The sequence below is a fragment of the Paenibacillus tyrphae genome (assembly GCF_027925525.1).
Classification (GTDB): domain Bacteria; phylum Bacillota; class Bacilli; order Paenibacillales; family NBRC-103111; genus Paenibacillus_G; species Paenibacillus_G tyrfis_B.
In genome coordinates, this window is record NZ_BSDJ01000006.1 from 230,687 (window position 1) to 288,357 (window position 57,671).

At 53.8% G+C, this 57,671-nt stretch carries 46 protein-coding genes (2 of these 46 running past the window's edge); 35 read left to right on the plus strand and 11 right to left on the minus strand.

The window, feature by feature from the left end; translation table 11 throughout:
• The 3 genes in view from QMG93_RS09780 to QMG93_RS09790 are tightly spaced (at most 6 nt apart) and all read left to right on the plus strand, a layout consistent with a single transcriptional unit that may run on beyond the window.
• On the plus strand, positions 1-401 hold the 3' portion of the coding sequence (locus tag QMG93_RS09780; RefSeq protein WP_281935829.1) for a nucleotidyltransferase domain-containing protein. It extends 388 nt beyond the left edge of the window; only the last 401 of its 789 coding nucleotides appear in the window; the start codon falls outside the window, past its left edge; its stop codon occupies positions 399-401.
• Positions 402-407: 6 nt separating this feature from the next.
• Complete coding sequence (locus QMG93_RS09785) at positions 408-2,006, plus strand: limonene hydroxylase (protein WP_281935831.1); 1,599 nt, start codon at positions 408-410, stop codon at positions 2,004-2,006.
• A complete protein-coding gene (locus tag QMG93_RS09790; protein ID WP_281935832.1) occupies positions 1,988-3,214 on the plus strand; it encodes an RtcB family protein in 1,227 nt (408 codons plus the stop codon). The genes QMG93_RS09785 and QMG93_RS09790 overlap by 19 nt, the downstream gene beginning before the upstream one ends.
• Before the next feature lie 165 nt (positions 3,215-3,379).
• Here QMG93_RS09790 and QMG93_RS09795 read toward each other — a convergent pair whose 3' ends face one another.
• Entirely contained in the window at positions 3,380-4,237 is an 858-nt protein-coding gene (locus tag QMG93_RS09795) for an amidohydrolase family protein (protein ID WP_281935833.1), read from the minus strand.
• A 6-nt stretch (positions 4,238-4,243) separates the two neighbouring features.
• A complete protein-coding gene (locus tag QMG93_RS09800) occupies positions 4,244-7,381 on the minus strand; it encodes a GNAT family N-acetyltransferase (RefSeq protein ID WP_281935835.1) in 3,138 nt (1,045 codons plus the stop codon).
• A gap of 181 nt (positions 7,382-7,562) precedes the next feature.
• On the opposite strand from QMG93_RS09800, the gene QMG93_RS09805 reads away from it, so the two are divergent.
• Positions 7,563-8,054, plus strand: coding sequence for a DUF6884 domain-containing protein (locus tag QMG93_RS09805; RefSeq protein ID WP_281935836.1), 492 nt, complete (start codon positions 7,563-7,565; stop codon positions 8,052-8,054).
• Between the two features lie 49 nt (positions 8,055-8,103).
• On the opposite strand, the gene QMG93_RS09810 is transcribed toward QMG93_RS09805, so the two are convergent.
• The 4 genes from QMG93_RS09810 to QMG93_RS09825 form a co-directional block, all read right to left on the minus strand.
• On the minus strand, positions 8,104-8,715 hold the full coding sequence (locus QMG93_RS09810; RefSeq protein WP_253414990.1) for a TetR/AcrR family transcriptional regulator: 612 nt from the start codon (positions 8,713-8,715) through the stop codon (positions 8,104-8,106).
• Between the two features lie 4 nt (positions 8,716-8,719).
• Positions 8,720-9,472: an alpha/beta fold hydrolase gene (locus QMG93_RS09815; RefSeq protein ID WP_281935840.1), complete on the minus strand. Its 753-nt coding sequence runs from the start codon at positions 9,470-9,472 to the stop codon at positions 8,720-8,722.
• Positions 9,473-9,675: 203 nt separating this feature from the next.
• Positions 9,676-10,440: an ANT(4')-I family aminoglycoside nucleotidyltransferase gene (locus QMG93_RS09820; protein ID WP_281935842.1), complete on the minus strand. Its 765-nt coding sequence runs from the start codon at positions 10,438-10,440 to the stop codon at positions 9,676-9,678.
• 186 nt (positions 10,441-10,626) lie between these two features.
• A complete protein-coding gene (locus QMG93_RS09825; protein WP_281935844.1) occupies positions 10,627-11,160 on the minus strand; it encodes a hypothetical protein in 534 nt (177 codons plus the stop codon).
• Positions 11,161-11,263: 103 nt separating this feature from the next.
• Here QMG93_RS09825 and QMG93_RS09830 point away from each other — a divergent pair, with 103 nt between their 5' ends.
• Positions 11,264-11,857 (plus strand): TetR/AcrR family transcriptional regulator, encoded by a 594-nt coding sequence (locus QMG93_RS09830; RefSeq protein WP_281935845.1) that lies wholly within the window; start codon positions 11,264-11,266, stop codon positions 11,855-11,857.
• Positions 11,858-11,934: 77 nt separating this feature from the next.
• On the opposite strand, the gene pdxK is transcribed toward QMG93_RS09830, so the two are convergent.
• Both pdxK and QMG93_RS09840 read right to left on the minus strand, forming a co-directional pair.
• Positions 11,935-12,744 (minus strand): pyridoxine/pyridoxal/pyridoxamine kinase, encoded by an 810-nt coding sequence (gene pdxK / locus QMG93_RS09835; RefSeq protein ID WP_281935847.1) that lies wholly within the window; start codon positions 12,742-12,744, stop codon positions 11,935-11,937.
• Between the two features lie 111 nt (positions 12,745-12,855).
• On the minus strand, positions 12,856-13,992 hold the full coding sequence (locus QMG93_RS09840; protein ID WP_281935849.1) for a glycerate kinase: 1,137 nt from the start codon (positions 13,990-13,992) through the stop codon (positions 12,856-12,858).
• A gap of 183 nt (positions 13,993-14,175) precedes the next feature.
• On the opposite strand from QMG93_RS09840, the gene QMG93_RS09845 reads away from it, so the two are divergent.
• Complete coding sequence (locus QMG93_RS09845) at positions 14,176-16,200, plus strand: penicillin-binding transpeptidase domain-containing protein (protein WP_281935851.1); 2,025 nt, start codon at positions 14,176-14,178, stop codon at positions 16,198-16,200.
• Positions 16,201-16,357: 157 nt separating this feature from the next.
• Complete coding sequence (locus QMG93_RS09850) at positions 16,358-17,299, plus strand: serine/threonine protein kinase (protein WP_281935853.1); 942 nt, start codon at positions 16,358-16,360, stop codon at positions 17,297-17,299.
• A 350-nt stretch (positions 17,300-17,649) separates the two neighbouring features.
• Here the strand turns inward: QMG93_RS09850 and QMG93_RS09855 are convergent, their stop codons facing one another.
• Positions 17,650-19,671: a VWA domain-containing protein gene (locus QMG93_RS09855; RefSeq protein ID WP_281935855.1), complete on the minus strand. Its 2,022-nt coding sequence runs from the start codon at positions 19,669-19,671 to the stop codon at positions 17,650-17,652.
• A 415-nt stretch (positions 19,672-20,086) separates the two neighbouring features.
• On the opposite strand from QMG93_RS09855, the gene QMG93_RS09860 reads away from it, so the two are divergent.
• The 28 genes from QMG93_RS09860 (at position 20,087) to nagZ (ending at position 55,276) form a co-directional block, all read left to right on the plus strand.
• Entirely contained in the window at positions 20,087-22,258 is a 2,172-nt protein-coding gene (locus tag QMG93_RS09860; protein WP_281935857.1) for a transcriptional regulator, read from the plus strand.
• A 122-nt stretch (positions 22,259-22,380) separates the two neighbouring features.
• Positions 22,381-22,806 (plus strand): hypothetical protein, encoded by a 426-nt coding sequence (locus QMG93_RS09865; RefSeq protein ID WP_010497257.1) that lies wholly within the window; start codon positions 22,381-22,383, stop codon positions 22,804-22,806.
• Between the two features lie 89 nt (positions 22,807-22,895).
• Positions 22,896-23,339, plus strand: coding sequence for a DnaJ domain-containing protein (locus tag QMG93_RS09870; protein ID WP_281935862.1), 444 nt, complete (start codon positions 22,896-22,898; stop codon positions 23,337-23,339).
• A 27-nt stretch (positions 23,340-23,366) separates the two neighbouring features.
• Positions 23,367-23,918, plus strand: a complete 552-nt coding sequence (locus QMG93_RS09875) for an FHA domain-containing protein (protein ID WP_281935864.1) — start codon at positions 23,367-23,369, stop codon at positions 23,916-23,918.
• A 51-nt stretch (positions 23,919-23,969) separates the two neighbouring features.
• The gene (locus tag QMG93_RS09880) at positions 23,970-24,500 is read left to right on the plus strand and encodes an FHA domain-containing protein (RefSeq protein ID WP_088829948.1); all 531 of its coding nucleotides are present in this window, start codon (positions 23,970-23,972) and stop codon (positions 24,498-24,500) included.
• Positions 24,500-25,351: a PP2C family protein-serine/threonine phosphatase gene (locus QMG93_RS09885; RefSeq protein ID WP_281935939.1), complete on the plus strand. Its 852-nt coding sequence runs from the start codon at positions 24,500-24,502 to the stop codon at positions 25,349-25,351. Before QMG93_RS09880 ends, QMG93_RS09885 begins: the two co-directional genes overlap by 1 nt.
• 6 nt (positions 25,352-25,357) lie before the next feature.
• Positions 25,358-27,073, plus strand: coding sequence for a PP2C family protein-serine/threonine phosphatase (locus QMG93_RS09890; RefSeq protein WP_281935869.1), 1,716 nt, complete (start codon positions 25,358-25,360; stop codon positions 27,071-27,073).
• 6 nt (positions 27,074-27,079) lie between these two features.
• The gene (locus QMG93_RS09895) at positions 27,080-28,357 is read left to right on the plus strand and encodes a normocyte-binding protein (RefSeq protein WP_281935871.1); all 1,278 of its coding nucleotides are present in this window, start codon (positions 27,080-27,082) and stop codon (positions 28,355-28,357) included.
• Complete coding sequence (locus tag QMG93_RS09900) at positions 28,348-29,046, plus strand: iron-dependent peroxidase (RefSeq protein ID WP_281935873.1); 699 nt, start codon at positions 28,348-28,350, stop codon at positions 29,044-29,046. The genes QMG93_RS09895 and QMG93_RS09900 overlap by 10 nt, the downstream gene beginning before the upstream one ends.
• Before the next feature lie 132 nt (positions 29,047-29,178).
• Positions 29,179-31,827 (plus strand): molecular chaperone, encoded by a 2,649-nt coding sequence (locus tag QMG93_RS09905; protein WP_281935875.1) that lies wholly within the window; start codon positions 29,179-29,181, stop codon positions 31,825-31,827.
• 10 nt (positions 31,828-31,837) lie between these two features.
• On the plus strand, positions 31,838-32,611 hold the full coding sequence (locus tag QMG93_RS09910) for a DNA and RNA helicase (RefSeq protein WP_281935877.1): 774 nt from the start codon (positions 31,838-31,840) through the stop codon (positions 32,609-32,611).
• Positions 32,612-32,669: 58 nt separating this feature from the next.
• Entirely contained in the window at positions 32,670-33,692 is a 1,023-nt protein-coding gene (locus tag QMG93_RS09915) for a YiiG family protein (RefSeq protein ID WP_281935878.1), read from the plus strand.
• Between the two features lie 188 nt (positions 33,693-33,880).
• Complete coding sequence (locus tag QMG93_RS09920) at positions 33,881-34,510, plus strand: hypothetical protein (protein ID WP_281935880.1); 630 nt, start codon at positions 33,881-33,883, stop codon at positions 34,508-34,510.
• Positions 34,511-34,776: 266 nt separating this feature from the next.
• The gene (locus QMG93_RS09925) at positions 34,777-35,367 is read left to right on the plus strand and encodes a hypothetical protein (protein WP_281935882.1); all 591 of its coding nucleotides are present in this window, start codon (positions 34,777-34,779) and stop codon (positions 35,365-35,367) included.
• Between the two features lie 39 nt (positions 35,368-35,406).
• The gene (locus tag QMG93_RS09930) at positions 35,407-35,934 is read left to right on the plus strand and encodes a hypothetical protein (RefSeq protein WP_281935884.1); all 528 of its coding nucleotides are present in this window, start codon (positions 35,407-35,409) and stop codon (positions 35,932-35,934) included.
• 2 nt (positions 35,935-35,936) lie between these two features.
• A complete protein-coding gene (locus QMG93_RS09935; protein WP_108531007.1) occupies positions 35,937-36,311 on the plus strand; it encodes a DUF4280 domain-containing protein in 375 nt (124 codons plus the stop codon).
• 38 nt (positions 36,312-36,349) lie between these two features.
• The gene (locus QMG93_RS09940; RefSeq protein ID WP_281935941.1) at positions 36,350-39,223 is read left to right on the plus strand and encodes a contractile injection system protein, VgrG/Pvc8 family; all 2,874 of its coding nucleotides are present in this window, start codon (positions 36,350-36,352) and stop codon (positions 39,221-39,223) included.
• Positions 39,224-39,259: 36 nt separating this feature from the next.
• Entirely contained in the window at positions 39,260-40,672 is a 1,413-nt protein-coding gene (locus QMG93_RS09945) for an NADase-type glycan-binding domain-containing protein (RefSeq protein WP_281935888.1), read from the plus strand.
• A 52-nt stretch (positions 40,673-40,724) separates the two neighbouring features.
• Positions 40,725-42,008, plus strand: coding sequence for a hypothetical protein (locus tag QMG93_RS09950; RefSeq protein ID WP_281935889.1), 1,284 nt, complete (start codon positions 40,725-40,727; stop codon positions 42,006-42,008).
• Positions 42,009-42,043: 35 nt separating this feature from the next.
• On the plus strand, positions 42,044-42,583 hold the full coding sequence (locus QMG93_RS09955; RefSeq protein WP_281935891.1) for a hypothetical protein: 540 nt from the start codon (positions 42,044-42,046) through the stop codon (positions 42,581-42,583).
• Between the two features lie 247 nt (positions 42,584-42,830).
• Positions 42,831-44,225 carry a hypothetical protein gene (locus QMG93_RS09960; RefSeq protein ID WP_281935893.1) on the plus strand — a complete coding sequence of 465 codons (1,395 nt, stop codon included), beginning with the start codon at positions 42,831-42,833 and terminating at the stop codon, positions 44,223-44,225.
• A gap of 51 nt (positions 44,226-44,276) precedes the next feature.
• On the plus strand, positions 44,277-46,478 hold the full coding sequence (locus QMG93_RS09965; protein WP_281935896.1) for an NlpC/P60 family protein: 2,202 nt from the start codon (positions 44,277-44,279) through the stop codon (positions 46,476-46,478).
• A 32-nt stretch (positions 46,479-46,510) separates the two neighbouring features.
• Positions 46,511-47,791, plus strand: a complete 1,281-nt coding sequence (locus tag QMG93_RS09970; protein WP_281935898.1) for a hypothetical protein — start codon at positions 46,511-46,513, stop codon at positions 47,789-47,791.
• 181 nt (positions 47,792-47,972) lie between these two features.
• A complete protein-coding gene (locus QMG93_RS09975; protein ID WP_281935900.1) occupies positions 47,973-48,575 on the plus strand; it encodes a CbrC family protein in 603 nt (200 codons plus the stop codon).
• Between the two features lie 225 nt (positions 48,576-48,800).
• The gene (locus QMG93_RS09980) at positions 48,801-50,132 is read left to right on the plus strand and encodes an extracellular solute-binding protein (protein WP_281935902.1); all 1,332 of its coding nucleotides are present in this window, start codon (positions 48,801-48,803) and stop codon (positions 50,130-50,132) included.
• A gap of 65 nt (positions 50,133-50,197) precedes the next feature.
• Positions 50,198-52,021, plus strand: a complete 1,824-nt coding sequence (locus QMG93_RS09985; protein WP_216788807.1) for a sensor histidine kinase — start codon at positions 50,198-50,200, stop codon at positions 52,019-52,021.
• A gap of 5 nt (positions 52,022-52,026) precedes the next feature.
• The gene (locus tag QMG93_RS09990; protein ID WP_281935905.1) at positions 52,027-53,679 is read left to right on the plus strand and encodes a response regulator transcription factor; all 1,653 of its coding nucleotides are present in this window, start codon (positions 52,027-52,029) and stop codon (positions 53,677-53,679) included.
• On the plus strand, positions 53,669-55,276 hold the full coding sequence (gene nagZ / locus QMG93_RS09995) for a beta-N-acetylhexosaminidase (RefSeq protein ID WP_281935907.1): 1,608 nt from the start codon (positions 53,669-53,671) through the stop codon (positions 55,274-55,276). The genes QMG93_RS09990 and nagZ overlap by 11 nt, the downstream gene beginning before the upstream one ends.
• A 74-nt stretch (positions 55,277-55,350) precedes the next feature.
• Here the strand turns inward: nagZ and QMG93_RS10000 are convergent, their stop codons facing one another.
• Both QMG93_RS10000 and QMG93_RS10005 read right to left on the minus strand, forming a co-directional pair.
• A complete protein-coding gene (locus tag QMG93_RS10000) occupies positions 55,351-56,706 on the minus strand; it encodes an MFS transporter (RefSeq protein WP_331488639.1) in 1,356 nt (451 codons plus the stop codon).
• Between the two features lie 244 nt (positions 56,707-56,950).
• Positions 56,951-57,671, minus strand: partial view of an Ig-like domain-containing protein gene (locus tag QMG93_RS10005; protein ID WP_281935911.1) — the 3' end only. 1,871 nt of this gene lie beyond the right edge of the window; 721 of the gene's 2,592 nt are visible here — the last part of the coding sequence; its start codon lies beyond the right edge, outside the window; the stop codon is at positions 56,951-56,953.

Genomic DNA, 57,671 nt, shown 5'->3' on the forward strand with positions numbered 1-57,671 from the left:
ATCACTATCTGAATATGGCGAAGGGCAATTACCGCGAATACTTGCAAGGGGAGCAGGTCAAGATCAAAAAATATTTTTACGTGCTTCGCCCGGTTCTGGCCTGCGAATGGATCGAGCGGTTTAACGCGATGCCGCCGATGGAGTTCGATATGCTGGTGGACCGCTTGGTGCCGGAGGGCAGCGAGCTGAAAAAAGTAATCCGCGAGCTGGTAGAACGCAAAATGGCGGGAGACGAAATGGACTACGAGCCGAGAATCAACCCCATCAACGAGTATTTGGAACAAAAAATGAATCATTTCGAGCGCGCGGCCGTTCATTTGAAAAGCGCCGAAGGCGGACAGGCTGGCGAGCTTGACAGACTGTTCCGTACCGTGCTTAGCGAAGTGTGGGAGAACAGGTGATTAACGATGATGAACCGATTGAATCAAAATACGCTTTATCCATGGGCCGGGAAGCCTTCCATCTATGAATACATCGTGTCTGCGCTGAATGATCAGGGGCGCCTTAGCGATGCCGAGCTGTCGGATGACGACGAGTATTGGGCCGGGCATTCCGTGCGCTGGGTTGCGGGGGGCATGGACGGGACATTCAGCCACCACGCCGGAGGGCAAGCGGATACGGCGAAGGTACAGGTGCTGGTGCAGCTTCTTGTCAAGCAGAGCCGGAGTCCGGGTACCAAAACGAGACGCGCCACGTACCTCAAGCTGATGCAAGAGGATGTGTTAAGTATCATTGACCCGCTGCTGGAATCGCTGCGGGAGCACCCGGGAGTCGTCATTCCGAATCTCTATCAGGAAGCGGAGTGGTTTGCAAGATCCGGGGCGCACCGCAATGTCGTCAAGCTGGGGATTGCGCTGTTGGGCCAGTTCGAAACCGAGAGACACCGGGAACTGGTCGTTACGCTGGGCAAGCATGACGAATTTACGCTCTATTCGGCGGTCACGATTCGTGGCAGTCTGGACAACGCCAACGAGACGCTGTTCGAATTGGCCAAGGCTGTAGACGGCTGGGGAAAAATCCAACTGGTCGAACGCCTGGAGCCGCAGACGCAGGAAATTCGGGACTGGCTGCTTCGCCATGGATGCCGCAACAGCGTCATGAACGAATATTTGGCCTGTTACTGCGCGCGTAGCGGCGGGCTGGCCGAAGCGCTGTCGCAAACCTCCGTGGATCTGGAGCTGTATGACGGGGCGGGGGTCATCCTCTCTGCACTGCTGTCCGGTGGGCCTGCGGAAGGTATCGACGACTATGAGGACGCGGCATCGGCGGTAAGCGATTTTCTAAGGTATTCGCAGACGATGTGCGTGACCACAGCGCAGCTGTCGGTTGTGACGGATGTTTATGATTTTCTAAACGAAGATGGTCAGCGTTGGGAGCAGCGGTATGACAGGGGCTGGTCAGGTGATCTGCGTGAAGCCTGCAAGCGGCTGTGCGAGAACGTCATCCGCGACGAAGAATGGCCGTCCAAAATAGGGGAAGGTATCCGCTCGCAGGACAGCGCGGTACGGCAGCATGCGATATATGCAGCCAAACGGCTCCGTATGGACATCTGGGAGGAGCTATTCGGGCAGCTTCCGGAGCATCCGCTGGAGAGCGGCATGTATTATGAGCTTGCGCGAACAGATGAACCGGAGCGGATGGACCGCTTGGTCCGTTATGCGGAAGCGCATCTTCCATTGAAGGAGATTTCCAGTGGTCCGAAGGACGAAATCGGCTACGGGGAGCAGTATGGGCCGCATCAATGCCTGCAAAGCCTGCTGCAGGCACTGGATGTTTTCGAGGGGTACGGGATGAAGTTGATCGCCGCCGGTTTGCTGAGCCCGGCAACCATGAACCGGAATATGGCGTTGAAATGCTTGGAGGCGTGGCCTCTCCCGGTTTGGGGAGAGGAAGTGGCAGCCGCTTTGCAGGAACTGATCGCCTCCGAGCCGAATGAACAAGTAAAGGAACGAATTACGAAGCTTTTGCAGGAAAAGGAGCTGGCGGCATGGCTTATCAAATCATAGACGGCGTCCGCGTCTGGGGGAACCCGGAGGCAGGCGCCTTGGCGCAAGCAAAAACGTGCGCGGAGCACGGAAATGTCGTGCAGGCGCTATTGATGGCGGACCACCACAAGGGCTACAGCCAGCCGATTGGCGGGGTGATCGTCTACGAAGGACAAATTTCGCCGTCCGGCGTTGGGTACGACATCGGGTGCGGGAACAAAGCGGTGCGAACGAACCTGCTGGCTGCGGATATCCGGCCCAGGCTGGCGCGCATCATGGACGACATCACACGGAACGTTTCGTTCGGCATCGGGCGTGTAAGCAACAAGAAGGTGGATCACGAGCTGTTCGACGATCCGGATTGGTCGGTGTATTCGTCGGTCGGGCGTCAGGAGCACCGCAAGCTGAAGGCGCTTGCCCGCGATCAATTGGGAACCGTAGGCAGCGGGAATCATTTCGTCGATTTGTTCGAGGAAGCGGGGACGGGGCGGCTGTGGATCGGCAATCACTTCGGCAGCCGCGGGTTCGGCCATAAGACAGCCAGCGGCTTTATTAACCTTGCGGCGGGCAGGGAGTTTTTGGCCAACGCTCCGGGGGAAAAGATGGACCAGCCGCCGGTGCTGCTCGATTTGGACAGCGAGCTTGGCGATATGTATTACCGCGCCATGAAGCTGGCCGGGCGGTACGCGTATGCCGGAAGGGATGCCGTCATCCGTCAGGTGCTGGCGATTTTGGGAGCGGACGCGGAATTCGAGGTACATAACCACCACAATTATGCGTGGAAAGAGACCCATGGCGGCCGGGAAACGGTCGTCGTGCGCAAAGGGGCGACGCCGTCCGCTCCCGGCCAGCTTGGATTCATCGGCGGCAGTATGGGCGACATCTCGGTCATTGTCCGGGGGAAGGATACGGAGGAAAACAGGGCGGCCTTCTACAGCACGGTGCACGGCGCGGGAAGAATCATGAGCCGCACGCAAGCGGCCGGCAAAATGAACTGGAAGACGCGCACCCGCTCGGGCGGCCTCATCTCGGAGACGCAGATGCACGAGGCCGTGAGGAGCTTCGGCGTCGAGCTTCGCGGAGCCGGGACGGACGAAAGCCCGTTCGTGTACCGGAAGCTTCAGGAGGTGTTAGACGCCCACGCAGAGACGATCGAGGTGCTGCATGTGCTGAAGCCAATCGGCGTATGCATGGCCGGTGCTGACGAGTTCGATCCGTATAAGGACTAGCCGCTCTAATTTTTAATCCAATTTTGAGCTTCTTTTAAGGTGTGCTTAAGCTTCGGGCCGCATACTAAAGAAGATCCCGTTACTTAACATATATCTTTGGTCCCCGCCGTCGCTGCCATCGACGAGGCGGGGATTTTTTTGAGCGTTTATGCGTCGTATAAGCGGCTACTCCACGAGCGGAGCAATTTTCGGAAACACTTGCAGGGCAGTTTTGTAAAAGACGTGCTCATGATATGCCTCCGGAATCAGCTCCTGCACGAATTGCAGATAAGGCTGCACGGGGGCGAGCGGCCAGTCCGTGCCGAACAGCATCTTCTCGTAATGGTCGCAGTACGTCACCGCGTGGCGCAGATGGGCGAAAAAGAGCGGAGAATCCTTGAGCCGCGCGCATTCTGCGGCATCGCCGACCATCAGGCCGGACAAATCGGCGAACACGTTGCGGTTCTTGTAGACGATTTCGGCTCCGTCCAGCACCCATGGATCGCCGAAGTGGGCGATCATAAAGTTGACGTCGCGGTGGGCGACAGCAACCTCGTCCACCGTCAGCGGGTGGGAATATTTCAGCAGGCCGCGCTCCGAGTACGTATCGCCCGTATGATAGACGACCGGGACTTTGTACTGCTTCGCCAGCTCGTAGACCGGCTGGTAGACGTCATCGTAGGCATAGTACGGATAGTAGCCGAGGTAAATTTTGATCCCGACCGCCTCCGGCCGCTGCAGCGCTCGCTCCAGCTCATCCAGTCCGGCGTTGCCCAGCTTGAACGGGTTAACGCCGGGGCAGTATACGATCTGCCCCGGATACGAGTCCACCATATCAAGTCCCATCGGCGTCGGGGCTTCCCGGTCGGGGAAGCCTCCGGCGGCGGTCTCCGTTACCCCCATGCCGATGCCAAGCACGACGCCGTTCTCGGCGTATTCGCGCAGCAGCCCGTCAACGGAGTAATCGACGAACGAGCGGTTGTCGGCCGTTTCCTTAAACGAAGCAATATGAGACAAGTGCATGTGCGCATCAATGATTTTCATTCCGCATTACTCTCCTTCCGTGTCACTGGTTTCAAGTATAAGAGGGAAGGCGAGTCTGCGTAAAGTATCCAAGCTGTCCGTCGGCAGCGGGGCGTCCGGGAAGACGAGGAACACCGGAGCCGAGCGGTCTACGCTTCCGTGAGGGAGGCGAACTCTCCGCGTGAGGGACAGGCAGCAGATCTCCTTGTTCGTGTAAACCGAAGGGCGATTGGCTGCTTCGTCCGTAACGATGTGCATGACTCCGGTCCGGCTATCAAGGCCGAACACATAATCCTTCGTCTCGCGCACGCTGAGCTCCCCTTTTCCGAGAGGGTAACGCAGCGCTTTTCCGTTCGGGGTGCAGGTTTGCAGCCACCCATAGCCGTCCGTCTCGTCAGGACGAAGGAATAGCTCACTGAGCATCGATTTGTCCAGATACGTTCCCGTGTTCTGACGGATGTCCGTCATATAAGCGAGCACCGGTACTCCGGGGAGCATCAAATAGTAGCTGTCCATGGTTATCCCTTTGAACGTATCGTGGTTACGGATGGATTGACGGACCTGGATACCTGCCCAGACGTTGCCTTTCTCGTCGGAAAGACGGACAAAAGCGGCGGAATGCTCTTCTTTGCGCACGGATAACGGCCCCATCTCGTCGAATTGGCCCGACAAGCCGCCGGTCCAAGGATTCCACCACGATTTCGCACCATATTCGGGAAACCCGGAAGCGAGCCATTCCCGGCCCTCGACGGCTAGCGAACGCAGCCCGGGGTAATAGTCGGCCGCTGCGGAGATGCGGATGATTCCATTATCGGCTTCAAGCACCGAATAACCGGCTTCGGTCGATGTCGTGCCGCTGACTTCGCCGGCCGAAACCGGGAACAACGCGGCATGATACGCCTCTTCCTGCGCGCCGAGTCGCGCTTCCACCCGGACCACGCGGCAGCAGGATGCCGGCGGGGACAGCGTGAAGCGGGCATCCGTCGCCTCGTCGTCAGGCGATAAATGCACCTGCTCCGACGTTTCGGCCGCATCCATGTAGCGGGCGGAGAGCTCGCCTTCCCATACGGTCTGCTTCGCATCCCGAAGCGTGACCGGCACTTCTTCCGCATCCGGCGGCACGAACGGATTTCCCTCATTGGCCGTCAGCTCCACATGGCGGACCGGCGGCGGAGTCGTTTCCCGTCTGATGCGCTTCAGGGCAAAATCCCGGAGCGAGGTCCAATCGTCGAACCCGCCCATAGACAAGAAGATCGTATCCGAGGTTTTCGTTTCACCGGCTTCCAGCCGTCCGAAGCGGGTTTCCAGCTCCAGATACCAATCGCCTATATTCATCCGGTGGTTATCGGACCAGCAAATTCCGTATGCGCTTCTGGCGCCGCGGGCGAAGAGCCAAGGCTCGCTAATTTTGGAGCCGTCCCAATACTCGAAATCGATGCCGTGGGAGTCGGTTGTTTCGACGATTTGACCGTCATAAGGCAGAACGATTCCGTACAAGTCGTGACGAATGCGCTGGGAGATCCACATTTCGCTGACGACGGAGGCATCCGAGTCGTTTTCCAGCTCCTGCCACAGCTTCATCGTTCCGTCGGCGTACAGCAGCGTGTGGAGATGCAGCAGCAACTGCGGGAACGCATCCGAGCGGTACGTATGGCGGAAGCCGACCGCTCCTCGTTCTTCTTTTGGCTCCACACGTATCGGCTTTTTCCGGGTGAATTCGGCGGAATACGGCTTGCCTATCGACGGCGGGAGCAGCATGATCTGCTCGTCCTTCCGGTTCCAGGCTCGAAGGAACGTTTCGTTGTGATCCATATCGTATTCGATCCCATAGCTGCCGTTCACGGCAACCCGGTTGTCCTCCGTCTCTCCGGTAAACATCGCCCCGGGTCCCCCGAAGGCTCCGCCAACGAAACGGGTGAACGTCACCTCCGGCCCGTTGTCCGGAACGGCCCGGATTTGAAGCTGAGCTTGGTAGAAACTGTAGTCGAGCAGACGGTACGGAACTGCCAACGAGATCCGCTCCTTCGCTTCCAGGCGCGCTTCGAAAGCCCGCTGGCCGAGCGCAAGCCAGGTTTGTTCCGGCAGCTCGAAGGAGAACGTGGCCGTCTCCGGGAAATGGTTTTCCATATCGAGGTACAGGACGTAATTCCCGCCAAGCGCATGCCTTGCATCCGGCACCCGCATCGTCAGGCCGGCCGGAAATTTCGGGACGATGCCGACCTTGAGCAGCGCTTCCAGCCCGTTAATTCGAACCCGCGTTTGCACGGCAGGGCAGGTGCGCCATTCGCTTTGCTCTTCCTCGATGGCTCCGACGAAGAAACGCGCGGCGATCCGTTCTTCGCCTTCCACCTGCAGCTCGCTTTTCCAATCGAATTCGACATTGCGGTCCGATTCGCCCTGAAGCTCAAGCTTAAGCGGGGCGCCCGATTTGTTCACGATGCGGTATTCGATAGTATACTCGCTTCCGAATACCGGCTCGGCCTGCTCCGCGGTTGCGGACAGCAAGTAGTCCTCCGTTTCGATGAGGCAGATGCCGCGGCCTCTGCGCTCGATATCGACGCGAAGCGATTGTCCGTTCTTGTCCCACGCGTAAGTGTAGGTATCGAAGCCGTTCACTTTATCGCCGTCCGGTTTAACTTCGATCGTCCGCTTCAAATCGGCGTACCAATCGGTATCTTGAAGATAGGGGGCAAGCGCTTCGCAAGCCGCCACCTGGGGGATGAAGTTCATGAAGTGCGTCGCGTCCTCGCGGTCTTCCCAGAAAAAGCCGCATCTCTTGTACAGCGGCACCGCCTTCATGTTGGCTTCCCAAGTGTACAGATCGACGCGCGGCCAGCCCAGGCGGATCGTTTCCTCCACCGCCCGCAGTACGAGCATTTTGCCGATTTTTCGGCCATGGTAGTCCGGGCGTACGTTCAATAGCTGGATGTAGAGTGCGCCGGTATCCTCGCGGTATTCGCCGAGGCTGCAGTATCCGACGACTTGACCGTCGCAGACGGCGAGAAAGACGGCCAAAGCATCCGAGTTTTCCTCGTCCTGGCGAATCTGCTCGGCTGTCCGGACAGCCGGTCCGCCGCCCCATTCGTCTTGGCTTCGGTTCCACATCTCGGCTACGCTTTCCGCATAATCAGGGTGGTAATGTATGATGTTCACATGCGCTGTCATTTTGGTTCCACCTCGGCTCCAGTAAAATATAGAAGATAATGGATATACGTCCGAGAAGGGGGGAAGGTTGCAGGTCCGGGGAAAAAAGAAGGGGAAGACCGCTCCCGCGGCGAAGCAGTAAGCGGCAGACAGCTTAGGATGCAGGCTGCTCGCGCACAACGACGGAAGGAGCGGGACGAATGTGAACAGACTGTGCATCATCCCTTGCGGAGCCAAAAAAATATGGGATACCGCCGCTGCACCGTCGGGTCCTTGCCCGGCCAACCAAGCGTACATTTCACCCCTTCACCGAAAATGCCAGGCGTATGCGGACCGCTATTTTGACCATTGGGCGATATTGTCGGCCAAGCACGGTTTTTTACTTCCGGACGACAAGCTCTACGAAAATTACAATGTCGCCTTTGGCAGCGGTCACCCGGCAATCATTTCATTGCACGAGTTGAAACGTCAAGTAAGCGAAAAACGGTTGGACCGTTTTGAGGAAGTTGTCGTGCTTGGCGGCAAAAAGTTTACCGGAATCGTTCCCGAGGTGTTTTCCGGGGAGACACGGATTTATTTTCCGCTGGTCGGGAGCCGAGGGATCGGGGATATGCTGCAAAAGCTGAACCGTGCTCTGGAGCGCAACGAACCGTTCGATGGCGTTGTTGGAATAAGGGAAGAAGGCTTGGAATAGGAGGAGCTCCCGCCGCCGTCCTGTCGACAGAGCGGAAGCTGCGGGAGAGTCAGGAGCCGTCCGGCTGCAAATTCCGATTGCCGCAAAACTCCTCGATCGTTTGCGCTTTCATGTCGTCCAGCGGGAATCCCGAAGGATAGTTGGTATACATCAGCATGATGCCTTGGAGCGTCGAGGAGAAGTGAAGGGACCGTTTCCGGGGATCGGGAGCGCCCAGCTTCTCGAAAATTTCGCATTGGGCCTCGAATTGCTCCGCGTAGGCGCCCAGCAGCCGGTTTCCGTGCCTGGCCACAACTTCATCCTGTCTCGGACAGGTGAACAAGTTCAAGTAGAAGCGGAATACTTCCGGCTGCTCGCGGACGTTGTCCAGCGCCCCTTCGACGATATGGCGGAGCTGCTCGGCAGGGGTTTCTTTGGCGGCTGCGGCTTGCATCACTTCGAGCACCTCTTCGATACGAAGATCGACCATGGCGGCCAAGAGCTCCTCTTTGCCTTTGAAATAATTGTAGAGAAGGCCCTTTGAAATGTCCGCCCGCTTGGCTACATCGTCGATGGATGCGGAGTGGAACCCTTTCTCGATAAAAAGCTCCGTGGCCGCTTGTAAAATTTTATCTCGGGCGGCGCGGCGAATCCGTTCGTTTTCCTCCGGCGTTCGGGGCATGTCTTTACTCCTCCAGAAATTGCAAAATCGTATGGGAAACCTTGTCGGGATGGGTGAGCATAAGCATATGATCCGCGCCGTCGATCCACACGAGGCGGGCATTCGGAAGCTGCCCGAATTGCTCGGCGAGCGGGAAAAGGTCTGGGCGGTCGAGTGTGCCGATCATGAACAAAGTCGGCGCCGCAAGCCGGTCCAGCCTTTCGATGGCAGGAGGCTGGGGCCATACCGATTCGCCGCTTTTCCAATCAAACCATCGCTTTATATTGTGTCTAATCATCTCGGTCATAAGCTCTAGATGCGGACTTGCTTTGACGACGTCATAGGACGGAAAATCGAGCGAAAACTCGGTCATTTTCTCCACATCCGGCGCCGCGGCGAGAACGCGCTGGAACCGCTCCTCAATGTCCGGCGCATTCCGGAAGCCCGTAACGGAGCAGGCGATGAGCACGAGCTTGGACACCCGCTCGGGGTACGTCAGGTCGAAGTCGACGGCAATCTGGCCGCCTAAGGAGTGGCCGACTAGTATGGCCTTTTCCAAGCCGAAGTGGTCAAGAACCATTTTTACATCCTCGACGTAATTGGCGGGCTCGACAGGTGCCGGCGATTGTCCGGCTCCCCGGCCGTCGAATGCGATAACCCGATAGTTCGCCGCAAGCCTCGGAATGATGAACTGCCAGGTGCGCATATCTGTTCCGCCCCCGTGAAGCAGGACAATCGTCTCGTCACCCGCTCCATAAATTTCGTAGTGAAGATCCATCGTGATTCCTCCTCGACGTATTTTCCGCAACAGCGGATAAAATGATGACCGGACCGTGACGCTTAACCGAACCGATGGGAAAAGGTGCCATGGTCCATGCAGCTTTAGTATAATTTATGACTGAACGTACAGTCAATATAAAAATCCCCGCAGACATAGAAAAAGGCCCGCAGCGGATGCGGGCCCTTGAGCCGTATTGCCTTTTAAAATGGAATTTGTTCCGTGATAAACGCATAGTCATGCTCTTTCGCCCACGCTTGCAGACCGCTCCAGAAAGCCTCGCACGCCAGGAAGACGCGGTCCGGGTCGGACAGTTCGCCCGACAGCACGAGCCGTGCCAGCGCATCGAAGCCGTCAGGCCGGTCGGGCAGGGTCATTGCTTCGGGAATGACCTTGGCTCCTGTAGAGTAGGTCGTCCGATGATGTAGCCCGATGAGCATTGCGGCGTAATGCGCGGTTTCCATGGCCAGATAAGGCAGGTGCGTCCGCGGGCCCTGGGCGTTGGCATTGCGCCATTTACCGGCGAACTCGAACATTTCGCCGACCAGAATGCTGCGGATGTTTTCCCGGAAATCGGCTTCGTCCGGTGATAGGACCGCTGCTTTCAGGTCATCAAAAAAGCCGTCCGGGTCGTACAGCGGCAGAGCCGTAAGGAAGGCGCCGTGTGACAGAGGCCATGTATCCTCGACGGTCCGTGCGTACTGCAGCAGAATTTCCTCGCTGTACACGTTCACCTCCGCTTTCCAGGCCCCGGCCGCCCATTCGTGGCTGAAGTCGACCGGTTCGTCTCCTGAGTGGAGAACGCAAAGCATCTCGGTGTCCGAGAAAGGTCCGTCCGTGCCGCGCGCCATGGAGCCGTAGAGGCCGATCGCTTTTAGGTTGTCGCCGTAAACCTGCTTAAGCCGGTCGGCAATTTCACGGGCAATGGCCCGTCTTTCTTCTTTGGTTACCGCCTGTGGTCCGTTCATTCGTTTGCACGCTCCTTGATAAAAATAAATGTTTGTTTCGCGCACTGCTTCGAACGGAGGCGGCGGTCCCCGGGGTTAACGGGGGATTTTTAGGCGAGGCATGAGCATCGGTCTCCTTTTGGAAAAAAATGTACGATTGTCTTACTCTTACGTGCGAGAGGGGAATAAGGTTTCAGCAAAGTCCGGCTATGCTTTTTTGGGCCAGAAGGTATAGCTGAAGCTCCATACAAAGTCGATTCCCAGTATGACCCCCCAGCGCGAGATCATACTCCACAACTCCGTCGTCCGGCTTTCGTCGTCGACGAACCAGATCATGCCGAGCAGAATCACGCTGCCGATCATCCAGGCCAGCAGGTGAAGAAACCACGTCTGCCGCTCGCGACGGGCATGGGCGGCGCCGTGCTTCGGCTTCGGCTCGGGCGCCGGAGCCCCTGCGAACCGGTGTGCGAAACGTACGTCGGCCCACCGGATCATCCGGTGGCCGTAGGCGACGGATACGCCGATATAGACGGCGGCGAGGCCGTGTACGAAGCTCGCGGTCGCCCCGTTGCGCAAATCAATGACGGTCGCGATAATCAGGACCAGATCGACCACCGGCGTGGCGACCAGCAAAAGAGCTCCGATTCGTTTCATGCCAAAAATATAGCGGAAGACAAGTCCGGCGACGACAAACACCCAGAAGCCAATTTCACAACCGATAATAAATGCGGCTATCGTCATACAATCAGTCCTTTCTTTTCTTTTTTAATACGACTGTATTGCTAAGCAGGGTTTTATTTTAGCATTGTTGTGTTAAAAAAAACAACCGTGCTATAATCGGGACATGCCTAAAATTGTAAACCATGAAGAGCGACGGGAGCAGCTGGCGGAAGCGGTGTGGCGGATTATTCGCCGGGAAGGGCTGGAAGGGGTCAGCGTGCGCAGTGTCGCCTCGGAAGCCGGCATGTCTCTTGGCTCGCTGCGTCATTATTTTGATTCGCAACCGGCTTTATTGGCTTTCTCCATGCGTCTGGTCGCCGAACGGATAAAAAAACGTATACAGTCGCTTCCGAAGGACGGCGATCCCCGGGAAAATATCCAAATGCTTATCGGTCAAATCGTGCCACTGGACGAAGACCGCTTGGCGGAAAGTCAAATCTGGATGGCCTTTTCGACTTTTGCTTTGACCGAGCCGGACTTGAGGCCGCTGAGCCGGGAAATTCATGATTCGCTGCGGGACGTGTTCCGTAACATCTTCGAAACCCTCGCCGAGTCGCAGCTGCTGAAGCCGGGGCTTGACACGGAGCTGGAAGCGAAGCGGTTCCATGCGTTGGTGGACGGATTGCTCGTACATGGCGTCATCGCGCCCGAGGTCATGCGTGCGGAGGAAATTGCGGGGATCATTTCGCGGCATTTGGACAGCTTGCTTGTGCCGTAACGCTGTCGCTGGCAGAAAGAATAAAGAGCCTGTCTCGGAGACAGGCTCTTGAGTATGGAGAAACATGAATTCACGGCTTACCCGAACTGGCGAAGCGCCGAATGGCGGGTCGGGCCGACAAAGCCGTTCAACGGAAAACCGTGCCGGATGGCCGCGCTGATGAACCGTTTTGCGGTGCCGACCGCTTCTTTGACGTCGGCGCCTTTGGCAAGCTCGGCTGTAATGGCCGCGGAGTACGTGCATCCGGCTCCATGCGTATAGGTGGTGGAAATTTTGTCGGATTCGTACAGCTCGAATTCTGTTCCGTCATATAGCAAGTCGACCGCTTGAGGGTGATTGAGCTTCGCGCCGCCTTTGATCAGGACGTATTTGACGCCTGTCGCATGGATGATCTGTGCCGCTTCTTTCATGTCCTCCAACGTTTGAATCGGCGGACGGTTCGCAAGCTGCGCCGCTTCGAACAAATTCGGAGTAACGACGTCCGCAATCGGGACGAGCAACTCCCGAAGCGCTACGGTAGATTCGGGATGGAGCGCCTCGTCGTTGCCTTTGCAGACCATCACCGGGTCCACGACGATACGCTGCAGCCCTTTGCCTTTGAGTGTACGCGTGACGAGCTCGATCAACTCGACGGAGCCGAGCATGCCCGTCTTGAGCGCATCGACGCCAATGCCGTCAAGCACGGTTTGCAGCTGGGCTTCGACGGTAGGCAAAGCGACCGGATGAACGCCATGGTGCCATTGGTTGTTCGGGTCCATCGTCACGACCGTCGTGAGAACCGTCATTCCGTAGACGTCGCGTTCCTGGAACGTTTTTAAATCGGCTTGAATTCCGGCGCCGCCGCTTGTATCGGAGCCGGCAATGGTTAAAGCTTTAGGTATGCTCATTGTACTTCTCTCCCCGGATGAATGAAGTTGCATTTATGACCTATCCTATCACGTTGGCGCAAAATTTCAATCGAAAATTCGCGGATTCACCCAAAAAATGTCAAAAGATGATTATCGCCGTTTGAGGCCCTGCAGCAGCCGCATCATTTGGGCTGCCGCCTCGCTCGCCCACTCCGCGGCGCGCCCGACCGCTTCCTGCAAGTCGCAAGGCTTGCGCACGATGGAAAAAGCCGCCGTCAGTCCGAGCTCGTTCAACTGCTCTGCGGGCAGCTCCAGACTGCCGCACAAGGCGACTACCGGCACTCCGGCGTCCCGGGCCTTGCGGCAGATGCCCGCAATCGCTTTGCCGGACAGCGTCTGCCTGTCCAGCCGGCCTTCGCCGGTGATGACCAAGTCGGCGTCCCGAAGCTGCGCTTCGAACTTCGCCTTCTCCAGCACGATGTCGATGCCGGAGCGAAGCTGCGCGCCGAGGAACGCATGCAGCCCGGCCCCCATGCCGCCGGCTGCGCCGCCGCCGGGCAGCGTCAGCACATCGATGCCGGTTTGCCGGCGAATGACTTCGGCCCACTGCCGAAGCGCCCGATCCAGCGCCTGCGTCATGTCCGGTGTCGCACCCTTCTGCGGGCTGAAGACGGCGGAAGCGCCCTCCGGCCCGCAGAGCGGGTTGCGGACGTCCGTCGCCGCCACGAAGCGGCATTCCGCGAGACGCGGGTCTATGCCTGTGGCGTCGAAGCCGGCGAGACCGGCGAGCGCCCCGCCACCGGAGGGCAGCGGGACGCCTTCCGCTCCGTACCACCGGACGCCGAGCGCCTCCAGCATACCGGCGCCGCCGTCGTTCGTCGCGCTGCCGCCGAGTCCGATGAGGAATTGCCGACATCCGCGGTCCAACGCGGCCCGAATCAGCTCGCCGGTCCCGTAGGAGGAGGCGGCAAGAGGGTTGCGCCGCGCTTCAGGTACGAGCGGCAGCCCGGACGCTTGTGCCATTTCGACGACGGCGGTGCCGTCCCCCAGGAGGCCGTAGACGGCCGTGACCGGCTCTCCGAGCGGGCCGCGGACCTGCGCCTCCACCCGGGTACCGCCGCAGGCATGTACAAGGCTGTCTACCGTACCTTCCCCGCCGTCCGCGACCGGAAGCTCGACGATGTTTGCGTCCGGGACGACGCTCCGAATGCCGGAGCTTATGGCGCTGCACAGCTGCAGAGCGGACAGCGAGCCTTTGAACGAATCCGGCGCAATCACGATTTTCATATGCCATTCCCCCGCAAATCCATAGAATAAGACGATTATACCACCGCGCCAAACGCGGCATCCAACATTTGCGACCGGTCCGGTCAGCGTTTCGTAAGGGAAATATCAGGAAGCTATCCGTTCTCCTTCCGCTTGCGCTTGGCTACAATGGAAAGGAGTGGATAGAGAGAGGGAGTGCTGAGATTGACCCATCGAACAGTTGCGAGGGGCGCCGGGTGGGGCGTCCTGTTTGTCGCGCTGCTGCTGTCATTGACGGCTTGCAAGCCTGAGATGAAGCCGCCGGAAGAGGTGATGGATTCATTCGTCGCCGCCTGGCAGAAAAGAGATTACGCAGCCATGTATCCTAGCTTGACGAATCATGTTAAAGAATCCGTCACGCAAGAAGCATTCGTCAGCCGACACCAAAACATTTATGAAGGCATCGGATTAACGGAGCTAAGTATCACGGCGGAGCCGACGGAGAAAGATCCGAATGCGAAGACGGATCAAATTCGGTATAAGCTTCATGTGGAAATGAAGACATCGGCGGGACCGATCGAGTTCAACCAGACGGCGACGCTCCGCAAAGAAGAGCGCGCCTGGGGAGTGGACTGGTCTTCGTCGTTTCTGTTTCCGCAGCTCAAGGACACGGACAAGGTGCGCGTGCAGACGCTCCCGGCGAAGCGGGGGGAAATTCTCGACCGTCTGGGCCATGGGTTAGCTATCAACGAAGATCAATGGGAGGTCGGACTCGTACCTCAAAAGATGGAACAGCCGTCCGATGAGTCCGTGAGCAAGCTGGCGGCACTGCTGAACCTGAAGCCGGAGGATATCCGTGCCAAGCTCGGCGCTTCGTGGGTAAAGCCGGAGCTTTTTGTCCCGATAGCGCTAATCCCCAAAGGCGATCCGCGGGAGAACGAGCTGCTTACGGTTCAAGGGACGGCTTACCGGACGAAGCAGGTACGTTCGTATCCGCTCGGCGCGGCCGCGGCTCATTTGACAGGCTACGTCGGCAGGCTGAACGAGAAGGAGCTGGAGAAGCGCAAGGATAAAGGCTACCGGCCGGACGACTGGATCGGCAAAACCGGGCTGGAGCTGACGCTGGAGGACCGGCTGCGCGGCCGGGATGGCCAGCGCATTTACATTACGGATGCGGAGGGCCGGGACAAAGCGACGCTCGTCAAGCGCGATGCGGTGGATGGCGAAGACGTGAAGCTGACGATCGATTCCGTTATGCAGCAGGCGATGTATCGGCAGCTGGAGAATGATGCGGGAGCGGGGGTGGCGATGCAGCCGTTGACCGGCGAGCTGCTCGCGTTGGTCAGCACCCCGTCTTACGATCCGAACCTTTGGATCTCGGGCATTTCGACCGAGCAGTGGAAGGAGTGGACGGAGAACCCGGACAAGCCGCTGTTCAACCGATACGCCAGCGCTTACGCCCCCGGGTCGGCGTTCAAGCCGATCACGGCGGCCATCGCTTTGGAGCAGGGGATGCTCGACCCGAATGAAGAGAAGTCCATTACCGGGAAGCAGTGGAAAAAGGATACGTCGTGGGGGAACTACTACGTTACGAGGGTATCCGAGGCGGCCAGCGCGGTGAATTTGACGAAGGCGCTGATGTATTCGGACAACATCTATTTCGCTCAGGTGGCACTAGGCTTGGGAGCGGAGCGCTTCGAGAAGGCCGCAGGCAAGTTCGGATTCGGCGAGAAGCTGCCGCTGCCGCTGGCGGTGGACGTCTCGTCGTTATCCAACGCAGGCATCAAGAAGGAAGTTCTGCTGGCCGACTCCGGCTACGGTCAAGGGGAGGTCGTCATGTCGCCCCTGCATGTGGCGGATGCGTATACGGTCTTCATGAACGGCGGCAATATGATCAAGCCGGTGCTCGAATACGACGGCCGGACGACGGGCGAAGTGTGGAAAAGCGGACTGATCCGCCCCGAAGTGAGCCGCATGCTGACGGAGCAGATGAAGGAGGTTATCCAGAATCCCGCAGGCACCGGCCGCGCGGCAAGAATTGACGGGCTGACGCTGGCGGGCAAGACCGGTACGGCCGAGCTGAAGCAAAAGAAGGGGGAATCCGGGCAGGAGAACGGCTGGTTCGTCGCTTACGATACCGACAAGCCGAAGCTGCTCGTCGCTTTAATGGTGGAGAAGGTGGAGGCGAGGGGCGGCAGTCATCACCTTGCTGGGACAATCAAGGCATTATTTCGGAGTTTTGCGAAGTAAGCAGCTAGTGCCGCCGCCTGCGGATCCCTCGCGTCCGTTCGATATAGAAAATCCATCGATTCCCAATTTCGATAGTTGTGATAAGATGAGGGAGGGGCCGTGGGCCCGCGCCTCAACCGAATCAAGGCGAATGTTCGAAACGAAGGAGCAATTTTGGATGACCCGAGACCTCGATGATGTGTGCCTTCAGCGGCATACGCCGCTAAAAGGCGGCGCCTACCGGATCGAAGAACGGCTGACTTCGAGCGAGCTGTCCATCGTTTACATCGGCAGTCCAGCCGAGGGAGAAGAAAGGCTTGCGATCAAGGAATTTTATCCCTGGAGCCTGGCTTTAAGAGATATGGACGGAAAGACGGTCCTATGCCGCCGTCCCTCGATTCGCCGGAAGTTTGACGGGCTGAACGATGCTTTCCGGAGGGAAGCTTCGATTCTGAGCCGACTCCGGCACGGGCATATCGTCGAATACATCGACCATTTCGAAGAAAACGGAACGAGCTATCTGGTGACCCGCTATTGCGCCGGCAAACCGCTCGTGGATTTGATCCGGGAGGGGAAGCCTGCTGCGGCACATTTGATCCGAAACGTTCTGCTGCCGCTTCTGGATACGGTAGACTTCGTACACCGGCAGGGCATCATTCACCGGGATTTGAAGCCGGGGAATGTGATGATTTCGGAGGAAGGCCGGCCGGTGCTGCTAGATTTCGGTTCGGCCGTATCGCTCGCTGAGCCGGATGTCCGTCCGATTTTTACAACGGCGGGCTTCTCCCCGTTGGAGCTGTATTCGGAGAAGGCCCGGCAAGGGAAAAAGGCCGATCTGTTCAGCGCTGCCGCCATTTTATATTACAGCTTCACCGGGCGCGTTCCGGCTGACGTTTCCGAGCGGCTGATCGAAGACCGCATGGAAAGCGCGAGAACTGCAAACCCGGAGGTCAGCCTGCTGCTGTCGGGTATGATCCGATGGGGGCTTGCCGTTCAGCCGCGCAGAAGATGCCCGTCGTTGAAGCTGCTTAAAGCCGCTTTGCGGTTGGAATATATGCGCCTGAAAGCCGGGATGCGGCGGAAGCGCTTGGACACGCCTTCGGCTGCGTCCGAAAAATAGCGGAACCGCGAGGGCGTTACTCAGGCCATTCGCTCGCTGTACCTCCGTTTAGAGGAACTGTGGTGCGTTATCGATGCTTCACAGGCACGGCGGAATATTTTTCGACACGGTTAGGGTGTCCGGAGTTCCGCTAATTTGCGAGGGAAGCGCCAAAAATCTTGGATAGCTCATCGTAGTTCCTCTAAGGAGTGTAAGCCGTGCAGTCGTGTAACCGTGGTTTCGAAAGCGATTCAAACGGCGCTCAATTTGTTCCTGGGACAGGGTGGCAGTTCTGGCTGGACGATACTGGGCAGCTTTTCCCCGAATCTCTGGGCTTCCCCGGCAATACAACGGCAAAAACCCAACCCCCGTTACAGGGCGTTGGGTTTTACTTCTTTATACCGCAGCTCGATTTCCGTCAAATAGTCCTCGAACGTGATGTAAATTTTCTCGTTGTAGCCGATTGATTCCTTTTTGTTGCGGGGGATCGGCGTCCTGCCCTTTTCAATCGTGCAGCGCGTGTTGTGCCGCAGCAGGATCGTGCCGTTCTTCCCGGCTTCGATGATGATGTGCTCCGCCTCCGGCAGCGGCTCGTTGACGTCGAGGCTGGCGAACAGCTCGCGCAGGCTGATCTGCCGCTTCTCGAACGAAGCGAGAGGCCAGTACTTCACTGGAATGTCGCTGCCGCTCGCCGTATTGAGGAAGTATCCTTCCAGCCTTCCGGCAAAGCGCGGCTTCGGACGAAGCAGCCAATAGACGGCCCAAGCGCCCAGCAGCACGGCAAGCACGATGCCCGCGATGATCAAATAACGCTGCACGATGGAGTGAACGTTGATGACGAGGTCCGAGGTGACGGAAGCTCCCTCATCGTCCGTTACCGTCATCGTCAAGACCGCTTTGCCGGCATGCATGGAAGAAACGGTTAGCGTATCGCCGTCCACAGCGAAGTCGGCCAGCTTGGCGTTGCTGTTGGACGCGATCGTATAGCTCAGCTTGTCCTGATTCACATCGCGAAAATAGTTCTTAAGATCTATTTCGGCGTCTCCGTCTTCCTTCGTCAGCTCGACGGCTCCGCTGCCGATCGCTTCGGGCGCTGTGTTCGCGATATCCAGCTCGCTGACCGCCGTCTCCCGGTAAAAATCAGGGCTGCTCATAAATACGCGGGCTTGATACTTGCCGGAGTGAGGGAAGACCGTCTGCACTTCGAAGCCGTTTCCGTTCAGCTTCATCGGCGTCCGTTCTTCCTTATTCGTCTGCAAATCTTTCACGATCAGCTCGGCCTTCATCGCTTGGTACACGTCGGCGTCGGCCAGCTTGGCTCCGTCCGCTTGGTGCAGCAGGAAGGCAGAGACGGTCGACGGGACGCCCTTAACTGGCTGGGCAAGCTCCATTCCAGCCTTTAAGCCGTAGTTGCCGAGCAGGCTGATTTTCACGAAATCCCCGGGCCTAGCTTTGAATTTCAGCAGAAAGGCGCCTTTTTGCGGCTGGGGAATTTTGAGCAGCGAATATTTGTCCGATTTCACGAACCGGATGTTTTTCGAATTGTAATACAGATGCGTTTCGGCGATCGGATGCTCCGACAGCAGTACGATATTGGCTTCGTTCATGCTGCCGTTCGGAATGTTAACCGTCACTTCCTGCAGCTCCCCGGTGGCTGTGACAGCCGCGACGGGGACGAGTACGGAGCGGGTTTGCTTGGCGAAAATGTTGTTGAAAATTTCCGGCAAATCGCCCGCGCTTTCCGTGATGAACGACGTGCCTCCCGTCTTGGCGGCAATCGCTTCGAGCTGCGGCGCGTTGACCGAGCCGTCATGATTCAGCCCGACGGTGTAGATCGGGTAGCCCTTCGCCTGTGCCTCCGCGATTACACGCTCCACGTCTTTGTTCGAATCCTCGACCGATCTTCCCGTAAAAATAGGTCCAAAGTCCGTTCCGCCATCCGACAGCAGAATCATAAACGGACGTCCGCCGCCTTTTCCGCTCCCGACAAGCTCCGACCCTTTACTCAGCCCGAGGCCGAGATCCGTATAGCCGGAAAAACGCAGCTCCGCGATTTTCTTTTTGAGCAGATTTTTTTGCTCCTCCTGGGTCAGCGGGGCGAGCGGCTGCGACTCGACGATTTTATGGTTGTAGGCGACAAATCCGACTTGGGTGCGGGCCGCCTCGCTCATGTCCATAAACATTTTGATAACTTCCGCAGCGATCCGGTCCCGGTCCGTGGCGTTCATCGAATAACTGACGTCCATCACGAAGACCGCGTCGAATCCCGGATTCGCATCGCCTTCGGCCAACGCCGGTCCGAGAGGAACGAACAGCAGCGCCAGCATGACAGCGATCGCCAAAATTCGCAGCCCGACCGAGACGCGCCTTCTTGTATGCATTTCCCCAACCATCAAAAAATCACCCTTCATTTGTAAAATGTGTGAAAGTACACCAAAACTGCTATAAACAATCGGCGAGACTTTACCGAAAAATTAGTACAGTGGGAAATAGTAAAAAAATACAGTTTTGTTAAGTTCGACACATTTTTGAAGGGGAGATGATGAAAAAGGGAATAAAAGGGTGGGTTTATATGGTTAATTCAGCATATAACAGAAGGGCCAAAAAATAAATGTGTTTGCTGAAAAATGGGAAAATAGTCTTGAATGACTAGGATTAAATAACTACAAATATCCATAGTTGACAAAATAAAACATCAGACTCTATGATTAGACCTGTGTTTTCGGCCTTCATCCAAAAATGCTCGGAAAGGAGTAGGCTATAAGAATCATGCGCCGGTTCCGGCAAGTTTTTATAGCCGACAGCTCAATGGACATCATCAATCAAACGAACCGCACCATGCTCTTCGAAGAGATCAACCCGGAAAAGCTCGATCTCGTCACGATCGTCGGGGACGTCAGAGGCATCGACAGCTTGAGCGACGACAAGATCAAGGAGATTAACCAGCATCTGCTCGTTCGCAGCTTCGACGAGTTTTTGGACAAGTTTTCGCCGACCGTGTACTCGTTTTTCAATGCGGCCAACCAGAAGGTTATGTATACCCTCAAGAAGCCGGAAGGGATTGCCGAGGACAGCATTTCGGAGATCAAGATCGACCAAAGCAACGATTTTCTGAAAATGCTGTTCACGCTGATCGATACGAAGCGCAGCCAAGGCATCCCGAACGTGGACTTCAAGTTCGAGAATCTGCTCGACATGATCTCCCCGAAAAAAGTCATGGACGACATCCGCCAAGTGCGCAAGGAAATCCATTATTTGTACGGGCAATACGACAAGCTGGACGACGGCGATCCGAAAAAGCTGGACCTCGGGGACAAGCTGAACATCATGTTCGAGGACGCCAGCAAAAACTATAACAACGTCATGGCCATGCTTCCGCTGGCGATCGAAGACATCAAGACCCGCCTTCTTCTTGGAGGGGCGCAGGAAGAGAACGAATCCGAAGCGATCCAGATCGGGATGCTGATGATCGGCGATTCCGGCGAGCTGAAAATTATCGAATCGCCGAAGTCGGACACGATGCAGCTCATGATCGCGGACGACAGCAGCGCGAACGGCTTGATCAACGTATTCGAGGACGATTACGAGTCCGTGTCGGATACACCTTCCGCCTACGTCAAAGATCTGGTCGTGCGGACGTTCTGCCCGCTGCCTGCGGTACAAAGCGAGATCGATACCGAGAAGGAAGTGCAGAACTACAACACGTATCTGGAGTTCTACAAGAATGCCAAGGATGAGTTCGTGAAGACCGTTAAGCCTTTGGTGGAAAAATTGTTGGGCATCAAAATGTTTTTTGACCAATACTCCACCAAAAACAAAGGCATGCAGCCTTCGATGCTGATCACGAACACCAAGCTGGACATGATCGTGAAAAGCAGCAACATTCCGAGGCTGGAAACGTACCTGAACACGGTCAACTCGAAGAACGATTTCACCGACACGATCTGGTTCGGCATCGTTCCTTCGGTACAGCTCGATTCGTCCGGCGCTTCGAAGGTGAGCCGGGAGCGGTTCAGAGGCAACGAAAAGGTCGCCAAGCAGGACGGCAACACGATGGAATCGCTCACGATGCTGCTGCAGGTGATCAAAGAATTCAAGGTGCAGGTGTTCTTCAGCTTCGAGACCGGCGAAGAAACGACGTTCAACAGCATGGCTACCGCCGGCATCGACAAATATATCGATAAATGCGGCTTGCTGGTCCGCAAAGAATTCAGCGAATTCGCGGTGCCGTCGGTTCCGAACTTTACGATTATTCCGAAGGACAAGTCCGGTGTCGTCATCGACAGCAAAATGCTGCAAACCGAAGACGGCGGCGTCAAGCTATCGCAGGAGAAGGAAGACATTCTGAAGCTCTGGATCGAAGGCGTCTACGTCGGCGCAGCTTATGTGGCGGCGGGGATCGTGGCGGCTTACCAGTGCCCGGAATATTTGCGCGAATCGTTCAAGACGGTGAGCCGGGAATTCCCGGGCGTGCGCTTCGATATCGAGGCCGGGGAGAACGGTCTGCGCGCCATCACGACGATGGCGAAGGAAATTTCCGGCTTCACGAACAACATCAAGGATTCGATCAACCGGAAAAACTTCGGCTTCGTGTTCTCTTCCGAGAACGCACAGCTGCAGGGCAAAGACATCAAGCGCATCACGGTCTACAAAGCGAGAAGCCTTGCGTCGACCGACGACGGCTTCGATTCGATCTACAAGACGCTGGTCAGCACGTACATCGAACGCATCCTGCGCTTCCAAACCGGCGACTTCAAACATGACAACATCGTTAAATTTTTCAGCAACAACCCGAGCAGCCAAAAGAGCAAATGGCTTGGTACGCGGGGGTACGTCAACTCGATCATCCAGGATGGGGACGACATGAGCTACATTATCGACGATAAGAGCAACATGTGCCATATCGACCTGGTCTTCAACGGCAACGTGAAGAACCTCGAGGTGATGATCACGAAAGGAACCACCCCGGTTAAAGCGTAACGATGCTGAACAAACTTATGCGGTTGTTAAAGGAGAGCTTTCGCAAGCTCACCTTTCAACATAAATCCCGTCAGCGCCAGACGCTGTCGGGGACCATACTTACCTTAAGGGAGGATTTATCTATGGGCTTCAGACTGAAAGTAGAAGGCGCAGAAACAATCGAATTGGGCATGGACAACATTCAATCGGTGATTTACGACACGGATACGCCGAACGACTCCAACGCGAGATCGACCGACGTAGGCGCGTTCCTGAAAATCTCCGGCAAAATCATCACCGCAACGGACGGCGACAGCGCCGACGACACGATGAAGCTTGCTCTGTGGTCGCTCGTACCGGCTGAGAAATCGGACTGCTACCGCAAAGTGACGCTGGAAGTGATCGCTGCCAGCCAAGTGGTGCGCAAAATCTACTTCCCGAACGCGTTCGTAGTTGACTATCAAGAGCGTTTCGGCGACACGGAAGGCGTAGGCACGTTCACGCTCTTCATCAAGCAAAAGAAAGACAAAACGGAATTCGCCACAATCGAAGGCGGATACGCGAACTAATCGGCTTGACCGGTTATTGCAAGCAACAGGAGTTAAGGGGCCGCTTCGCCCCTTAACTTTCTCCATTTCCGGCGGTAAGGATGAATCCGATGAACAATTACTATGAGATTCTGGAGGTCGAACGCAGCGCCTCCCCCGAAGAAATCAAGAAAGCCTACAAGCGGCTCGCCAAGCTTCATCATCCCGACGCCAACGGCGGCAGCAAGGAGGCGGAGCTGAAATTCAAGCAAGTGACCGAAGCGTATCAGACTTTGTCCGACGCGTCGGCGAGGCAAGCCTACGACGAACGTCCGGACCGCAAGAAGGAAGGAAAAGCCGGTTCGTCATCCGGCGCCGGCACCAAGACGAAGGAGCGGCGCGCCGAGAGCGGCCAGCCCCAGTTTGACCTGAAAGATATGGAAAAGCAATTCGAGCGTTTTTTCGGCTATCATCCCAAAAGCGGGGAAGCCGGGATCAAGAACAAGAGCGAGACGAAAAATCCGGTCGATACGACGGCCATGTTCGAGAAATATTTTGGCATTCGAAAAAAATAAGCACATCCTGTTCCAACGGGGGAACCAATGTTGAGCGAAAAAAAATCCGTATGGGTAACCGTAGTCAACGTGCTGATCGCGCTGGTCGCGGCTTTTACCCTGGTTTATACGTATATATGGAACACCAACGTCGCCCTGAAGCTGTTCGTCGCCGTCTTTTTCATCATCGGCTTGACGGGGATGGCCTGGCGAAAGTACGGGCGGACGGCTGCGTCGGCGCCCGAAGTCAAGAAGGAAGCGGCGATTACGAAGTTGGCGCTGCTCGGCGACGACGGCGATCGGATCAAAGAGTGGTACATCCACGGGGAGACGTCGCTGCTGATCGGGAAAAGCTCTTCCGATCTCGAGGTGCAGATCGATTTGTCGGGCACCGAGTATGCCGCCCTGGTCAGCAAGCAGCACGCGGTGCTGAATTACGCTTCCGGCAACTGGTACATCGAAGACCTCGACTCCAGCAACGGCGTCGGCATCAAGAAACGCGGCGAAAGCGGCAAGCGGCTGCTGAACGGTGACGAGCCCGAGCAAGTGCATTCGGGCGATACGATTTACATTGCCAATACGAGGCTGTTGGTCAAGTAAAGCATTTCGGCTTTGAGCTTTGAGAAGAAGCAGACGGGGGAATGGATATCAATGAGTTTGACAAGATGCGCCAACGGACACATGTTCAGTACGAGAAAGCACGGCAGCGTATGCCCCTATTGCAGCATGGTCGTGGAGCCGGCTTCCAAAGCCGAGAGCAAGAAAGCGGCAAGAGTCCAGGAGGATGAAAAGACGATGCCTTATTTGGGGGAGTCCGAAGGCATCGAGCCGGTCACCGGCTGGCTTGTATGCATCGAAGGACCGCAGCAGGGACAAGATTACCGGATCATGGCGGAGAAGAACTTCATCGGCCGGGCCGAGGATATGCACATCCGGATCATCGGGGACAATACCATCTCCCGCCGGAATCACGCGGTCGTCGTGTACGACCCGAAGAAGCGGAACTTTTTCCTGCTGCCGGGCGATGCGTCGGGGCTCGCTTACCATAACAACGAAGCGGTGTATACGCCGGTCGAATTAACCGCGTACGATGTCGTGCAGCTCGGACACAGCAAGTTTCTGTTCATTCCGTTATGCGGAGTGCATTTCGAGTGGGACCAAGATCAATCGGGTAAGGAATGATGAGCATGCCGGAACAACACGAATGGTTGCCGTACGTTATCGTCTGGGCCTGTGTCTGCACCCTTGTGGTTTTGTTCCGCATCAGGAGAGGCCTGCTTCATCAGGACAACGCCGTTCCGAAGATCGAGATCGGCAACGGGCAGACGATCGGGGCGCGCGAGGAGCAGGACGACTATTTCTCCACCTTCGTCAGCCCGCACGGGACGATCGCCGTTCTGGCCGACGGCATCAGCGGACTGTCGGGAGGCAGGGCAGCGAGTACGGCTGCCGTGACGACGTTCGTCAAGCAGTTTCTCAAGCTGGAGCATATTCGGGAGCTTCCCGAGTTTTTCACGACTGCGGCTGTAGCGAGCAATGCGGAAATCATGCATACCCTGAAAGGGGCGCAGGGCGGAACGACGCTGGTCGCCGTGGTGGTGGAAGACGGCAACCTTCACTGGGGAGCGGTGGGGGACAGCCTCATCAAAATTTTCCGGAACGGGGACTTCATTGACGTCAATCAGAAGCACATTCTGGAGTCGGTGCTGGAGGAACGCTTTGTATCCGGGGAAATTACGCGGGACGAAGCGCTGGACAGTCCGATGAAGAACCATCTGGTCAACTATTTGGGCTACGAAGGCTTCAAAAATATCGAGATCGGTGCGGAGCCCGTACGGCTGCAAAAGAGGGACAAAGTCATCCTGTGCAGCGACGGCGTGTACAATACGCTCACGGAAGTGGAGCTGGAGGACATTTTGTCCAAGCCGATTTCGGCCTACGACGCCGCCCAGGAAATCATCGAAGCGATCGAGCGGAAGCAGCTCACGCACCAGGACAACGCGACCGTCGTGATTTTGGAAAAAGGCTGGTAGAACCCGATGCGTAAGGAAAACAGCGATTTCAAAACGAGCTTTCTATCCGAGGCGGGAACGTTTATCCGCAACAAGGATTATTTTGCGTTTACGGAGCAGGACGATAAAGCTTGCTATGTGATTGCCCGAGGGCTCGATTCCGATACGGAGAAAGAAAGTGCCGAGCTGGCGGTCAAGAGCGTCCTAGGCAGTTTTCTAGATAAGCCGACGCTGTCCCGCCGGAAGCTGAAACGGTATTTGTGGGAAGCGCACGAATTGCTGCAGATCGAAAGCCGCCGGGTCCGGCGTAAGGTCAGTCTGACGCTGGTCGCTACGGACTACACCCGGATGGTGTGGGCGGTATCCGGGAACACCCGGCTGTATCAATTTCGCAATGGAAGATTGCATATGAAAAGCAAGGATCAGAGCTTGTCGCGGTCGATGGCCGATGCGGGGGAGCTGTCCGAGGATCGGCTGGACAAGCACGAGGAACGGCACAATCTGCTGTGGTATATGGGGAAGCCGGGCGCTTTCGAGCCGTTCGTTTCCAAGAAGACGGTGCTGTCCGAAGGCGATGTCCTGCTGCTCTGTACGCCGGGCTTATGGGAGAACGTAGACGGCGCGGAGATGCTGGATGCGCTGGAAGAGGTCAAGGAGCCGGCGGAGCTTGTCGATACGCTGGAGGATGTACTGCTCAGCCGACAGAACAAGCAAGTGCCGAATTACACGGCTGCGGCCGTTTATGTGAACAAAGTGTTCAAGGAAGACCCGAAGAAAAAATGGAAAATCATAAAAAGGATCGCCCTGGTGCTGATTCCTCTCCTGCTGCTGGGAGGAGGAGCCTATTTATATACATACAAGACCGCCAAGGCCAAAGTGGAGGCGGCGGCCGCCATTCTCGAGCGTGAAAAAAGCGGCGACGAGGCGGTTCAGGAGAAGGATTATCCGGGCGCGGTCAAGGAGTACAGCGAAGCGCGCAATGCGGCGATCAAGGTGAGCGACGTCGTCCATATGCGGCTCATCGGCAAAAAGCAAAAGACGGCGCAGCTCATCGTAGACGGTGACGGCTCCTTCAAAGACGGAAATTATGCCAAGGCGCTCGACAGCTACGAGAAGGCGCAGAAGGAAGCGAAGCAGCAAAGCGTATACGATGAGAAGGATATCGAGAGCAAAATTGCCAAAGCCCGCACCTATCAGCAAATTACGGAGCTGATGAAGCAGGGGGATCAGAAGCTGCAAGCGCAGGATTACGAAGGCGCCAAGGAAACCTACGCGAAAGCGAAAAAGGAAGCGCAGCAGGCCGATTTTGCAAGCGGGGAAAAGGAGCTGTCGTCGAAGCTGGAAGCGGCGGACGCAAAGATCGCCGGCGTGTTTAAGGAGAAGAAGCAGCTGGACGCCGACAAGCTGGAGAAGAAGGGCGACCAGAGCTATACGGCGCAGGCTTACGAGCAGGCTGTGACCTCCTACGCGATGGCGCAGGAGATCTATCAGGAAATCAACATGCTGGAGAAGGTGCTCGGCGTCGAGCGGAAAATTACGAAGGCGCAGGAGAAGCTGAATCCGCCTCCGCAGCCGCCCCTGCCGGCCGGAGCCGATGGGGCTGCGGGGGCCGGTGGACGCGCTCCGGCAGCTCAAGGCGCAGGCGAAGCGGGGGCGGCAAACCAAGGGGCTGCCGGTCAAGGCGGAGCCAAAGCGGCGGCCAGCGGCGGCCAGGCCGAGAAGACCGAGGGAGGAGGCAAGTGAGTTCCCATGAAAGACATCTTGCTGGACAGGCTGAGCCGAATGGAGGATCTCGAACAGCGTAAGCTTTTGAAGCAGATTGTGACGGGCGTCTTTTTGAACCTGGTGGAGTATCAGGAGGACTTGAACCGCAAGCTGGAGGAGCGCGTGTTTAACGAGGTGGAGGACCAGGAGGATCGGGACGACATCTATGTAACCTTATGTGCCCGGGAAGAGATCGATCCGATTCACGAGTTTCTGTACCCGATGCTCGCCGCCGACACCGAGCCGAAAACGTGCGACCTGCGAAGCGTGACGGAACAAATGCAGCGCGGGGAAGAGGCGCTGCTGATGACGTTGTTTTTACAATGCGATTACTCCAAGTTGAAGGAGCTGCTTCGTGGCAAGCGCACGTTCCGGGGAGAAATCGTTACTACCGGAGGCACCCGGGCTATTCAGGTGCGTCTGCGGCAAAACTTGACGTATATTAGCGAGCTGGAAAAGCTCTATTTTATTTTCCAAAAAAACAATGTGCCGTGGAAAACGGTGAATCATCCGTACGCGGGTAAGTTTTTCGACGTGCTGTGGACCGGCGGGGAGCAGCCTTCGGGTCCGGAGGAAGAGCTGCTAGAGATCCGAATCTACCTTGAGGAGTTCGAAGCGTACAAAAAGCTGGACATGGTGCCGATGTGGAACATCGAGCGCTTGGAGCTCAAAAACGTAGGCTTTCCGGTGCCCGCTGCCGACCGGATTAATTTCGAGCATGTGCTTTCCTTGCGCAAAACGGGGACGCAGCACGGCTATTTGGTCGACGGGGACGAGGCGCTGATCCGGTATATCAAGAGGATGCCGGAGGAGCTGACCATCGTGTCCCCGCAGGACAAATCCGGGAACTGGAACGTGCTGAAAATTACGCAGCCGACACCGACGAAGCTTGGCCGGCTGGCTTACGAGCTCGTTTCGAACAAGCGGAAAAGCAGCTTCACCGGCCGCTTCTCCCGCAAGCATCCGGTCGTCGTCCGGGCGAAGGGCGAGATCGCGCGGATCGCGGGTTCTTTTGAGGCTTCAGACGATCTTGAGCTGGTGCAGGTCGAGATTATGGACGAGGCGGACGGAAAGGAAGTCACTTACGGGATGAACCCGTTCATCAGCGACAACGTGAGGGTGGAGAACGACAAAAAACGAATGCGGCTCCGCTTTAGAGCCCGCAGGAGCGGGAGCTTTATTTTGCAGGATTTGATGAGCTTCGTCGTTTCGGAGATCCAAATGTATTTTCCAGAATACGTCTGCGAAGGGGAATGGGCTTGAATTACGTATGGGATCTGGTCATTCGGGCTGCGGACGCGGGCACGCCGAAGGATGACCTTTATTTTGCCCCCGCCAAAGTATACTCGCCTTATATGGAGCTGAGCACCGAAACGCTGAATGCCCGCACCGTCGAAGAGCGTACGGTCGAAGTGAATCCGTATTACCGGTTTTACGATATTTTCCGCGATCTGTTCGATATTAACAATCATGAGGATTCGGAATTCCGGCGCACACTGTTCGATCTTGCGATGCATTTCTTGACCGATATCGACCTCATGCAGGGCATGAACAAGCGGGAATTTTATATCCGGTTCGTGCTCCGGGATATGGAAGCGGGGCTGTTCGGCGACGGCGTCCGGGACCGGCTGAAGCTGCTGAACCGGGAGGAGCGGGAAGTCGTGGCCTGCAATCTGCTGCGGCTGTACGAGACGGGGGAAGCGGTGTATCTGCTGAAGGATACGATGCGCAAATTGTTCAAGCACTCGACGATTTACGCGAACTGCGAGGAAAAGGACGAACTGTTGTTCTATGTGGGACAGCGGGAGAATGAGATCACACGGGCGAAGCTGGAACTGATCAAGGACCTGTTTCTGCCCGTGCGTTTTCATACGGAGACGTATTGGGATAATCATTTCGGCATTGTGGACGTTGAGGACACGATGCGCGTGGATCATATCGCGATGTATTAATTTTATAAGTTCGGTGAATACGAGCGGAGTGAGCGGAATCGTTCTGGAGAAGCGTCAGCGTTCGCCTTTGTCCCCGGATTCTCCCCGCTAAATGATTCACCGGACTTGGTCCTCTACGAAAGGAGCGGAGACATGAGAACGTATAAGCTGCACTCGCCGAAGAACGGCGGCACGGAAGAGACGAGCAAGGTCAAGTACACGAGGGATGAGCTGTCGGAGATGACGACGCTGCAATTGCGGAGCATCTGCCATAAGGAAAAGCTGGTCGAAGGGCTCTCGGGACCGCTCGACCGCGAAGCGCTCATCCGCACGATTCTGAAATACCGCAGCGCGGAGCAAAGCTTGCTGATCCAGAGCTACGACGAGCACGGATGGGAGCGCGTGGAGGCGGCGATCGCTCGGTATTTGAATACGCCACTGCCGGATGACGGCAGCATTCAAATTCCGGCGAAGGTGACGCTGTACGACGGACTAAAGGTAGATAAACTCGACCAATACCGGGTCAAAGCTCCGGGCACCGTCACCGAATCGAACGTGCTGCTCGTCAACGATCATATGGAGCTGTGCGGCATTATGAATCTGGTCAAGGACGGGCCGGACCCGGGCATGTACTGCCTGACCGCTTCTAATGAAATGTCGTTTCGCCGCACCTCGAACAAAAATTACAGCTTCCTGCTCTTCCGCAAGCAGGATTCGGAATATGTATACCAGACCTACACCCGTAGCAGGCCGCTGCCGCCCACGAATTTGCACTACTGGCGAATTCCGATTCCGGAGCTGGAAATCCGGGACTTGGAAGATACCGACGCGGTGCTGGCTATCGATTTCGGAACGTCCAACACAACGGCGGGCGCCTATTTGGACAGCAGCTACATTTCCAATCCCTCTCGCCATGATTTGTTGAACGGGACGCTTCGGCTGAATAGCATCAATCTGGTGAAATTCCCGGTGGCCGGCGGCAAACGGGAGGAGTGGATCGAGCTGCTGCCGACGATTGTCGCCGTAGCAGACTGCTCGGATACGCAGCAGGTGAACTATTATTTTGGCCATGAAGCCATGAAATTCATGAAGAAGAACGGATACACGGGCCATGCTACCGTCTTTCACGGCATCAAGCGCTGGGTTAACCGGTATAAGCTTCCCGAAGAAATCGTGGACGGGCAAGGGAATACGGCGGTCGTCCGCAGAAACGATATTTTGCGTGCCTATCTGCTTCACGTAATCGAAACGGCGGAGCATCAATTCAAGTGCCGCTTCCGCAAGTTGCACATTTCCAGCCCCGTGAAGCTGAAGACGCAGTTCGCCGAAATGTTCGCGGAGCTGCTGCCGGATTACCGCATCGAATCGGACGACGCGCTGGACGAAGGGATGGCCGTGCTGTTCAATACGATTGCCGATCAGATCGAGAAAAATACGTTTGCGGACGGCGAGACCTATAACGCACTTGTCATCGACTGCGGCGGAGGAACGACAGATTTGTCTTCGTGCCGGTTTCGGATCGAGGACGGCCACATCTCCTACAAGCTGGATATTCATACGGCCTACGAGAATGGCGATACCAATTTTGGCGGCAACAACATTACATACCGGATTTTGCAGTTTATGAAAATCGTCTTTGCCGACTATTACACCAAGGGCGGCAGCGTGCCGGATATCGACAGCTTGATCGGCATTCCTGGCCCCGACCTGTTCCGGCACGTGGACGAATTCGGCGTCGAATCGGTTTACGAACGGTTTGAAGCGCGCTACCGCGAGGCGGAACATATCATTCCGACCCGGTTTAAGGATTACGAAAACCGGACGCGGGAAGAATACCTGCGAGTAAAAAGCAATTATTACTTTTTGTGGGAAATCGCCGACAGCATGAAGAAAGAATTTTTCCGCAAGACGGGCATTCTGCGCAACCGGTTCGATTCGCAGACCGGAGACCGGCAGGAGCAGGACCTGAAAATAACGGCGGTGGACCGCTGGTGCCTATCCGCCTACGAGAACGGCCGCATGAAAGATATCTACGAATTCCCCCGCGTCGTGTTCAATATTAACGAGATCAACCAGTTGATCAAAGCGGATATTTACGACATCGTGCGCAAGTTCCTGGAAGACTTTTACCAGGACGGGCGGCTGCAGGAATATTCCATCATCAAGCTGACCGGCCAATCGTGCCGCATCGACAGCTTCCGTGAAGCGCTGAAGGAATTCGTCCCCGGACGCAGCATCGAATTCCGGCAAAAAACCGAGGAAAGCGACAGCGTTCCGGAGCTGAAGCTGGCCTGCCTGCGGGGGGCGATCCGTTATCTCAGCGCGAGGAAGGCGGGCACGATCGAGGCCTATATTACGAATCACGCGCCGGTCGTCCCTTATACAGTCAGCGCCTTCACCCACAGCCGGCAGGAAAAGCTCTTGATCAGCAGCCAGGAAAGGCTGAATCAGGTGCAGGGGTCCATTTCCCGGCCGTTCGAGGTCAAGGAGGTGGAGCTCTTCTTGAAAGGAAGCGACGGTGCCGTGCGTCACAAGTATGCGTATGCCAACGAACCGGGAAGCTTCGAGCCGATCCGCTATGAGGACATCGCCGGACGGTACGGGGCTAAGATCCCGCAGGACGACACGGACTCCATCCAGAACGGCGAGGTCAAGTTTTTCGTGTTCGCGGAGGACAACGAGTGGGGCTTCCATGTGGTGCCGGTTGCGCGGGAGGACGAGCAGCTGTACTTGGGAAGCAAGCGTTTTTTTGCATTCGAAAACGATCTGTCGGAGCTTGATTTCTTTGACGGCTGGAAATAGGAGGTAGCGGATGTTCTCCAATATATATCCGAATTTTCATAAAGGCCGGATTCTGAAGCGGGAGATGCTGGAGAGCCTGAGGGATTATCCGAGGCAGCTCGCGAACCTGTATTTTCAGCCCTATTCGGACGGTATCGTGGCGGGGACCGACGTTAGAGTGGAAGCGGAACAGCTTGTGGTCGGCTGCGGGATTGTCAAGCACGGCGGCCGGCTGTATACGCTGGAGGAGGAGCAGCAGGTGCCTTACTCTGCGACCGGCAAGGAGACCGTGCTCAAAATCCGCTTTCACGCAGCGGAGGAGCAAAGCGATTATACGGTGTACGACGCGGAGCTCGTCCTGGACGAGGAGGCCGCCGGCGGCAGCGAGCTGGAACTCGGACGGTTCAAGCTGAAGGAGGGCGCGAAGCTGCGGTCGGAGTACCAGAGCTTCGCGGACTTTGCCACCGAGTTCAATACGTGGAACATGATCCACGCCGCCTATGCGGGCGTCGGGCAGCGCAGCGTTCACCCCGCGTTGATGCGGTATTTTGCCGGCCAACTGCTCAGCCGGGGCAGCACGAACTCGTACGATATCGCTTTTGCGATGCAGTGCATGAGCCAGGAAGCCGTGGACCGCGAGCTGATCCTGCATTATATCGGGACCCGGCTTGGCATGGGCTATAAGCCGTACGACAACGGGCAAATTCACAAATATTTGGGACGTATATTGGATGACGTCCAAGGCGGAAACCGCAGAGGGCCGGATCTGAGGCCGGGCGGTCCGCGACGGATGATTGTGGAGTAGCAAGCGTAGTGGTAAGAGTACAACCAGAAATTCATACAGTGAGAGGAATTTGCGAATCATGAATAAACGTTTAACGATTCTATCGCTTAGTGTGGCGGTCTGCGTATCCCTTAGCGGCTGCGGCTCCATCGGCAAAATCGCGGAGAAGGTAAAAGAACAAACCACCCAAGCGAAGCAAGAATCGAATCAAGCGCAGGACACGGCAAAATATAATACGTATATCGCTTTAAGCAACTACTTGACCCAGAGGCTGGACAAGACGTTCGAAATGTATTTCCAAGAGTTTGGCGGGGAGGAAGAAATTCGCATCCGTAAAAACTTTACCGGCTTCAATACGATTCCGGTGCTGCAAGGGCATAAGGACGATGTGGATAAAGCGCTGGCGTTCGCCTCGAAGGAGCCTTCTTATCAGGCTGCGGACGAATCGGTTAAGGCGTTGGCTCCCAAGCTGAAGGAGCTGATGGAAACGACGGGCGAGATGCAGACGTACTATCAGAACAAAGCATATGCCGAAGACGAGTTCGCCAAAGGCAAGGAGCTGCACAAGAAATTGCTTGTGCAGTTTAACGAAGTGTCGGATTTAGCCGACAAGTTTTTTGCCGATTTTGCCGTCATCACGGAGCAAAGGAAGAAAGAAGATTTGGAGGAGCTCAAGAAAAGCGATCAGTTGGTCCGCTACCATGCGATGAGCATCGTCAACCGGGCGCAAGATATCCAGAAGGCGTTTGATAAAGCCGGGGTGACCGACGACAATGTGCTGGATTTCGACGCGAACCAATACGCCGAGCTGTACAAGCTGCTGACGGAAGATATCGATAAGTTTACGGAGCTTTCGAAGGATAAGGAAAGGCTGAAAAAAGAAAAGGTGCAGATCGTTCCCGTATTTACCGACAGCATCCAGCGGGTGAAGACGTCTGCCACCGATCTGATGGAGATTTTGCGGACCAAGGATACGACGATCAGCAGCGATATGAAAGGGAAAGTGACGACAGGCGGAAAGAACATGCCGCTGAAAAACTTCGACAAGCGCGTTTCGGCTGTGGTCGATTCGTATAATACGATGATCGGGTTGAGCCGGTGATCGGAGTCACTGCAGTTCTACATAGGACAAGCCCTTAACGATTAAGGGCTTTCCGTGATTTTTCAAACCATGAGCGGAAAAATTTGACTTGTTTACGGTCTGTATCCTCGCAGAAGGAGTCTCATGCTATCTTCGTTTCCGATGTTCTATAATAACCCCGCGAAAGCTTCAAGATAGGAGGGGGCGGATTGAAGAGGTGCGGATTTGCGATCCTCCTTCTCACACTTATTCTTTCGGCGTGTAAAAGTCAGGATTTTGGCGAAAGTATACATGCAGACAACGCATCTGTCGCAGTCCATAGGGACGGACCCCAGCATAAAGGTCCTGAAAAATCCGCTATCATCAATCACCATGTTATTTCAAACGAAAAGCTGGGCGTGCGCTTCGGATTTCCCTTGGATTGGTCGGACCGGGTTTATACACGTGATACAACCGATGGCATTGATTTCATGTATAAAGCTATGGAGCCAAACGTTGAAGATACAATGCTTGCGAAGATTCTCGTGATGTCTCCCGTCCAATATGAAGTATATCAATATCACACGGGCTTTTATCGGGAATTGTCAAGAAGAGAGGGCATGGTGATTGCTCGTTCACTTCAAACAGGGCTACCTTATGACGATAGTAACCCGATTTTTAAGAAAGATTTAGATCAATACTTTAAATACTATGATTCAGTAGACGGTTATCTGAACTTTATTGAACTAACTGACGAGTATGATCAACGATTCTATAAGAGCTTAAAAGCAAGCAGCGATTCGAAAGATAAAGAACTGCAAGACGAATTTAACAAAATAATAAAAGAACGCGGTAAATGACCACAATCTCCGAAATAGCCACAGCAGAAAAATACTCGAACTTTGAAAACGGCCCCGCATTTTTCGATGTAATGTGGAATTAATATTTATCAGTGAACATCGGTGCTTTTTGTATCTGCGAGATCTTACATGAACAGCAGCTTTTTCAAATAATGAGTCAAACCAAACAGAATAAGGAATTGGGATCGTGCTAAAATGGAAGGAACATACATTCTATGTTGCGTTAAGAGGAACAAAACCAATCTTGAAGTGGAAAGGTACTTGATATGACCAGACAAGAGGCCTTGAAGCATTTTTGGGAAACCTACGTCAAGGACAAGCAGAAGGAGTACATCGAAAAAGCGGAGGAAGAATACCGTTCCCGCAAAGACGAGCTGGCGAAGGATTTTATTGAGTCTTTTCGCCGTATTTGTCTGAATATTAAAGAAATGCAGTCTGCGGGGAAAAAAGCAAAGATCGGGTATATCAATTATTCCATGAGACGCACTTATCTAATGGAAAGAAAGCACGAGCATGTTGTTGAGGCGTTCGACAAGGATTGGTATTTCGATACATATCCGTGCCGAGGAACGTACGATTCGGAATGGGTCTTTAAATATTTGGACGCGCTGGAAGACGAACTGGAGCAGCTCGGAAAAAAGTACATGGGCAAAATTATCAAGCCCGATATTGAACGAATCAAGCTAGAGGCAGCGGGGGCATTCAACCGATTGGTGGTCGATATGGCCAGCTATGCGATGCCCGGGGCAATCCGGCTGAAGGAGTATCAGGACATGGCGTGCGAGCCGGGCTTGGAAGTCCGGGTGGGGGAACACAAAGGCATCAGCGAAGTCGTATACAGCGAAGAATCTGTATAGGAGGAAAGCCTCTGTTGTTGAGGTCAGGTAAAGTTTACCATGGAATATTATATCTTAGCTCAGGATGAACGTATAACCGAGTTCGAGGAACCGGCCGGGATCGCCAAAAGCGTGGACCAGCGTTTGCTGCGGGACGAAGATGGCCGCGCCGCACTGGAGCATATGATTTTACAGTTTTATACCCAAGGGAAAGGCGAATATATCGATTTCATCGAAAGGCCCGTTCCGCTTCTATCCGACTCCTTGAAGACGATTTTTGACCGGTATCAGCCTCATATTTATTACAAGCTTGTCGTTCTTGCGGATATCAAGCAAATGAAACAGACGCTCTATTGGATAGCAGTGCCGGATACGCTTGCGTGTCTGTCGGAGGAGAGCGAATGGCATAAGAATGGTTCGCTCAAAACGCCTGTTCTTGATCGGAGGAAAGTCGGACATTACAAAATATTCAAAATCTCCGATAGCATGGCAGATTTCATCGTAGTCGATCTGGATGTGGCGGAAAGCATCCTCCGGTATAATCCGAAAGGAATCCGGTTGAAAACAATCGACATGAGGAGGTTTTAAATATGAGTTCAAGTTATGTGGTGGAAGGCGCTTCCCTTAAATGCAGCTATGGCAGCACGAATGCGAATTTTAAAACGCCGGCGGGACGAAAAATAGCGATCAGCGATCAGCTGCAGGGAAATGTGCAGGATTTCAAGCCTGAGATCAACATCCCTGCTTTTGGCTTGTGCAGCAGTCTGTCCAATCCCGAAGTCGCCTCCGCGACGGCCGCCAATCAAGGGCAGCTCAAAAAAATGCCGTGTAAACCGGTCATTACGATGCCTTGGCTGGATGGAAAAACGGATGTGCTGGTAGATCATTCCCCTGCGCTTTTGAACTGTTCTACCAATCTGTGCATGTGGTGCGGAAAAATTACAATTGTGAACGACGGCCAATAGGCTACTGAGGGGATTCGAGAGGGGGCATTCGCTTGGTCATGCAGATGAGCGCCGTGACGTACGGCGATTTGAAAATAACGGCGCCTTACGATGTCGTAGCGCTGCTGGATTTTAAGCTCGTCAAGAAGGTCGGCGGTCATGGAGAAGTGTATCTTAAAGCTGTCGTATCGGACGACCATCAAAAGAAATATCCGGATCTGGCTCAATTCAGAGAGCATATCGAAGTATTTCAGATGGACGGAGAGGAAGAAGTCCGCTGTCTGTTCAAAGGAACGGTAACCGAGCTTGAAATCAGGTTCAGCAGCGGCAACTATCATATGATCGTGAAAGGCTTGTCCCACTCCTATCAAATGGACAAGGCTATCCGAAGCCGTTCTTTTCAAAATCGCGATATGACTTACACGGAATTGATTCGCGAAGTGATCGGGGGGTATGCGCAATCGGATTTTATCGACTTGGCCGCCGGTAGCCGGACCTTGGACGAGTTTACGCTCCAGTATCGTGAAACGGATTGGCAGTTTTTGAGGAGAATGGCTTCCCGATTTTATACGGGCTTGGTGGCGGACATCACCTCGGACAAACCCAGATTCTGGTTCGGCATTTCTCGGAGGGAACTCAAAGGCACTTTAAAGGGAAGCAATTATTTAACGGGAAGACATGCCGCGGAATCGGGCAAGGCGATTGCGAACGGCGACTGGGGAGAAACGGACGAACGGGAATTCTTGTATTACGAAGTGGAATCGGATCAATACTTCGAAATCGGGGATGTCGTTCTGTTCCGAAACAAAGCTTTGGTGATCGAGCGGGCTACTGCGAGCATCAAGCGTCAAGTGTTGAAGTACGACTATGTATTAGTCCCCGAATCCGGTCTGCAGCGAAGCCATGCTTTCAACCCGCACCTATCCGGAACCTCTCTGGAAGGAAAAGTAATCGAGGTGAAGGACGAAAATGTCCGGGTGCATCTGAATATCGATCCGAAGCAGAGCCAAGATACCGCCTGTTGGTTTCCTTATCCTACCTACTATACCAGCGACAACGGAGTCGGTTGGCACTGCATGCCCGAGCTTGGCGATGTGGTTCACCTCTATTTTCCGTCCCGCGAAGAAAAAGGCGCGGTCGTCAGTCATTCCTTGAGAAAACATATCCGCGGCGGCGACAAGATCAGCGACCCTCATACGAAGCGGCTGCGTACCAGAGGAAGCAAGGAGGCGCGTTTTGCTCCGAAAGAAACGGTGATGACCTCGAAGGGGGACAACTTCTTCGTCAAGCTGAACGAAGAGACGGGCGTCGAATTGTACAGCAAAGGCAGCATGGTTTTCACAGCGGGCGAAGATCTGGTCATGCACGGCAAGCAACTTGAAATTACGGCAGCGAAAGAAATAAGCGTATCATCCAAGACAAGCCATATTCGCTTGGACGGGGAAAATCATATCAAAGGTTCGCGTGTCCTGACGGCACCGCTTCCCGACGAAGAGGTTGCGGCTTATGCATCGCTGCAGAAAGAGATGAACGGCGGCAGTAACTACCCGGGCTGGGCGCAGCCCCTGCTGCTCAAGTACAAAGCCGATTACTACCGCGCCAAGGCGGCCGGCGACGAGAAGGGCATGAAGGCAGCGGCCGCGAACGCGAAGAAGATCCGCGACAAGATCGACGAGATCCATGCGATGCCGTCATGGGCGCAGGAGCAGATGAACGAGAATACCGAGAAGTGGTATGAAGCGCATGCGGCGGGCAATAAAGCGGAGCAGGATTATTACCATGGAGCTGCTAATTCTCTCAGGGACAAGGTGCAGATGATTGCCTTGATCCGAAACAGCTCTGCGGAGTCTTACAAGGATGCGAACCGGCTGGAGGAATTGACGCGGCGATACGCTGACGCCAAAAACAAGCTGACAACGGAGGACCCGGCATCAATCTCCAAATCCGCCGACGAGATCAGGAGCAAATACGGGGTTAGCCATCGCGTGGCGCGGGAGAGCTTGAACCTGTTGGCCAAGAAATTCCCGAACGATTTTAAATATAATCTGGATGTGAAGGATGAATGGGATTCCTCGTTGAACAATGCACTGTATGATTTTTCCGTCAAGTATGGCCTCGCCGGGAAGGTTCATACGAAGGAGCTGCTGGAAGCTTATGCATATCAGGTGTCCCACGGGATTCTGCCTTGGCCGAAGCCGCAGGAGAAGAGCGGGGGCGGAAATGTGCCTGCTGCGAAGCCAAGTCCGCAAGGAGGGACCCCGCCTGCCAAGCCGGCACCGGGGAATGTAACTGATAACGGCAAATATATCGTGGCCAAAACAAAAATTGATGCCTATGTCAAGCAAAAGAATTATGGCGGAAATCAAGCAAGGGCAATGTATAGGATCAACGAGTATACGGATAATGGTGAGATCAAAAAAATGCTGGCTAAAAATAGCAGTGCGCCGCTAGTATTTTTCTTTGAAGGCGACGGTTCATACAGCCAGCCACAGGCAGTTCATCATAAAAACGGAAGATTCGGTGCCATTGTCATTGTAGTAATCCATGGTGAGATTAAATATACCAGCGTAAACGCAAGCACCTTGCCTGATGATGGGAATGATGCAGAAGTCGCAACCACTAAGGAAGGTGTGTATGAATTTATTGGCGGGTATCACGCAGGTCAATATCCAGCCTTACGTGTTCGAAATGGCGCTAAAGTGCCCGCGACCTATGGGAAAAATAAAAAAGAGGGTATGGCTACCGGGATTAACGTTCATAAGGGATACAACACCGATACTCCAGGCAAGCCAACATCCGTGGGCTGTTTAATTGTTCATAAAGACGAGTACGTTCAATTTTTAAAAGCAGTCGGGGTAGTGAAAAGCTCGCTCAATGACAAACCTAAAGATTTAGTGGGAGTAGTTATTTTAGATCGTTCAGATAGAAAATAGGGGCTTTGTGTGCGAATTTGCTTAGAGGGAGTGAGAATGGTGAGGATTATTGCTATTGGTGTGGTTTTGTTATTGCTAACGGGATGTTTTAACAACGGAGATGTTAGCAAAAAATCAGACATGGAACCCACTCATGCCGATAGCACTTCAACGGAGCAGAGAAAGGAAGCTAAAGATGCTAATGCTCCTCAAGAGAGGTTATTTGATTGGCTCCTGTTCCGTGGGGAAAATGATAATGAAATGATACATTATGTAAAAAAAGCAGCTAACGAAGAAAGCTTCGTTTATATCGATGGCTTTACGAGTTTTTTCAAGAAAGCTAACGAGGATATGACTCAAGGTGGAATTTCTTATGTGGGTGGAATTTCGCAAGATGGAAAGAAAATATTATTAATGAATTTATCGCATCAAAGACCCAGCATTTCTGCGCAAATCTATAACTTTCTTTCGCATCAAACCGAGCTGCAATTTCAATTGCCTCATAAAGATTATGCGCTGTCTCCTGATCTCAACCAATATCTGTTTGAGGAGAATGGGGACATTTATCTATTTCGAGCCAAGGAAAATGAAAAGACAAAACTGTCACCAATTAAACGTGATATGTATTCTATAGCTGCATGGAAATTTTCCCCTGACGGCAATAAACTGTGCTTCAGCGATGATGAGGCCAATCTTGTTCTGCTTGACATCGCAAATAACAAAATCATCAAGAAGATAAACGTGGGTTCTAAAGATATCCAAATTCATCAATGGTCTGCTGAAGATAAGCTGATTTATACGGCAGATCATGATACCACCTACTTATTGACAATTGAAAGCGAGGAACGGAAACCGCTTGGCCAATCCATGTTATCTCCGGTCATTTCCCCGGATGGCCAAATGCTCGTGTACACGGACCGAGAGCGAAATGTTTTCCAATTAAACTTGCAGAACCAACAGAAGACAAAGCTCGAGGATGCGTTTCAACGAATGGGGTTTGAAAGTGTTCCGCTGCAATGGATTCGCTCGTCAACGCCGTTCATGGACGTCAAGAAGAGCATCCCTGTCAAAAGAGTCACCGCTTCTTCTACGCTGCCGGACGAGAACAAAATATCGTATAACGCAATTCAACTCACGGACGGGAATACAAAGACAGGCTGGTGCGAAGGCATGAAGGGGGACGGGATTGGAGAAACCGTCACGCTCGAATTCGGGGAACTTCGAGAAGTATCCGGTATCGATCTCATCAATGGCTTGGCGCAATCGCTGCAAACGTTTAAAGCAAACAATAGAGTTAAGAGTCTGAAGGCCGAATTTTCGGACGGAAGCTCCGAGATTCTGAATGCTTCTTTTGTGCAAATGAATTTTGGCAAGAAGGTCAAAACGTCGTTTATTAAACTTACCATTCTCGAAGTGGAAAAGGGAGACAAGTATTCGGATACGTGCATGTCGGAAGTAAGAGTGTTTTGATTCTTAAGAGCTTGAAGAGATAAACCAAGAGTAACGATGAGGGGGATAGCGAATGAAATGGAAAGACCCCACTTTTGGCCCGACGCCATTGTTGAGATCTCTTATGGCCGCCAATGCCCGAAGAAAAGCACAGTCCTTTGACTTGGAAGCAGAACAGAAGCAATTGAAGCTGGTCTATCCCGAATGGGCTAAGGAATGGCTTAAGAAGTATAAGGAAGCTTGGTACATTGCGGAAGCGAGCGGCGACAAGGAGGGCATGAGAAAAGCAAAGGAGCTGGCTGACGGGCTAAGAGACAAGCTGCGCGAAATGGAGAAGATGCCCCCGTGGGCGCAAGAGCAAATGCAAAAACAGACAGTGCGTTGGATGGAGGCCAACGAAGACGGGAACGTACGTGCGATGAAGGCTGCGGCTGAAGCGGGGAAAGGGATTCGCGAAAAGCTGGAAACGATCGAGAGAATTAGAAAAACGTCGCCGCAAGATGCGGAGCGATTAAATGATTTAACGACAAAATGGTATGCTGCGAACGATAAAGGAATTGTAGATGGAAAAGATATGAGCAATAAGCCTGAATTCGTTAAAGGTGCGAAAGAGAATTACAGTAAAGAAGCCCAGGCTATCATGTCGAAGTATTCTTTGCCTAAACAAGATCCGGTTGTTCCTCCCGTCACCGGGGGAACGAATGTCGTAAAGCCCCCTCCAAGTTCATCTTCCGATGCAATGAGTTTTAGTTATATAAATAAAGACGGGAAGCGTACCGATGTGAAGTGGACAATCAGCAACGAGGAATTTGAAGATTATACTGCCTTAACCCAGAAGCAAATAACAGAAATTTTAAATAAAAAAAATCCGGGATTAGTCAAGCGTGGATTTGATATGGCCATCTATAATTACTCACAAAAAATTAAAATTAATCCCAAGGTTATGCTTGCAACTTTGGGACAGGAACAAGGCTGGTGTAAGAACGGGAATTACGACAAAGCATTTGGTGTAGGTCCTGGCGGCGAACCAGGTTCATTTGCAGATGGAGGAATTGCTGCGGCAGCAAAAACGTATTTAAAGTGGTTTAATAAAGGAAAAGAAATGGAACCTAATATTGCGACTATGGTTGTTAACCAAGATTTGAACGGTAAAGAAACAAAGGCTGTTTTCGGCAATAAAGCGGATACTTGGAGAAGCAATCATCCGCAATATGTTGCATTTATGAAGAAAGGGATTGAGATTAAACCAGTCAATGCAGCCATGTACGCAAAATTAAAATATACGCCGTGGATTGACTTCCCTCCGCAAAATTCTCATCCCTTAGAGGATTGGCAAGCTTTCTTTCGCTCTTTTTAATTTGTCACTCATTAAATTTTGCTAGGGGGATTTCGATGCAAAAGTTATTTATTATTGTTGCTCTTTTAACTGCGCTATTCAACGGTTCTTTTCGTGAGGTGACAAACCATGCAGATTTTGCTTCACTGACCGAAACTCAGAAGTTATCGAAGGAACACCCGCAGCAACAAGTAGATTACTCGCAATTATTTCAACTTACAAAAAAAGATATAACTTTAAAATTCGGAAAAAATTACGAGGAAGGAACGACAACAATAGAACAATCCCACATAATTTTTCCAACAATATATTACCCCAAGGAGAAATTAACGTTTGTATTTGGAGATGAGCAGGAAAACAGTTCTGTGAGACAAATTATCGTCGCAGCCGGTGAAATACAAGGGGTCACTTCCGGCATGAACTTCGCGGAAATAAAAAGCAGGTTGGGACTAAGGGAAGTGCAGGAAACTTGGCTCGGCACAGAAGATAATTTGGCCTACAAGCTTGAATATCAACTAAACGGTTTGACCTACTCTTTTATTTCTACAAAACCCGATGGCCGAGCAAGTGAATTGGTAGTTACAGAAGGAGAATGAAGAATCTAAAGGAATTTCAATTGCTTTTTGAGTGACAGTAAGTGAGAAATAGCCATACCATTGTATTGGACAAAGACGATGCCATGAAATTCGATATTCAGGAAAATGGGAATAACGCAATAGCTATCATAACATGTCGGGAAAAAGCAAATAACACCAACTAATATTTCGCTTGAAAAAATTAGAAGATAAGTGGCATATCGACCAATCGGCTAACATTCCTATCATCATAAAAGGAGCGACGAGCATGGAACCCATCATACGGATGAATCAAACGGCAATCGCGCTAACGAATCCTAAAGTTCGAATAACCCAACAGATCAACGATCATGCCAAGGCTTATTTCACCGGAATTGTCAGGGACGATGTGAAAGAACGCTACGTGGAGATGGCGGAATCGTCGACGACGCTGGAAATCTCTTATCGTAAGGAAGATGGGAAGCTTATCGATCTGTTCAAGGGCCGGCTGATGAATATTCGGATAAGAGCTGCGGCGAACGTGTACTATATCGTCGGCGAAGCCGTATCCCATACATATGCGATGGACATGAAGATCAATCGCAGAACGTTCCAGAATCAGAAGCTGACGTATCACAAGCTGGTCGAGAATCTCTTGGGGAATTATTCCGGAGCCAACTGGAACAGCAGCCTAGATCAGGCGGCACTGCAAAAGTTCACGATGCAGTACGACGAGACGGACTGGGAATTTATGAAACGAATGGCGTCCCGTTTTGGCTGGGGACTGATTCCGAGTCCGACGGCGACGAAGCCGCAATTTTATTTTGGCCTGCCGCACGGCGTGGAAAAGGGCGAGCTTACAAACTTTAACTTTTCGGTCACCCGTAGGATCGGTTCTGGAATCGAAAGCGAGAATAGCAACTTATTGTACTATAAAATACATAGCACCGGCAAAAAAGACGTGCTGCTGAACATCGGGGATTCCGTTACCTATAAGAATCGCCCGTTATACGTTTTCCAGTCGATTGCCGCCATCAGGCACGGGGTGCTAAAGCATGAATATGTACTGACCACCTCTGACGGACTGCAGCAAAAGCGTCTGTGGAACAGCAAGCTCAAAGGGTCATCCGTTCGAGGGAAAGTGATCGGGATCGAGGAAGATCGGATCAAGGTGCATTTTCACGAAATCGATAAGGCGAAGCCTGTTGTCGCAGAAACCTGCTCGTTTCCCCACGCGACGTTCTATACCGCGGAAGGCGATACGGGATGGTATTGTATGCCGGAGCTGGACGACGAAGTGAACATCTATTTCCCCTCGGATAACGAGGAGGAAGCCATCGTTACACATTCGATCCGTATGAAAACAAAAGATGGAGATTTGATCAAGAAGCCGGAGGTCAAAATTTTTATGACCAAGCACCGGAAAGCGATCGCCTTCACAAACAATGAAATTTTAATTACCGGCAAAGACGACGAAGTGCTGATTCGTTTAATCGACGATCATGGTATTGAAATCCGCAGTAAAAAAGACATTCGGGTCAAAGCGGATGGGAATTTATCGCTGCATGCAGGAAATACGGTGCAAATATCGGCGCAGAACACGCTGGGTCTGAAATGCAAAACAAGTTTGGTCGAGCTGGACGGCAACGTGAAGCTTCAGGGAGATAAGGTGAAAACGAACTAGCGGCAGACCATGTAGATCACAGGCCACGGGCCGAAGCGAGGAGGGAGTCAGGTGCCGAAAGCCACGACAGGCGCCCAGGTTCTGGAGCGAGAACCGACCAAGGAAGAAATGATTGCAGAGTGGAAGCGAAGCATGGACGAAGGCGTGGACCCGTTTATCGTTATTCCGAACGGATGGGACACTCCGGAGGACGCGCGGCGGAAGGCCGGAAACGAAATGGTCTGGGAAGCGAAAAAAATCCGGGCCCAAGCGGACGCCGAGAAGAATGCCATAGAGAAGCAGCGGCTTATAGATAAGGCGGATGTTCTGGCGACAACCGGACGGAAGATGGGCGGAAACATTTCACGCGAGATCGATCAGGAGTTGGCACGAAATATCGTGGCCAACGAGCGGATACTGGATGCCCGGATGGCATGGCTGGATGCGCAAAAGAAAGGGGACGAGGCGGGAAAAAAGCAAGCGGAGCAGGACGCCAGGGAAGCCCGTAAAATGGGCGGGACCATCCCGAACTGCGATACGGAAGAGATGAAACGGATGGTCGGCAATCAGATGATTTTGTCGGCGAAAATTTTATGGGCGGAGGCGGATAAAGAGCACGATCCGGCCAATAAAGAAACAGCAGAAAAGCTGGCGGCCAAAGGCCGCGCCATGGGCGGAACAATTACACTCCAGGACGATCTGGCAGATGCGCAGCGTATGATCGGCAATGAAATGATTTGGGGCGTGAAGCAAATCTGGGCGGACCCGAAGCAAGCGAACGGCGATGCAAACCAAGCCGTCGCCAGTGCCGCATATGCGCGAGAGCATATGGGCGGAACGATTACGATCGATCACAGCATTGAAGAAGCGGAACGAGTTGTTGCGGATAACCGGAGTCATACGCCGAGCAAGTACGGGAACTCAAAAGGCCGTGCGTGGAACGGGGTTTTTAATAAAGCGGAATGGGAAAATCATGCCCAATTTTTTTATGATACGGATCGCAAGGCTGGCGGTGACAAGTGGGCTAACGATAATTTGTTTCTGGCCGAGTTGATTTTGTACGGTTCCCCGAAAGAAGCGGAATGGGCGAAGAATAATATTAACAAGGTAACGAAGAGCAGCGGAGGTCAAGGGGGGCAGGGCAACGCTGACTACTGGAGAAACAAAATTGTCGAAGAAGCCAAGTATTGGGTTGGAAAAATACCGTATTGTAGAGACACGAAGATATCCACAATGGTTCTGGATAAGGAGAAGTGGCCGCCTTATATGGATTGTTCTGACTTTACATCTTCTGTCTACAAAACAATATTGGATATCGAAATAGGCCAAACAACCAGGGATCAGAAGGATCGAGGAGTTGAAAAAACATATGCCGAATTGACTCAAGGCGATTTGATTCTTTTTGATTGGGATCATGATGATGTTCCTGATCATGTTGGTATTTACATTAGCGATGGTGACTTTATACATGAGGTTGGGAATAATACCGATTCTGGTAATCTTTCCAATCCTAAAGAAAATGTAAAAATAGAGAATCTCAATGACAGTTGGGGTCCCAAATACGGAACTTTAAAAAATAATATTTACAAAATAATCAGGATAATTCAAGATAATAACAATGTAATAAATATTAGAAAAAATGGGGAAAAGCCACTTCCGGGGTATGAACCTCAACAAGATCAAGCGGTGCAGAAGGTTGAAAGTGAGGGCCGAAATATAACCGATGAGGATTACAATGGTGTTAATGACTCTACTTTAGGGAAAAAAGTAGAAACAACTGCTGAGCTAGCCAATCTTGAAGAAAAAGATATTCTGGCACGAACTATTTTTGGAGAATGCTGCAGCGGTGAAGAGGATTTTGGACAAGAATCTGTGGCGTGGACAATTATTAACAGGAAAATGTCTGGAGCACATGGAAGCACATATAAAGAAGTGGTTTTAGCAAGAGGACAGTATGCAGCTGTGACAGGAGCGGCACGCGATACGGGATTGGCAAGAGATCCGCTAAAGAGCTCTGGAAATTTGAGCGCTTGGAAAAAAGCGGTATATATTGCCGGGCTAATGTTGGATGGAAAAACAAATGAAATTCCTAATAGAATTGGTTCAGGAATGTATTTTAGAACATCCAGGTGGTTTGAGCCTGCTCTTAACCCAAATTATGTGCGGATAGTGAATGGCAATCAATATCAACTGTATGCGGATAAAAATTGGAACAATATAAAAGATATTCAGACATTTGGCGATAATACCTATTTTAACTATGGTACTAAATAATCAATACCGTGGGAATGGATCTGAGGTGCATAATGAAAAAAGTAAGTAGCTGTATCGTTGTTATAGCTATCCTCATTTTAATTTTAACTATGTTTGCGGCATGTAATAAGTCTTCTGGTAGCAATAGCTCATCGATAACTCAAAATGATGACAGCCACTTCGTCAGTCAGGGTCAAAACAACGAACAGCGTAATTCTGAGGTGCAAGTTAATCAGGAACCTCAAGAAAGCGACCCTTTTCTGGAAAGCGTCCGCACGGCTATCAATGATCATCTTTGGTATAACGGGGTTTATTCGCATTTTAGAGCTTTTGAAAACCAGCTTGCCGCTGTATCTGTATATCAAGGCGCCGCTGACAGTAAAAATAAGATTGTTTTATTTGAGCAGCCTACTGCGGACAAAAATTTTCTAGCCATGGAATTAAGTTTGACGAAAAAAGGTTATTCCAATGAAATAGTAAATTTTAAGCTGGATTTTGACAAAGAGAAGCTGAAGTCTCTGATTGAAAAGCAAAAATATCAATTTTCCAAATCAGTTCAATTAAAAATTGATAAAGCCTCACAACCCTTATTTCCTGCGATGAACTCCGAAAGAAAAAAGGTTATCGAGAAAATTGAAAAATCAATCATGGATGAGCTCCAGGACAGCAGTATATTTCCAAATGGCACTTACAAATATTACATACGAAATTATAGAGAAAATGAAATTGGAACGAAGGTGATCATCGAGGGTGATAGGACTTGGATAATCAATGCAAACGTAGAGGATCATCTCCAAGCGGGCCTGAAAGGCAAAATCGTTGAGACGGACCGTTCCGAAGCCACATTATTTCAGGTCAGTCAATATAAAAAAGCGGCAGTTGCAACAAATGAAGTGAGGAACTCAGAAAAATTAAGTCAAAATCCCAAACACGGCAGCGAAAAGGATCATGAGACTTACACGAACAAGCCTTTTAACTTCTCCCTAACGATTCCTGCATCTTGGAAAGGGAAGTATGAAGTTGTTGAGAAAGAGGAAGGAGTTTACTTCTATTTTTTGCCGGAGAACAAGGCGTTAGAAAAGGCGGAGCTTTTTGACATTCAGGTTTGGGGGACAGAAGTTGAGTGGAATGAATGGTGGGATCGTGGCGGTAAAGACATGGGTGTGCCATTTGAAAAAGTGGGGATTTTGAACGGTCAGGTTTTTATCAAAGCCGGACCGACAGAAGCTATATATCAAGGTTCGCCGGACGCCAAAAAAGACGGGGAAGAGTACGATAAGCTGCTAAAGGATATTGAAACCATTGCAAAATCTTTTAGGGACAGCAAGAAATAATGGATAAGTTTTGAGCCGTAAAATCGGAAAATCCTAATGACGCTTTCCGTACATTTGATCCTTGCAAAATCGAGCGGAGATAAAACAGGAAGCATGACCGTGACGTCTTACGAAAGGATACGGACGGAGCAATGGGACGGAGAAAAATACGAATGATTAAACAGAGAGGACATAGATTGTAATGTGCAAAAATGTAATCGACGAGAACTTGCCCCATTTCAAATATCATCCAAACGCTTACCGGCTTGGACTGTTCAAGCAAGGTCCTGCACGTCGTTGTACGGTTTGCAGCCGGGACACGAATTATGTTTATTCAGGGCCGTTTTATTGCATCGATGACGTAGACACGATCTGCCCATGGTGTATTTATGACGGACAGGCCGCTCAAAAGTTTAACGGCACTTTTCACGGAGCGGTCGAGTATAACAGCGGTTTGTTGTCGGTTGTCTTTAACGACGATACGAATCAGTACATGTATTTTATGGGCAATGAAGAAGTTGAACCTATCCATGATCAGTCGTTGCACGAGCTGTTATTTCGGACGCCGAGTTATTCATCCTGGCAGGAGCCTCAGTGGTTGAGACATTGTGATGAGTTTTGCGCGTTTATCGGGGATTTGGACCAAGACAAATGGATGGACCTTAAGGAAGAACTGCAAGAGGAAATGGAACGGCTGCAAGAAAGTTGCGGGTTATCGCTGAGTCAACCCGCTGACGATACTGGTCTTTATCTATTTCAATGTCCCACCTGCGGAAAGTACAGGCTGCACGCCGATTTCTCGTAATGGCTTCACCTCTTGGCGCTAGGACAACGCGCGCCCGGAGAAGTTCCGACCCGCTCCCGCCCCTTTCCTCTTCCCTTTTCCCCGCCGCCGTGGCATACTCCAAATATACCAAATTCATTAGACGAATTTATCCCCCTGTTGTGAAAATCAAACCCTGCCGTCCGCGGCGGGGTGCGTACTATAATCGAGATTGGATAACTGGCGATTCCCGAAGGAGGGGTACGGATGATAAACAAACGGCGGCCGCTCCAACTCGTCTCGCTGCTGCTGTGTTCGGGCTTTGTCGCCGGGTGCGGTCAGCTCGGTGCGACGACCCCTGCGGGAGGCGATCAGGCAGGTGTAAGGCAGGCGAAGCCGTTCACGGTCTCGCTGCGGCATACCCAGGTCCGTGACGATGCCAGGCTCAAGCTGAAGCTGCTGGAGGACGTCGCCAAAAGGATGGAAGCCGCCGTTCCTGGGCTGACGGTGGAGCTGGAGGGTATCGAAGACAAGGTGAACCGCTTCGAGAAGCTTCCGGCCGAGATGGCTGCGGGCTCGCCGCCCAAAATATTCGACCTGTTCGGCGGGTCGGATACGCAGAAGTATGTCAAGGCCGGACGGCTGCTGGATTTGACCCCGATTTTGGAGGAGATGAAGCTTAAGGACCGCTTTTTCGATTTGGACGAGTTCACGGTGGACGGTAAAATTTACGGACTGCCGACGGCGTCCTTCGTGGAAGGCGTGTACTATAATAAGAAGATATTTAAGGAGCTGGGGGTAGACGTACCCAAAACATGGGAGGAGCTCATCGCCATCGCGGAGAAGGCGAAGGCCAACGGCATTACTCCGTTTGCGCTTGCTGCGGCGGACGGCTGGGTGATCAACATGCTGATGAACACGCTTTGGGTGCGTACGGCCGGACCCGATTCCGTCGAGGGCTTCGTCAGCGGATCGCGCAAATGGACCGATCCCGACGTACTTGACGGCTTCAAGCGCTATGAGCTGTTCGTCAAAAGAGGCTACTTCCAGGAAGGCAGCCTCGGTCTTAAATATGCGGAGCAGCAGTACAAATTCCGCGCGGGCAACGCGGCGATGCTATTCGACGGGAGCTGGGCGAGCGGGGCGATTGCCGATCCCCAGTGGTCGAAGATCGCGAACGATGTCGGCTTCTTCAACTTTCCGGATACTGGAGGGAAGGGCGACGGCTGGATTAACGGCAGCTACTCGAACGGCTACGGCTTCGCCGCGAACCTCAGCGAACAGGAGAAGGAAGCCGCCAAAGCGTTCATCCGCATTATGTACAGCGATGAAATGCAGCGGCGCCAATTGAAAGAAACCGGCGTCCTGCCCGCCATGAAGCTGATCGATCAGTCGGGGTTCTACCCGATTGTGGATGAAATCATGCAGACGACCCGGTTCAAGCAGTTTCCGGCGTTCGATGCGGTCGTTCAGGCCAAAGTCCGCGAAGCGCTTGAAACGGGCATGCAGGAGTTTGTCGGCGGCAAGCTGACGGCGGAGCAGGTCGTGGAGAAGCTTCAGAGGGTGCAGGAAGCTGCTAACAAAGAAGCGAAGAGATGACGCGGTTCGCCGGAAGAGCGGCAGCATAACAACCCTCCGGCATAAGAAAGGAACGACAGCATTTGATGAATCTTCGGAAAAAAGTGTTTTTGGGGTTCATGGCGTTTATCGTGGCGCCGCTGTTCGTGCTCGGAACGATCACGTATTTGCTGTCGCAGAGCATCATCCAGCAAAACTATGCGGAGCAGTCCGAATTTACGCTGAAGGCCGTCGGCCGCAATATTACGTACGTGCTGAAGGAAGCGAACTATTTCTCTCAAGCTTCGATGCAGCGGGAAGACATCCAACGGATGCTCGGAGCCAAAGACGGCGTTGATGCCGTCACTTTGACCGAATACGACCGTTTGTTGCAGCGAACGTTTCTTTCCTATACTCCGGCTTACTCGGTGACGCTGTACGATTTTGAACGGCAGTCGTTCAGTCAGGGCAAAATCGGCTACAGGCCGCTTTCGTTCGCCGAGCTTGCGAAGCTGCCCGTGTTCGGCGAAGTGATGGCCCTGAACGGCGTGCCTCGCTGGATCGGCCCGCATGAATTCGAGAATTGGACCGGCAATAAGCCGCTATTTACGATGATCCGCGTGATCAACGACACGTATACGCTCGACAACCGCGGGATTTTGCTGCAGCAATTTCAATTCAGCGAGCTGAACCGCATTTTCAACTATTTCGGCACCAGCCACAGCAACGGCGTCCGGTTCATGATCGTCAATCAGGACGGGCTGATCATGGTGGACAACAAGGATAAGCTTTCGGGGCAAACGCTTTCGTCACACATCGACGGCTCGATTCATCTGGGCGGGGAATACGAGAGTGGCAAAATGAAATTCGACGGTGTCGAAAGTATCGTTTCGGTACATCATCTGGATTTGGACGAATTCGGCAAAATGAATTGGAGCGTCGTCTCCGTCACGCCTTGGGCCTATTTGTCCGGACGCTCGATGCAAGTGATCCAATGGATCGGCGCGATTACGATCTTGTCGCTGCTCAGCGCCCTGCTGTTCAACATGCTGTTCGTCGGGCGCATAATCCGCTTTATTTTGTACATTGTGAATTCCATGAAAAAGGTGGAGATCGGCGATCTCGGCATCCGTGTCGAAGCGAATAGCAAGGACGAGACGAGTGCACTGGCCCGCGGCTTCAACAGCTTGGTCGAGCGGATCAGCACGCTGCTGGAGGATGTGAAGCGGGAGCAGGAGCGGAAAAACAAAGCGGAGCTGATGCTGATGCAGGCGCAGATCAAGCCGCATTTTCTGTTCAATACACTGGAGTCGATCAATGCGCTGGCGGCACAAAACGAAGGCCGCAAGGTGAGCCGGATGGTCCAGCGGCTGGGGACGATTTTACGCGTTAGTTTTTACCATAAAGAGGAAATTCCGCTGTCGATGGAAATCGATCATGTGCGCAATTATTTGGAAATCCAGAAATACCGTTTCGAAGATTTGTTCGAATATGAGATCGACGTGCCGCCAGCGTTGTTTTCGACTCCGATTTTGAAGCTGACGCTGCAGCCGCTGCTGGAGAACAGCATTCAGCACGGCTTCGAAGGGATGGAGAGCAGCGCGGTAGACGGCGATCCCGATCGGCAGAAGGGCTTCTTGTGGATCGCCGCGGAAGAGACGGAGGATGCCGTTGTGCTGTGGGTACAGGACAACGGGGCCGGTATTCCGGACGACGTGCTGCTTCGTCTGCATGGAACGCCGGGGAGCAGGTCCAGCGGCTCGGCGGAAGCGGGAGCCCCAATGCCGGAGGAGCGGGTCGGGCTTGGCATCCCGAATGTGGCGGACCGCCTGCGCATCCATTACGGCAGCCGTTACGGCATGATGATTTGCAGCCGGCCAGGCTTCGGCACGGTCATTCGCTGCACGATACCAAAACGAACAACCGGGTGATCGCGATGAAAATCAAAGCCATGCTGGTGGACGACGAAATTAATATCGTCCGCAATCTGGAGAAGGTCATTCCCTGGGAAGCGATGAACATCGAGCTGATCGGCACGGCGGCCAACGGGGCCAAAGCGCTCGATCTGGCCCGCGAAGGGAAGCCGGATCTCATCTTGTCGGATATCCGCATGCCGGTTATGGACGGCATCGAGCTGCTGCGACAGCTGAGAGAGTCCGGCTACGAGGGCGAAATTATAATGCTGACGGGCTTCCAGGAATTCGACTATGCTCGTTCCGCCGTCAAGTATGGCGCACGCGACTATATCCTGAAGCCGATCGATTACGAAGAGCTGCAGTTGGTCATCGAGCGGACGGCCGCGGGCATCCGCGAAATCAAGGTCAACGAGCTGAAAGAAACGGCCAAATGGCGAGAGCTGTCAGAGCTGGCTTACGAAAAAATTTTGCTCGATCTGTTGATGGACTATACGTCGTTTCCGCTGCACCGGCTTCGCGAAGAGGGGGACCGCTCTTGGCTCGACCAGCGCTATTGGATGCTGCTCGTCGATCTGGACGACTATTCCCAGATTGCGCGTCAGGACGAACGGGAGCGCAAGCTGGTGCATTTTGCTGTGCGCAACGTGCTGCAGGACGCGCTTAGCTCGGAGCTTGCCGAATACGCGGTGCTGCTGACGCGGGAAGGGGAATGGTGCGTGCTGATTCCGCTTCCCGTGACGGGGCCGCCGACGGGAGCGATGGCCGCCACCGCCACAGAACGGCTAAGAGCGTGGTCGGAGCAGGTGCAGCAAGCGGTGGAGCGGTACGTCAAGCTGTCCGTCAGCGTCGGGGTGTACCCGTCGCCGCTTGCGGCGGAAGAGCTGGCGGACGCCTACCGCAAAGTGCAGCGCGGCCTCCAGCTTTCGCTGGAGAACCGGCATATTCTGATTCACGAGCAAACGGCCGGAACGGATGCGACGGGAAGCTCGTTCTGGGGCTTGGCCGACGGTCTCGCTACCGGATTGACGCAGGGAGACTCCGCCAAGATCGAGCAGACGCTCGAGGAGCTCGGCCGCAGCATCAAAGAGGCCGGCGGCCACAATTCGATGCGCGCCGAGCAGATGCTGCATTTCCTGTGCCTGCACTTGCTGCGGGAAATGCGTTCGGTCGGGCTGCTTGGAAGCTCGCAGGAGCAGACCGTATGGGCCAAACTGGAGGATAGCTTAAACGTGAAGGAACTTGTCGAATGCGTACACCTGCTTATCCGGGAATGCCAGCAGGTCAGCACAGGCCGGCGCAAATCGCCCGAGCTGCTCATGGCTTCCGCCCGGGAGTACATTCAAAAGCATGTGGCCCGTGATCTGGGTGTAGAGGAGCTGGCTCAGCACCTGGGCATCAGCAACAGCTATTTCAGCTTGCTGTTCAAGCAGCATCATCAGGAGACGTTCCTCGAATACTTGACGCGCGAACGGATGGAGCTGGCCAAATCGCTGCTCCTCCACAGCGACAAGAGCGTTACCCAAATCGGCAAGCTGGCGGGCTACGCGGAGCGGCGGTATTTTACGAAAGTATTTCACAAATATGAGGGGATGACCCCTACCGAGTTCCGGGAACGGGCCAAGCCGGGCGTGACGGAGCTTGAGACAGAGGAGGAAGTGACAGATGGTGTCTAAAGGAATCGGGGAGCTGACGCTCCGGCAAAAAATCGGTCAAATGCTGATGTGCGGCTTTCACGGCACGGAGCCATCGGAAGATATCGAACGGCTGATCCGGGAGGAGCATCTCGGCGGAGTCATTTACTTTCGCCGCAATCTGACGGAGCCGGCTCAAGTAGCGAAGCTTTCGGCATCGCTGCAGCAGCTGGCGCTCGCGAATGGAGGCGTGCCGCTTCTGATCGCGATTGATCAGGAGGGCGGGATGGTGATGCGCATCGATCAAGGCGTGACGCCGATTCCCGGCAGCATGGCGCTGGGGGCGACCGGCGATGCCGAGGCGGCTTATGAGGCGGCCAAGGTAACGGGCAGTGAGCTGAAAGCGATGGGCATCAATATGAACTTCGCGCCGTGTCTCGATATTAACAACAATCCGCTCAACCCGGTCATCGGCGTTCGTTCGTACGGCGGGGATGCGGAGACGGTCGGCCGTCTCGGCACGGCGGCCGTGCGGGGCTACCAAGAAGCGGGAATCGCCGCGACGGTGAAGCATTTTCCCGGCCACGGAGATACAGGCGAGGACTCGCATACGGCGCTGCCGGTCGTGCCGCATCCGCGGGAGCGGCTGGACCGCCTGGAGCTTGCGCCGTTCCGCCGGGCGGCCGAGCTTGGCGTCGATGCGGTGATGACCGCGCACGTGCTGTTCCCGGCCGTAGAGCCGGAGCGGCTGCCGGCGACGCTGTCGCCCCGCGTCATCAACGGGCTGTTGCGGCAGGAGCTCGGCTACGACGGCGTCGTCGTCACCGACTGCCTGGAGATGAGCGCGATTGCCGAGCATTACGGCATTGCCGAAGGCGCGGTGATGGCCGTGGAGGCGGGGGCCGACCTCGTGCTGGTCAGCCACCGGATCGAGCGGCAGCAGACGGCGCTGGACGCGCTCGTGCAGGCGGTGGAGAGCGGCCGCATCCGCGAGGAGCGGATCGACCGCTCGGTAGAGCGCCTGCTGGCGCTCAAGCGCCGCGTCGCATCGGCAGCGGTCGCGGGTGCGACGCTGGCGCCGGGCGCGAGCCTGGCGACCGAGGCGTCGCAGCGGCTGGCGGAGCGCATTGCCGAGCGCAGCGTGACGCTGCTGCGGGGCGAAGCCGAGCTGCCGCTCGACCCGGCGAAGCCGGTGCTCGTCGTCTGGCCGGAGGTGCAGGTCGGCACCGAGGTCGACGAGGTCCTGGCCCGCCGCGAGACGGCAGGCTACTGGCTGACGCAGCTGAATTACCAGGTGCGCGAGGAGCGGATCGGCGTGGAGCCGACGGCAGAGGAGCAGGCACGAGTGGTTGAGCTGGCCCATGACGCGGAGCAGATCGTGCTGGTGACCTACAATGCCTCGTTCTCGCCGGGACAGGTGGAGCTTGCCAAAGCGCTCGCGGCGCTGCCGAAGGCGAGGCTGGTCGTCGCTGCGGCGCGCAATCCGTTCGACATCAGCGCTTTGCCCGCGGGGGTAAAAACCTACCTCGCGTGCTACGAGAATACGCCGTTCGCGATGAAGGCGCTAGCCCGCGTACTGGCAGGCGAGCTAGCCGCCCAAGGCAAGCTGCCGGCGCCGCTGGAAGCGTCCGAAGGGTAATCTTCAAGCTATTCCTCCTAAGAGAAGATGGGGGAATAGCTTTTTTTGCTTTTTCGGCCGGAGCCTTGTACAAACTACTTCAACCGCAAGGTCATGAGAAAAGTAACCAACAGAATGAAGCAGCCGGCAAGGAAAGGCCATACAACATTCACATCGAATAGCAGCCCTGCCAATGACGGTCCGAGAATATTGCCGAGACTGATGTAGGCGTTGTTCATCCCGGCTGCCGCTCCCTGTTCGTTTCCCGCCATCTTGGATATCCGGGTATTCAGGGCAGGACGCAGCAAGGACATGGCGAAGAAGATGCAGGACGTCACCAGAAAAATCGTCCAAAAGCTTCGAACCAGCAGCAGAACCGCAAAAGCGAAAGAGGTGAACAGAAGAGATGCTTGGATGACCCGCTGTTCACCGAACGCCTTGATCACTCTGGCGACCAGCAATGCCTGCATCCCGACCCCAATGACGGCACCTGCCGTCAATATGACGGAGATCGCTTGGGGCGTGAACTGAAACCGGTTCGTGACGTACAAGCCGAACACGGATTCGAAATTGGCCAGCCCGAACGTCATCACAAAAACGATCATATACAAGGCCGCATAGTTGGATTTCAGCGAGTCGGCGTACGGTCTGAGGATCGATAGCTTTGGAGTTCCCTTGGCCCGCGCAGCGATCATGTCTTCCTTCGATAAAGGTTCCGGCAAACCTATAACCGAAATGACCACCGCCACCACAGCAGCCCCGGCCGCCGCATAAAGCGGGACTCTTAACCCGTAGCCTGCAAGAAGTCCGCCAAGCCCGGGACCGATGACAAAGCCTAAGGACATGGCTGCACCCAGCGGCCCGTTTCCTTTGGCCCGTTCCTCCGTCGTTGTAATATCCGCCACGTACGCCATTATCGGAGGGACGAGCAAGGCTGCCGCCACGCCTTCCAGAAGGCGCGAACCGTACAGCATCCACAGCTCGCTACCGATAGCAAAAATGATTTTGGCTAATGCGAATACGGCGACTCCCGCAACGATGAGCAATTTCCTTCCGTATTGATCGGACAGCTTTCCCGTTATGGGAGACAATACAAATTGCGTGATGCCATACGCGGCCACCAGGAAGCCGATCGTTTGACCGCTTGCGCCAAAATCGGTAATGAGCGCCGGCAAAATGGGCGTGACCAAACCGACGCCGAGCATCACGATGAACATATTGATCATCAATAAGGGTAATATTTTTTTAGGATGGATTTGTGACATAGAGATCTCCTTAGGGTGCCCGTGCCGAAGCCGGGGATTTTTTTTAGCAACCGTGGTTACGAAAACAGGCGAGTGGCCGAGGTTGAAAATAAAAAACCTCCTTATCCTTTTTCCGGATAGGAGGTACACATGCGAACACAAATAAAGTACACGGCTTCGTCGGCAAAGCAAAGCCATGCTCCTCATTATGTATATATAAAAAAGCCCGCACGAATCCTATCCAGAAAGCTCGTAATGATTACGATCGTTTCTTTTTGGCATAGGATTAGTGGATCATTGGCTTTCGGTCACCCTTTCAGTGTGAATTGCTTTTACTTTAGCATAGCGGAACCGGGACTCCAAGGCCCTGAAATGAATATAACGAATTTTTACAAAAAAACAACGTCCGGTTCCCCTGTACAGAGGTTCCGAACGTTGTTCTTATTACCGGCTAGTTTACAGTCACGACAATGGTCGTTTTCTTGCTTGCATAGCCAACGGTGATGGTGGAGCGTCCTTTTCCGGTCGCTTTAATCACTCCGTCTTTCACGTCGGCTACCCGAATGTTAGTGGAGCTCCAAAGTCCGGATACGGTCACGTCTTCATCCGAACCGTCCATAAACGTCGCTGTGGCTTTGACATTCTGCGTTTCACCGGATTTCATATTCAAGCTGACGACATCCGTCTTCAAATATTTGAGACGGTCGATGTCCACCGGGATTGCGATGTTTTTACCATTGAAGGTGGCGGAGATCGAAGCGCTGCCGGAGGCGATCGCCTTCACCAGACCGTTCTCCACCTCAAGCAATTTGTAGTTGGTGGATTTCCACTGGGCTTGCGACGTGACGTCTTTCGTCGTGCCGTCCGCCATCGTGGCCGTTAGCTGAACCTGGAACGTGCCTCCCGTTTTCATCGGAATATAGCGCTTGTTCGGCACCAGGTCCGTCACGGAACCGATCTCGACCGGGATCGTTACAGTTTTTCCGCCGAATTTGGCCGTGATGGTCGTCTTGCCGCGGGCTAAAGCGGTTACGACCCCTTTCTCAACCTGCGCGATCGTCGGGGTCACCGAGGTCCATTCTGCCGTTCCTTCCACATCCTCCGCTTTGCCGCTTGCATCGGTGGAAGTCAGCTTGATCGTGCGGGTTTCGCCCAAGTCCATCTGAATGGAA

Bases quoted from the DNA above. Each gene is read 5' to 3' on its own strand.
- QMG93_RS09785 (WP_281935831.1), top strand. From the start codon at position 408: ATGATGAACCGATTGAATCAAAATACGCTTTATCCATGGGCCGGGAAG.
- QMG93_RS09790 (WP_281935832.1), top strand. From the start codon at position 1,988: ATGGCTTATCAAATCATAGACGGCGTCCGCGTCTGGGGGAACCCGGAG.
- QMG93_RS09795 (WP_281935833.1), bottom strand. From the start codon at position 4,237: ATGAAAATCATTGATGCGCACATGCACTTGTCTCATATTGCTTCGTTT.
- QMG93_RS09800 (WP_281935835.1), bottom strand. From the start codon at position 7,381: ATGACAGCGCATGTGAACATCATACATTACCACCCTGATTATGCGGAA.
- QMG93_RS09810 (WP_253414990.1), bottom strand. From the start codon at position 8,715: ATGCCCCGAACGCCGGAGGAAAACGAACGGATTCGCCGCGCCGCCCGA.
- QMG93_RS09815 (WP_281935840.1), bottom strand. From the start codon at position 9,472: ATGGATCTTCACTACGAAATTTATGGAGCGGGTGACGAGACGATTGTC.
- QMG93_RS09820 (WP_281935842.1), bottom strand. From the start codon at position 10,440: ATGAACGGACCACAGGCGGTAACCAAAGAAGAAAGACGGGCCATTGCC.
- QMG93_RS09825 (WP_281935844.1), bottom strand. From the start codon at position 11,160: ATGACGATAGCCGCATTTATTATCGGTTGTGAAATTGGCTTCTGGGTG.
- QMG93_RS09830 (WP_281935845.1), top strand. From the start codon at position 11,264: ATGCCTAAAATTGTAAACCATGAAGAGCGACGGGAGCAGCTGGCGGAA.
- pdxK (WP_281935847.1), bottom strand. From the start codon at position 12,744: ATGAGCATACCTAAAGCTTTAACCATTGCCGGCTCCGATACAAGCGGC.
- QMG93_RS09840 (WP_281935849.1), bottom strand. From the start codon at position 13,992: ATGAAAATCGTGATTGCGCCGGATTCGTTCAAAGGCTCGCTGTCCGCT.
- QMG93_RS09850 (WP_281935853.1), top strand. From the start codon at position 16,358: ATGACCCGAGACCTCGATGATGTGTGCCTTCAGCGGCATACGCCGCTA.
- QMG93_RS09855 (WP_281935855.1), bottom strand. From the start codon at position 19,671: ATGGTTGGGGAAATGCATACAAGAAGGCGCGTCTCGGTCGGGCTGCGA.
- QMG93_RS09860 (WP_281935857.1), top strand. From the start codon at position 20,087: ATGGACATCATCAATCAAACGAACCGCACCATGCTCTTCGAAGAGATC.
- QMG93_RS09865 (WP_010497257.1), top strand. From the start codon at position 22,381: ATGGGCTTCAGACTGAAAGTAGAAGGCGCAGAAACAATCGAATTGGGC.
- QMG93_RS09870 (WP_281935862.1), top strand. From the start codon at position 22,896: ATGAACAATTACTATGAGATTCTGGAGGTCGAACGCAGCGCCTCCCCC.
- QMG93_RS09875 (WP_281935864.1), top strand. From the start codon at position 23,367: ATGTTGAGCGAAAAAAAATCCGTATGGGTAACCGTAGTCAACGTGCTG.
- QMG93_RS09880 (WP_088829948.1), top strand. From the start codon at position 23,970: ATGAGTTTGACAAGATGCGCCAACGGACACATGTTCAGTACGAGAAAG.
- QMG93_RS09885 (WP_281935939.1), top strand. From the start codon at position 24,500: ATGAGCATGCCGGAACAACACGAATGGTTGCCGTACGTTATCGTCTGG.
- QMG93_RS09890 (WP_281935869.1), top strand. From the start codon at position 25,358: ATGCGTAAGGAAAACAGCGATTTCAAAACGAGCTTTCTATCCGAGGCG.
- QMG93_RS09895 (WP_281935871.1), top strand. From the start codon at position 27,080: ATGAAAGACATCTTGCTGGACAGGCTGAGCCGAATGGAGGATCTCGAA.
- QMG93_RS09900 (WP_281935873.1), top strand. From the start codon at position 28,348: ATGGGCTTGAATTACGTATGGGATCTGGTCATTCGGGCTGCGGACGCG.
- QMG93_RS09905 (WP_281935875.1), top strand. From the start codon at position 29,179: ATGAGAACGTATAAGCTGCACTCGCCGAAGAACGGCGGCACGGAAGAG.
- QMG93_RS09910 (WP_281935877.1), top strand. From the start codon at position 31,838: ATGTTCTCCAATATATATCCGAATTTTCATAAAGGCCGGATTCTGAAG.
- QMG93_RS09915 (WP_281935878.1), top strand. From the start codon at position 32,670: ATGAATAAACGTTTAACGATTCTATCGCTTAGTGTGGCGGTCTGCGTA.
- QMG93_RS09925 (WP_281935882.1), top strand. From the start codon at position 34,777: ATGACCAGACAAGAGGCCTTGAAGCATTTTTGGGAAACCTACGTCAAG.
- QMG93_RS09930 (WP_281935884.1), top strand. From the start codon at position 35,407: ATGGAATATTATATCTTAGCTCAGGATGAACGTATAACCGAGTTCGAG.
- QMG93_RS09935 (WP_108531007.1), top strand. From the start codon at position 35,937: ATGAGTTCAAGTTATGTGGTGGAAGGCGCTTCCCTTAAATGCAGCTAT.
- QMG93_RS09940 (WP_281935941.1), top strand. From the start codon at position 36,350: ATGCAGATGAGCGCCGTGACGTACGGCGATTTGAAAATAACGGCGCCT.
- QMG93_RS09945 (WP_281935888.1), top strand. From the start codon at position 39,260: ATGGTGAGGATTATTGCTATTGGTGTGGTTTTGTTATTGCTAACGGGA.
- QMG93_RS09950 (WP_281935889.1), top strand. From the start codon at position 40,725: ATGAAATGGAAAGACCCCACTTTTGGCCCGACGCCATTGTTGAGATCT.
- QMG93_RS09955 (WP_281935891.1), top strand. From the start codon at position 42,044: ATGCAAAAGTTATTTATTATTGTTGCTCTTTTAACTGCGCTATTCAAC.
- QMG93_RS09960 (WP_281935893.1), top strand. From the start codon at position 42,831: ATGGAACCCATCATACGGATGAATCAAACGGCAATCGCGCTAACGAAT.
- QMG93_RS09970 (WP_281935898.1), top strand. From the start codon at position 46,511: ATGAAAAAAGTAAGTAGCTGTATCGTTGTTATAGCTATCCTCATTTTA.
- QMG93_RS09975 (WP_281935900.1), top strand. From the start codon at position 47,973: ATGTGCAAAAATGTAATCGACGAGAACTTGCCCCATTTCAAATATCAT.
- QMG93_RS09980 (WP_281935902.1), top strand. From the start codon at position 48,801: ATGATAAACAAACGGCGGCCGCTCCAACTCGTCTCGCTGCTGCTGTGT.
- QMG93_RS09985 (WP_216788807.1), top strand. From the start codon at position 50,198: ATGAATCTTCGGAAAAAAGTGTTTTTGGGGTTCATGGCGTTTATCGTG.
- QMG93_RS09990 (WP_281935905.1), top strand. From the start codon at position 52,027: ATGAAAATCAAAGCCATGCTGGTGGACGACGAAATTAATATCGTCCGC.
- nagZ (WP_281935907.1), top strand. From the start codon at position 53,669: ATGGTGTCTAAAGGAATCGGGGAGCTGACGCTCCGGCAAAAAATCGGT.
- QMG93_RS10000 (WP_331488639.1), bottom strand. From the start codon at position 56,706: ATGAGGAGCATGGCTTTGCTTTGCCGACGAAGCCGTGTACTTTATTTG.